The sequence below is a fragment of the Streptomyces sp. NPDC003042 genome (assembly GCF_053591315.1).
Window position 1 is genome coordinate 1 of the sequence record NZ_JBSFTP010000003.1, and the last position, 57671, is coordinate 57671.

Annotated in this window: 43 protein-coding genes and 2 pseudogenes (1 of these 45 running past the window's edge); 34 read left to right on the forward strand and 11 right to left on the reverse strand. The window is 72.1% G+C overall.

All coding sequences use genetic code 11. The features are described from left to right. Positions 1–569, reverse strand: a 569-nt coding sequence (locus ACWDYJ_RS02450; protein ID WP_451563586.1) for an amino acid ABC transporter ATP-binding protein, incomplete at its 3' end; no start/stop codon positions are given. 294 nt (positions 570–863) lie between these two features. On the opposite strand from ACWDYJ_RS02450, the gene ACWDYJ_RS02455 reads away from it, so the two are divergent. After that, the gene (locus tag ACWDYJ_RS02455) at positions 864–1580 is read left to right on the forward strand and encodes a response regulator transcription factor (protein ID WP_451563587.1); all 717 of its coding nucleotides are present in this window, start codon (positions 864–866) and stop codon (positions 1578–1580) included. Between the two features lie 10 nt (positions 1581–1590). Continuing rightward, positions 1591–3003, forward strand: coding sequence for an ATP-binding protein (locus ACWDYJ_RS02460; RefSeq protein WP_451563588.1), 1413 nt, complete (start codon positions 1591–1593; stop codon positions 3001–3003). 59 nt (positions 3004–3062) lie between these two features. Here the strand turns inward: ACWDYJ_RS02460 and ACWDYJ_RS02465 are convergent, their stop codons facing one another. Continuing rightward, positions 3063–5195: an endo-beta-N-acetylglucosaminidase gene (locus ACWDYJ_RS02465; protein ID WP_451563589.1), complete on the reverse strand. Its 2133-nt coding sequence runs from the start codon at positions 5193–5195 to the stop codon at positions 3063–3065. A 23-nt stretch (positions 5196–5218) separates the two neighbouring features. Next, the gene (locus ACWDYJ_RS02470; RefSeq protein WP_451563590.1) at positions 5219–6469 is read right to left on the reverse strand and encodes a glycoside hydrolase 5 family protein; all 1251 of its coding nucleotides are present in this window, start codon (positions 6467–6469) and stop codon (positions 5219–5221) included. A 283-nt stretch (positions 6470–6752) separates the two neighbouring features. On the opposite strand from ACWDYJ_RS02470, the gene ACWDYJ_RS02475 reads away from it, so the two are divergent. Both ACWDYJ_RS02475 and ACWDYJ_RS02480 read left to right on the forward strand, forming a co-directional pair. Next, positions 6753–7781: a LacI family DNA-binding transcriptional regulator gene (locus tag ACWDYJ_RS02475; protein WP_451563591.1), complete on the forward strand. Its 1029-nt coding sequence runs from the start codon at positions 6753–6755 to the stop codon at positions 7779–7781. Positions 7782–7808: 27 nt separating this feature from the next. Beyond that, complete coding sequence (locus tag ACWDYJ_RS02480; protein WP_451563592.1) at positions 7809–8807, forward strand: ROK family protein; 999 nt, start codon at positions 7809–7811, stop codon at positions 8805–8807. Here ACWDYJ_RS02480 and ACWDYJ_RS02485 read toward each other — a convergent pair. Then, the gene (locus ACWDYJ_RS02485) at positions 8797–9792 is read right to left on the reverse strand and encodes a TAXI family TRAP transporter solute-binding subunit (protein WP_451563593.1); all 996 of its coding nucleotides are present in this window, start codon (positions 9790–9792) and stop codon (positions 8797–8799) included. The genes ACWDYJ_RS02480 and ACWDYJ_RS02485 overlap by 11 nt on opposite strands. Before the next feature lie 86 nt (positions 9793–9878). Between ACWDYJ_RS02485 and miaB the strand changes: the two genes are divergently transcribed. Further along, entirely contained in the window at positions 9879–11387 is a 1509-nt protein-coding gene (gene miaB, locus ACWDYJ_RS02490; RefSeq protein ID WP_451563594.1) for a tRNA (N6-isopentenyl adenosine(37)-C2)-methylthiotransferase MiaB, read from the forward strand. 99 nt (positions 11388–11486) lie between these two features. Next, a complete protein-coding gene (locus tag ACWDYJ_RS02495; RefSeq protein WP_451563595.1) occupies positions 11487–12188 on the forward strand; it encodes a class III extradiol dioxygenase subunit B-like domain-containing protein in 702 nt (233 codons plus the stop codon). Between the two features lie 98 nt (positions 12189–12286). On the opposite strand, the gene ACWDYJ_RS02500 is transcribed toward ACWDYJ_RS02495, so the two are convergent. Continuing rightward, positions 12287–12529, reverse strand: coding sequence for an antitoxin (locus tag ACWDYJ_RS02500; protein ID WP_451563596.1), 243 nt, complete (start codon positions 12527–12529; stop codon positions 12287–12289). Positions 12530–12555: 26 nt separating this feature from the next. Then, a complete protein-coding gene (locus tag ACWDYJ_RS02505; protein ID WP_451563597.1) occupies positions 12556–12789 on the reverse strand; it encodes a hypothetical protein in 234 nt (77 codons plus the stop codon). 176 nt (positions 12790–12965) lie between these two features. Between ACWDYJ_RS02505 and miaA the strand changes: the two genes are divergently transcribed. The 6 genes from miaA to hflX all read left to right on the forward strand — a co-directional run bounded on the left by miaA (position 12966) and on the right by hflX (position 21033). After that, entirely contained in the window at positions 12966–13904 is a 939-nt protein-coding gene (gene miaA, locus ACWDYJ_RS02510) for a tRNA (adenosine(37)-N6)-dimethylallyltransferase MiaA (protein WP_451563598.1), read from the forward strand. A gap of 111 nt (positions 13905–14015) precedes the next feature. Next, complete coding sequence (locus tag ACWDYJ_RS02515) at positions 14016–14570, forward strand: hypothetical protein (protein WP_451563744.1); 555 nt, start codon at positions 14016–14018, stop codon at positions 14568–14570. A 73-nt stretch (positions 14571–14643) separates the two neighbouring features. Continuing rightward, positions 14644–15519, forward strand: a complete 876-nt coding sequence (dapF, locus tag ACWDYJ_RS02520) for a diaminopimelate epimerase (RefSeq protein ID WP_451563599.1) — start codon at positions 14644–14646, stop codon at positions 15517–15519. A 140-nt stretch (positions 15520–15659) separates the two neighbouring features. Further along, positions 15660–17762 carry a RelA/SpoT family protein gene (locus tag ACWDYJ_RS02525; RefSeq protein WP_451563600.1) on the forward strand — a complete coding sequence of 701 codons (2103 nt, stop codon included), beginning with the start codon at positions 15660–15662 and terminating at the stop codon, positions 17760–17762. 142 nt (positions 17763–17904) lie between these two features. After that, positions 17905–19386, forward strand: coding sequence for a M1 family metallopeptidase (locus ACWDYJ_RS02530; protein ID WP_451563601.1), 1482 nt, complete (start codon positions 17905–17907; stop codon positions 19384–19386). Between the two features lie 141 nt (positions 19387–19527). Beyond that, positions 19528–21033 carry a GTPase HflX gene (gene hflX / locus ACWDYJ_RS02535; RefSeq protein ID WP_451563602.1) on the forward strand — a complete coding sequence of 502 codons (1506 nt, stop codon included), beginning with the start codon at positions 19528–19530 and terminating at the stop codon, positions 21031–21033. Positions 21034–21142: 109 nt separating this feature from the next. Here the strand turns inward: hflX and ACWDYJ_RS02540 are convergent, their stop codons facing one another. Next, positions 21143–22318 (reverse strand): trypsin-like serine peptidase, encoded by a 1176-nt coding sequence (locus tag ACWDYJ_RS02540; protein ID WP_451563603.1) that lies wholly within the window; start codon positions 22316–22318, stop codon positions 21143–21145. A 301-nt stretch (positions 22319–22619) separates the two neighbouring features. Here ACWDYJ_RS02540 and ACWDYJ_RS02545 point away from each other — a divergent pair, with 301 nt between their 5' ends. The 5 genes from ACWDYJ_RS02545 to ACWDYJ_RS02565 all read left to right on the forward strand — a co-directional run bounded on the left by ACWDYJ_RS02545 (position 22620) and on the right by ACWDYJ_RS02565 (position 30974). After that, positions 22620–23975, forward strand: coding sequence for a diaminobutyrate--2-oxoglutarate transaminase family protein (locus ACWDYJ_RS02545; RefSeq protein ID WP_451563604.1), 1356 nt, complete (start codon positions 22620–22622; stop codon positions 23973–23975). A gap of 21 nt (positions 23976–23996) precedes the next feature. Further along, on the forward strand, positions 23997–26264 hold the full coding sequence (locus ACWDYJ_RS02550) for an IucA/IucC family protein (protein WP_451563605.1): 2268 nt from the start codon (positions 23997–23999) through the stop codon (positions 26262–26264). Between the two features lie 30 nt (positions 26265–26294). Continuing rightward, a complete protein-coding gene (locus ACWDYJ_RS02555; protein ID WP_451563606.1) occupies positions 26295–26969 on the forward strand; it encodes a GNAT family N-acetyltransferase in 675 nt (224 codons plus the stop codon). A 101-nt stretch (positions 26970–27070) separates the two neighbouring features. After that, positions 27071–28927, forward strand: coding sequence for an IucA/IucC family protein (locus ACWDYJ_RS02560; protein ID WP_451563607.1), 1857 nt, complete (start codon positions 27071–27073; stop codon positions 28925–28927). A 52-nt stretch (positions 28928–28979) separates the two neighbouring features. Continuing rightward, complete coding sequence (locus tag ACWDYJ_RS02565) at positions 28980–30974, forward strand: ATP-dependent DNA helicase (protein WP_451563608.1); 1995 nt, start codon at positions 28980–28982, stop codon at positions 30972–30974. A gap of 145 nt (positions 30975–31119) precedes the next feature. Here the strand turns inward: ACWDYJ_RS02565 and lexA are convergent, their stop codons facing one another. Beyond that, positions 31120–31911, reverse strand: a complete 792-nt coding sequence (gene lexA / locus ACWDYJ_RS02570) for a transcriptional repressor LexA (RefSeq protein ID WP_451563609.1) — start codon at positions 31909–31911, stop codon at positions 31120–31122. A 500-nt stretch (positions 31912–32411) separates the two neighbouring features. On the opposite strand from lexA, the gene nrdR reads away from it, so the two are divergent. The 8 genes from nrdR to ACWDYJ_RS02610 all read left to right on the forward strand — a co-directional run bounded on the left by nrdR (position 32412) and on the right by ACWDYJ_RS02610 (position 41133). Then, entirely contained in the window at positions 32412–32927 is a 516-nt protein-coding gene (nrdR, locus tag ACWDYJ_RS02575) for a transcriptional regulator NrdR (RefSeq protein ID WP_451563610.1), read from the forward strand. Positions 32928–33056: 129 nt separating this feature from the next. Next, complete coding sequence (locus tag ACWDYJ_RS02580; RefSeq protein ID WP_451563611.1) at positions 33057–35957, forward strand: vitamin B12-dependent ribonucleotide reductase; 2901 nt, start codon at positions 33057–33059, stop codon at positions 35955–35957. 208 nt (positions 35958–36165) lie between these two features. Next, positions 36166–36993 carry an arylamine N-acetyltransferase family protein gene (locus tag ACWDYJ_RS02585; RefSeq protein WP_451563612.1) on the forward strand — a complete coding sequence of 276 codons (828 nt, stop codon included), beginning with the start codon at positions 36166–36168 and terminating at the stop codon, positions 36991–36993. 32 nt (positions 36994–37025) lie between these two features. Next, positions 37026–37631: a YdbC family protein gene (locus tag ACWDYJ_RS02590; protein WP_451563613.1), complete on the forward strand. Its 606-nt coding sequence runs from the start codon at positions 37026–37028 to the stop codon at positions 37629–37631. Positions 37632–37707: 76 nt separating this feature from the next. After that, entirely contained in the window at positions 37708–38367 is a 660-nt protein-coding gene (locus ACWDYJ_RS02595; protein ID WP_451563614.1) for a histidine phosphatase family protein, read from the forward strand. Between the two features lie 11 nt (positions 38368–38378). Next, positions 38379–39293 (forward strand): ADP-ribosylglycohydrolase family protein, encoded by a 915-nt coding sequence (locus ACWDYJ_RS02600; protein ID WP_451563615.1) that lies wholly within the window; start codon positions 38379–38381, stop codon positions 39291–39293. A gap of 437 nt (positions 39294–39730) precedes the next feature. Next, entirely contained in the window at positions 39731–40441 is a 711-nt protein-coding gene (locus ACWDYJ_RS02605; RefSeq protein WP_451563616.1) for a ribonuclease HII, read from the forward strand. 59 nt (positions 40442–40500) lie between these two features. Beyond that, positions 40501–41133 carry a hypothetical protein gene (locus tag ACWDYJ_RS02610; RefSeq protein ID WP_451563617.1) on the forward strand — a complete coding sequence of 211 codons (633 nt, stop codon included), beginning with the start codon at positions 40501–40503 and terminating at the stop codon, positions 41131–41133. 265 nt (positions 41134–41398) lie between these two features. Here ACWDYJ_RS02610 and ACWDYJ_RS02615 read toward each other — a convergent pair whose 3' ends face one another. Together ACWDYJ_RS02615 and ACWDYJ_RS02620 are read right to left on the reverse strand one after the other, a co-directional pair. Further along, positions 41399–42028, reverse strand: coding sequence for a hypothetical protein (locus tag ACWDYJ_RS02615; RefSeq protein WP_451563618.1), 630 nt, complete (start codon positions 42026–42028; stop codon positions 41399–41401). A 213-nt stretch (positions 42029–42241) separates the two neighbouring features. Beyond that, positions 42242–44401 carry a RecQ family ATP-dependent DNA helicase gene (locus ACWDYJ_RS02620; RefSeq protein WP_451563619.1) on the reverse strand — a complete coding sequence of 720 codons (2160 nt, stop codon included), beginning with the start codon at positions 44399–44401 and terminating at the stop codon, positions 42242–42244. A 125-nt stretch (positions 44402–44526) separates the two neighbouring features. On the opposite strand from ACWDYJ_RS02620, the gene ACWDYJ_RS02625 reads away from it, so the two are divergent. From ACWDYJ_RS02625 to ACWDYJ_RS02660, 8 genes and pseudogenes are all read left to right on the forward strand, one after another. Beyond that, positions 44527–45786 carry a DUF4192 domain-containing protein gene (locus tag ACWDYJ_RS02625; RefSeq protein WP_451563620.1) on the forward strand — a complete coding sequence of 420 codons (1260 nt, stop codon included), beginning with the start codon at positions 44527–44529 and terminating at the stop codon, positions 45784–45786. A 212-nt stretch (positions 45787–45998) separates the two neighbouring features. Next, complete coding sequence (locus ACWDYJ_RS02630; protein ID WP_451563621.1) at positions 45999–48149, forward strand: glycogen debranching N-terminal domain-containing protein; 2151 nt, start codon at positions 45999–46001, stop codon at positions 48147–48149. A 183-nt stretch (positions 48150–48332) separates the two neighbouring features. Beyond that, entirely contained in the window at positions 48333–49079 is a 747-nt protein-coding gene (locus tag ACWDYJ_RS02635) for an NUDIX hydrolase (protein WP_451563622.1), read from the forward strand. A gap of 152 nt (positions 49080–49231) precedes the next feature. After that, positions 49232–51250: an ATP-binding cassette domain-containing protein gene (locus ACWDYJ_RS02640; protein WP_451563623.1), complete on the forward strand. Its 2019-nt coding sequence runs from the start codon at positions 49232–49234 to the stop codon at positions 51248–51250. A 147-nt stretch (positions 51251–51397) separates the two neighbouring features. After that, the gene (locus ACWDYJ_RS02645; protein WP_451563624.1) at positions 51398–52342 is read left to right on the forward strand and encodes a FadR/GntR family transcriptional regulator; all 945 of its coding nucleotides are present in this window, start codon (positions 51398–51400) and stop codon (positions 52340–52342) included. 359 nt (positions 52343–52701) lie between these two features. Continuing rightward, a pseudogene (locus ACWDYJ_RS02650) lies at positions 52702–53014 on the forward strand (RNA polymerase sigma factor); the annotation flags it as partial. 89 nt (positions 53015–53103) lie between these two features. Then, positions 53104–54267, forward strand: a pseudogene (locus ACWDYJ_RS02655) (RNA polymerase sigma factor); the annotation flags it as partial. A gap of 98 nt (positions 54268–54365) precedes the next feature. Continuing rightward, positions 54366–55220, forward strand: a complete 855-nt coding sequence (locus ACWDYJ_RS02660) for a S1 family peptidase (RefSeq protein ID WP_451563625.1) — start codon at positions 54366–54368, stop codon at positions 55218–55220. A gap of 266 nt (positions 55221–55486) precedes the next feature. Here ACWDYJ_RS02660 and ACWDYJ_RS02665 read toward each other — a convergent pair whose 3' ends face one another. Next, positions 55487–55723, reverse strand: coding sequence for a DUF7455 domain-containing protein (locus ACWDYJ_RS02665; protein ID WP_030239625.1), 237 nt, complete (start codon positions 55721–55723; stop codon positions 55487–55489). Between the two features lie 447 nt (positions 55724–56170). On the opposite strand from ACWDYJ_RS02665, the gene ACWDYJ_RS02670 reads away from it, so the two are divergent. Then, positions 56171–57671 carry the 5' portion of a DNA gyrase/topoisomerase IV subunit B gene (locus tag ACWDYJ_RS02670; protein WP_451563626.1) on the forward strand. Its footprint extends 620 nt past the window's final position, so 1501 of the gene's 2121 nt are visible here — the first part of the coding sequence; its start codon is at positions 56171–56173; its stop codon lies beyond the right edge, outside the window.

Genomic DNA, 57671 nt, shown 5'->3' on the forward strand with positions numbered 1-57671 from the left:
ATCTCCGGGTCGAGCGCCGAGGTCGGCTCGTCGAACAGCATGACCTTCGGGTCCATCGCCAGCGCGCGGGCGATCGCCACGCGCTGCTGCTGGCCTCCCGAGAGCTGTGCCGGGTACTTGTCGGCCTGCGAGCCGACGCCCACCCGGTCCAGCAGCGACTTCGCCTTCTCCAGGGCGGCGGCCTGGTCCGCCTTGCGGACCTTGAGCTGGCCCAGCATGACGTTCTGGAGCACCGTCTTGTGCGCGAAGAGGTTGAACGACTGGAAGACCATGCCCACGTCGGCGCGCAGCCGGGCGAGTTCCTTGCCCTCGGCCGGCAGCGGCTTCCCGTCGAGCGTGATGGTGCCCGAGTCGATCGTCTCCAGGCGGTTGATGGTCCGGCACAGCGTGGACTTGCCCGATCCCGAGGGACCGATCACCACGACGACCTCACCGCGGGCAATGCTCAGATCGATGTCCTGAAGCACGTGCAGCGCGCCGAAGTGCTTGTTGACGTTGCTCAGTACGACCAGGCCGTCCGCGGCACCGGCCGCGTCCTGCACGTCCTTGGTCACTGATACTCCGCTCATCGGCCTCTTGCTCCGTCCTCCGTCGGTTGGGAGGACAGTAGTGACGAGATGCGCACATCGTCACCACATCTGAGGGAGAATTGAGGATAACGATCCGGCCTCATCCGGATACCCTCCGTGCGCGGGCCGTCGGCGCCTTCCGTTGTACTCGTACCGGGTGCATAACGGAAGCCGCGCAGGGCCGAAACCCTCTTGACGTGGGCCTGCGCATCGGCATGGATGCAGGGTGGCCATCTGGCAGGGTGTGCCATCCGTACGGAAACCCGCGAGGACGAAGAGGAGAGGGGGCCGACCGTGAGACTGCTGCTCGTCGAGGACGACGACCACGTCGCCGCCGCCCTGTCCGCGATCCTCGCCCGGCACGGCTTCCAGGTCACCCACGCCCGCAGCGGCGAGGAGGCCCTCCAGGCGCTGCTGCCCGCCGGAGCCCCGCCCTGCGTTTCTCCCTACGGGGTGATCTTGCTCGACCTCGGCCTGCCCGACCAGGACGGCTACGAGGTCTGCGGCAAGATCCGCAAGCGCACCGCCACGCCCGTGATCATGGTGACCGCGCGGGCCGACGTACGCTCGCGCATCCACGGCCTGAACATGGGCGCCGACGACTACGTGGTCAAGCCCTACGACACCGGCGAACTCCTCGCCCGCATCCACGCCGTCGCCCGGCGCACCGGCGCCTCCGAGGAGGCCGCCGCCACCGGGACCGGATCGCCTGCCCTGGTCCGCCTCGGCCCGGTCGGCATCGAACTGCCCACCCGCCGGGTCAGCGTCAACGGCCTGGACGTACCGCTCACCCGCAAGGAATTCGATCTGCTGGCCCTGCTCGCGCAGCGCCCCGGCGTCGTCTTCCGCCGCGAGCAGATCATCAGCGAGGTCTGGCGCACCAGCTGGGAAGGCACCGGGCGCACCCTCGAAGTACACGTGGCCTCGCTGCGTTCCAAGCTCGGCCTGCCCGCCCTCATCGAGACCGTCCGCGGGGTGGGCTACCGGCTCGTCACCCCGCCCGCGCCCTAGCGGACCCGCCGTGCGCGCCCGGCTGCTCCCCCTCCTCGTCGTCCTCATGGCGGGCGTGCTGCTCGCGCTCGGCATCCCGCTCGCGGTCAGCCTGGCCGCCGGACAGCAGCAGCGGGTGGTGGTCGACCGGATCGACGACAGCGCCCGCTTCGCCGCCCTCGCCCAGTTCGTCGTCGACGCCGAGGGATCCGGCTCCACCGGCGCCGACGAACGCCGCGACACCCTCCAGCTCGAACTCGCCCGCTACCAGGAGACGTACGGCATCCGCGTCGGCATCTTCTACCGCGACGACAACGCCATGGTCCGCGCTCCCGGATGGTGGCAGCTTCCCGAGTCCGGGCCGGACCGCCTGGCCTTCGCGGAGGCCCTGGCCGGGCGGCGCAGTCACGACCCCGCGCAGGTGTGGCCGTGGCAGACCGACGGCCGACTGCTCGTCGCCTCCCCGGTCGTGCTCGACGGGGACGTCGTCGCCGTCGTCGCCACCGAATCACCCACCGACCTCATGCGCGGCCGCATCCTGAAGGGCTGGCTCTACACCGCGGCCGGGCTCGCCGCGGCCATGCTGGTCGCCTTCGGTGCCGCCCTGCGGCTCACCAGCTGGGTCCTGAAACCCGTACGGACCCTGGACGCGGCCGCCCACGGCATCGCGACCGGGCGGATGAACTCGCGCGTCGCGGCCGCCGGCGGGCCGCCGGAACTCAGACGCCTGGCCCGCTCGTTCAACGAGATGGCCGACAACGTCGAAGAGGTACTGGAGCAGCAGCGGGCGTTCGTCGCGGACGCCTCCCACCAGCTGCGCAACCCGCTCGCCGCGCTGCTCCTGCGCATCGAACTGCTCGCCCTCGAACTGCCCGAGGGAAACGAGGAGATCGCTTCCGTGCGCACCGAGGGCAAGCGCCTGGCCCGGGTCCTGGACGACCTGCTGGACCTGGCGCTGGCCGAGCACGCCTCCGCCGAGATCAGCCTCACCGACATCGGGGCGCTCACCGCCGAACGCGTCGCCGCGTGGCGCCCGTACGCCGAGGAGAAGGGCGTACGGATCACCGAGACGGGCCGGGCCGCCGTCACCGGCTGGGCCGACCCGATCGCCCTGTCCAGCGCGCTCGACGCCGTCATCGACAACGCGCTGAAGTTCACGCCCGCCGGGGAGGAGGTCGAGGTCTCGGTGTCCGCGGCCGGGCGCAGCGCGCTCGTCGTCGTCGCCGACCGGGGTCCCGGCCTCACCGAAGAGGAACTGCTGCGCGTCGGCGACCGCTTCTGGCGCAGCGGCCGGCACCAGAACATCAAGGGCTCCGGGCTCGGCCTGTCCATCTCCCGCGCGCTGCTCGCCGCGGGGGGCGGGTCGATCTCCTACGAGACCAACCCGCCGCACGGGCTGCGGGTGACCGTGTCCGTGCCGCGCACCGACCCGAAGAGCCCGTGAACCCCTGAATCCCTGAACTTCTGAACTCCTGAACTTTGATCTCCTGAGCTCCGGAGTTCCTACCAGGCGAACGTGGTGCGGGCGGGGGCGGAGACGGCGTAGACCTCGTCCACGGCCCGCAGCTCGAAGGCGGCCGCCGTCTCCTGCCGGCCGGCGCGGGTGACGGCGGGCAGGTGGAGGGCGGTGCCGCAGGTGCCGCCGAGGAAGCGGCGGGCGCCGTCCGGGAGGAGGCGGTACAACTCGTAGTGCCGGACGGGCCCGGGAGCCCGGTCCCACGAGAGGCGGAGCTCGGCCGTGCCGCTGTCGTGCCGGGCCGAGGCGTCGACCTTCAGGCGGGCGGGCGGGGCAGGGCGCCGCTGGTGGGCGGTGTCGCGTATCGTCACGGCGCCGAGCCGCCAGGACACCGGCGTCTTCCCGCGCGCGGTGATCCGTACGGCCAGTGCGTACGCGGTCCTGCCGGCCAGCGGGGCGAGGGGGACGCGGGTGGTCCGCCAGCCGTGGCCGGCAGCGGTGCTCGTGGACCGGGAGTGCGCCTTCAGCCAGGTGTACGGGACCGCCTCGCCGGGGGCGGCCGCCTCGCGGGTGGCGATCCCGAACTCGACGCTCACCGGGCTAGCGCCGGTGGAGTGGACGAGTTCGGCCACGGTGGAGCGGGTGAGGGGGAGCCGGGTGGCGTGCAGGGCGACCGTGGTGGGGGCGGTGAGGGCGCCCGCGACGAGGAGGCTGGAGCCGCCGCGCCAGGCGTCCGCGAAGTCCAGGGTGACGGAGGGGCGTTCGCCGTCGGTGTCCACGACCCAGCGGCGACCGGGCAGGCGATCCTGCAATGCGAGATGGTTCCATGCACTGTCACCTGTGACATTGCCATTTTCAAACCACCATTGTCCGTGCCCGGTGTTGAAGGAGCAGGCGAACGGCAGCCCCGTGACGGTCGACCGGTCGGCGACGGCCGTGGCGGGAGCCCGCCAGGCGGACTCGGGCGCGGGCCGGGACGGGTCCAGGGACTCGCCCGTCCAGAACCGGTCGTCGGCGCGGTGGAAGGCGCCGGGGGAGCGGTCCGTGAGGTGGCCCAGGGTCCACTCGGGCCGGTAGAAGCCGTAGCTGACGACATGGTCGCGTGCGCGCGGGATGATCGCGTCCCAGCGGACCGCGGAGTCCCAGCCCCTGGACTCCACGTCCACGCCCGCCCACAGCTCGTGGCGCTCGCGCCCGATCCGCTGTGCGAGAGCGCCGGAGTCGGCCAGCGTCCGAGGCGTCCAGCGGAAGTCCACGAACATCGTGTCCGCGACCTTCCCGGCCCGGTCCTCGAAGAACTCCTGGTTCAGCTCGTTCAGGGCGCCCTGCCAGCCGACCCTGCCGGTGGCGTTCATGGCGTCGTACCAGGTGATGCGCAGGCCGTACGGGTCGCCCGCCGCCCGCAGGGCGCGCAGGAACTCCCGCATGCGCGCCGCCAGTCCACTGTCCGCGCCGTCCGTCTCGGCATTGACGAACCAGCCGTCGAAGCCGTACGTCCGCGCCACCTCGACGAGCTTGTCCGCGATCGGGAAGCGGCCGAGGGCGTCGCGCTGGACCAGGTCGCGCGTCCACTGGAGGTCGCCGCCGTAGGGGACGGGCGGCAGGAACACGTTGCCCAGCACCCGCACGCCGTTGCGGTGCGCGGCGTCGACCACGGGTGCGTTCGGCGCGAGCACGATGCCCTCGCCGGAGGAGCCGCCCCAGAAGACCAGTTCGTCGATGTACGCCCAGTGCGTGAGCGCGTAGTAATCGGCGGTCGGCGAGCCCTGGGAGGGGTTCCGCGCGGTGGGACCGAAGGAGACGAGCGAGGCGATCCGCGCCTGCCCGCTGCGGGCGTCCCGGTTCGGCGGCACGGGGGTGAAGCGCGGCGCGAGGGGCACGGTCGCGGTGTTGTACGCGAGGTCCGGGTCGCTCTCGGGGGTCCACTGTTTGAGCGAGCGCCATACGATCCCGGGGCCCGGGGCGCCCTTCGGCAGCGAGTCCGGGAACCAGTAGGAGGCGTACGGCGCCAGGCCGGCGGGGGTCTGCGGGCCGGGCCGGGGCGCGGCGGCGGCGTGGGCCGGGGCGGGTGCGCCCAGCAGGGCGGCGGCTCCGGCCCCGGCGGCCAGCACCGCGCGCCGGGTCGGCCGTAGGGAGGGGGACTGCGTACGAGGATCGACGCCGTTGCCGGTCTCGGACATGCGGGGCTCCTCACGAGGGGATGTCAGGTGACGTCGTGCACGCGCAGCACCTCGGTGATGCCGCGCGCGGACAGGTGGGCCCGGTCCTCGGCGTGCTCGGCCAGGACCACCGCCGGGCGCACCCCCCGGGCCGTCAGCGCGGCCCACGCTTCGAAGAAGACGCCGCCCGGGGCGCACACCGACCGGCGCGGGGCTTCCCGCGCCCCGCCGACGTCCACGGCGAGCGCGGTCGACCGTACGGCAGGACGGTGCGGGCGGCCCCGCCAGGCCTCGGCGATCCGGGCGATGGCGGCGCCGGCGGGCTTGGTCCGGCGGTCGTTGGTGAGCAGGCCCAGGCCGTATTCCAACTCCGGGAAGTCCGCGAGCTGCCGGGACACGTCGTGGGAGCACCACCAGGTGATGCCCCACAGGCCGGGGCAGTCCAGGGCGCCCGCGACGGTGGCCTCGGTGAACCGCGCGGCGTGCTCGGGCCGGATCAGCGGCGCGGGAGCCCCGACCTCCTGGAGCCACACCGGGCGGTGCGGGTCCAGTGCCCAGGCCTTGGACAGCTCGATCAGGTAGGCGGCGTGGTGCTCGGTGGCGGTGCCGGTTGAACCGTGACGTTGCACTGTGCCGTTGAACACCCAGGAGTGCACGGCGGTCGCCGCGCCCAGCCGGGCCGCCTGCGCCACGGTGAAGGGGTGACCGTCCTGGTACCAGGCGGCGTCGTACTCGGCATGCAGGTGGAACCGGCCCGGGGCGCCCTCCTCGCAGGCCGCGAGCATCCGCTCCAGCCAGCGGGAAGCCTGCTCCCGCGTGATCCGGTCGGGGTCGGGGTGCGGGGAGTCGGAGAACTGGTTGATCTCGTTGCCGACGGTCATGCCCAGGAAGTTCGGCCGGTCGGCGAGGGCGCCGGCCAGCGTGCGCAGGTACTCCTCCTGCCCGGCCACCACGTCCGGGTCGGTGAAGATGTTGCGCCGGTGCCAGGTCCTCGTCCAGGCGGGCAGGAAATCGAAGCTCGACAAGTGCCCTTGCAGTCCGTCGACGTTGACGTCGAGCCCGCGCTCGGCGGCCGCGTCGGCGAGCGCGACGAGCTGTTCGACGGCGCGCGGCCGGATCAGGGTGCGGTTCGGCTGGAAAACCGGCCACAGCGCGAACACCCGGACGTGGTCCAGCCCGAGCGCGGCGATCGAATCGAGATCGGCCCTGACCTCGTCGAGGTCGAAGTCCAGCCAGTGGTGGAACCAGCCCCGGGCAGGGGTGTAATTCACGCCGAAGCGCAGTTCGTCGCGCATAGGGGTTCCTGGAGTTCTGAGGAATTCACCGGGTGCCCACAACCTGCCGGGTTCCATGGGGCGAGTCAATACGGCCTCAGGGTGGGGACTTAAGCGCTTCAGTCCCGTTGACAGACGGGCAGGACGCGCCTCAAGCTGGGTAAGCTAATGCGCTTTAGTCACCTCGCCGCAATGGATTCGCGCAAGGACCGTGCAGAAATGGGAAGCGCATTCCGGACGCGGCCGGCGCGGTTCGGCGTATGGTCCGCCCATCGCAGTCCGCGCACCGAGGGATGAGGCAGGCATGGCCCGCAGACCCACCATCAAGGACATCGCCCGCCAGGCCGGGGTCTCGGAGAGCGCCGTCTCCTTCGCGCTCAACGACCGCCCGGGCGTGTCCGACACCACCCGCGCCCGGATCCGCCGGGTCGCCGAAGAGCTCGGCTGGCAGCCCAACAGCGCCGCCCGCGCACTGTCCGGCGAACGCTCCGGCGCGGTCGGCCTGGTCCTCGCCCGCCCCGCGCACACCCTCGGCGTCGAGTCCTTCTTCCTCCAGCTCGTCTCCGGCATCCAAGAGGTGCTCTCGGCCGACCGGACCGCCCTGCTGTTCCAAGTGGTCGAGGACATCGACGCCGAATGCGCGCTCTACCGCCGCTGGTGGGCCGAACGGCGCGTGGACGGCGTCCTCGTCGTCGACCCCCGCACGCACGACCCGCGCCCCGCCCTGCTCGCCCAGCTCGCCCTGCCCGCCGTCATGATCGGCGGCACCGGAGAGCCCGGCGTGTCCTCGGTGTGGGCCGACGACGCCCGCGCCATGACCGAGGTCCTGGACCACCTCCACGCGCTGGGCCACCGCCGGATCACCCACATCGCGGGCCTGCCCGGCCTCGCCCACACCGCGCGCCGCATCGCGTCCCTGCGCGCCGAAGCGGCGCGGCTCGGCCTCGACCCCGCCCAGGTGCGCTCGGTGCCCACCGACTACTCCGACACCGAGGGCGCGGCGGCCACCCGCCGGGTCCTCGCCGAGCCCGAGCCGCCCACCGCGCTCGTCTACGACAACGACGTGATGGCGGTGGCGGGCAGCGCGGTCGCCGCCGAGCTGGGCATCCCCGTACCGGCCCGGCTGTCCGTCGTGGCCTGGGACGACTCGGCCCTGTGCCGGGTCACCCACCCCCGGCTGACCGCCCTGGTCCGTGACACCGCCGGATTCGGCCGGCTCGCCGCCGAGGAGCTCCTCGCCGTCCTCGCCGGAGGCCCGCCGCGGGCCCGGGAGAGCGAACTGCCCCGGCTGGAACCCCGCGAGAGTACGGCTCCGCCGTCGGCCGCATACTGAAATCCGACCCCTGCCAGGAGCGCCACCGTGACGAGTCCCACCTCAGCCTTCCCCGTGCCGCGCACCGTCGCCGCGGTCACCGGCCCGACCGTGGCGATCGACATCGGCGGCACGAAGATCGCCGGCGCGCTGGTCCACCCCGACGGCACGATGACCGCCACGACCCGCCGTCCGACCCCGCGCGGGACGGACGCGGACGCGGTGATGGCGGCGGTCGGCGAGGTCGTCGCGGAGCTGTCCGAAGCGCCCTTGTGGCCGCAGGCCGTCCGCTGCGGCATCGGCAGCGCGGGCCCCGTGGACACCTCGCGGGGCACGGTGAGCCCGGTCAACATCGCGGCCTGGCGCGACTTCCCCGTCCAGGCCCGCGTCGCCGCCGAACTCAGCGCCCGCGGCGCCCGCATCCCCACCGTCCTGGCGGGCGACGGCGTGGCGATGACGGCGGCGGAACACTGGCTCGGCGCGGCCCGCGGCCACGCGAACGCGCTGTGCATGGTGGTCTCCACCGGCGTCGGCGGCGGCCTGATCCTGGACAACCGGCTCCACCCGGGCCCCACCGGCAACGCGGGTCACATCGGCCACATCAGCGTCGCCTTCGACGGCGAACCGTGCGTCTGCGGCGGCCGAGGCTGCGTCGAGTCCCTCGCCTCGGGCACCGCCATCGCCCGCTGGGCCCGCGCCCAGGGCTGGACCGGCCCCGACCCCTCGGCCGCGGGCGTCGCCGCCTCCGCCGCGAAGGGCGACCCGGTCGCGCTGGCCGCCTTCGACCGCGCGGGCCGCGCCCTCGCCGCCGCCATCGCGGCCACCGCCACGCTCGTCGAGACCGACATCGCGGTCATCGGCGGCGGCGTCGCCGCCTCGGGGGACACCCTCTTCGAGCCGATCCGGCGGCACCTGGCCTCGTACGCCACCCTGTCCTTCGTCCAGGACCTCCAGGTGGTCCCCGCCACCCTCGGCACCCACGCGGGACTGATCGGCGCGGCCGCCGCCGCGATGATGCTGCTCCCCGGTCAAGCCCCTACGGCTTGACCGACCGGTAGTACCGCCGGGCCCCTTCGTGCAGGGGCAAGGGGTCGGTGTAGATCGCCGTCCGCAGGTCCACCAGCTGCGCCGCGTGCACCTCGTGCCCGATCCGGTCCCGGCTGAGGATCACCGTCCGCGTGAACCGCTCCGTCAGCTCCGCCCCGGTGTCCTCCCGCGTCACCAGCAGGTTCGGCACCGCCACCGTCGCCACCGCCGAGGTGTTGCGGGCCCGCGCGTACGCGTCCTGCGGCATCACCGCCGCCCGGTAGTACCGCGCCGGACTCCCGCCGGCCTGGAGCGGCTCCACCAGGTCACCCAGCTGCACGAGGCGGATCTCGAACCGCTCCGACAGCTCCCGCACCGCGTTCGTCGGCAGCCCGCCCGACCAGAAGAAGGCGTCGATCCGTCCCGCCTCCAGCTCGGCCGGCATGGTGTCGATGCCGATCGCCACCGGGGTGATGTCGCGCGCCGGGTTCAGCTTGGCCGCCGTCAGCAGCCGCTCGGAGATCAGCCGCACGCCGGAGCCGTTCTGGCCGACCGCGACGCGTTTGCCGCGCAGGTCCCGCGCCGACTGCACCGGGGACCCGGCGGGCACCACCAGCTGCACGTAGTCGTCGTAGAGGCGCGCACACCCGCGCAGCCGCGTCGCACCGGGCTTCCCGTCGATGCGGTACTCGGCGACCGCGTCCGCCGTCGCCACCGTGAAGTCGGCCTCGCCGTCGGCCACCCGCTGGAGGTTCTGCTGCGAGCCCTCACTGGTCTCCAGCCGGACCCGCACGCCGGGCATGTCGCGCGCGAGCGCCTGCTCCAGCAGCTGCCCGTAGCGGTGGTAGACGCCGGTGCGGACGCCCGTGCTGAAGGTGAGATCGCCCTTCAGCTCCGGCTCCCCGAAGGGCCTCAGCCACCACACCAGCGCCGCGAGGACGGCCAGTACGGCGACCAGCCCCCGCAGGAGGTGGCGCCTGCTGAGGTGGGGAGGTGCGAGGGGCATGGCGGCGATCCTGCCACCCCGCCCGCCGTCCTGTCACGAACGGGCGACGGCACCGGCGGCCCGGCGCGGGGCCTTACCCTTGTCGGGTGAGTGTTGAGGGCGAGGCGACTGTGAAAACGTACGAGGTGCGCACCTACGGGTGCCAGATGAACGTGCACGACTCCGAGCGGCTCTCCGGTCTGCTGGAGGGCGCGGGCTACACGCGTGCGCCCGAAGGCTCGGACGGTGACGCCGACGTCGTCGTGTTCAACACCTGCGCCGTCCGCGAGAACGCCGACAACAAGCTGTACGGCAACCTCGGGCGGCTCGCCCCGATGAAGACCAAGCGCCCGGGCATGCAGATCGCCGTCGGCGGCTGCCTCGCGCAGAAGGACCGCGACACGATCGTCAAGCGGGCTCCCTGGGTCGACGTCGTCTTCGGCACGCACAACATCGGCAAGCTGCCCGTGCTGCTGGAGCGCGCCCGCGTCCAGCAGGAGGCTCAGATCGAGATCGCCGAGTCGCTGGAGGCCTTCCCCTCCACGCTTCCGACCCGCCGCGAGTCCGCGTACGCCGCCTGGGTCTCGATCTCCGTCGGCTGCAACAACACCTGCACCTTCTGCATCGTTCCGGCGCTGCGCGGCAAGGAGGAGGACCGCCGTCCCGGCGACATCCTCGCCGAGGTGGAGGCCCTGGTCGCGGAGGGCGTCTCGGAGATCACGCTGCTCGGCCAGAACGTGAACGCGTACGGCTCCGACCTGGGCGACCGCGAGGCGTTCAGCAAGCTGCTGCGCGCCTGCGGGCAGATCGAGGGTCTGGAGCGGGTCCGCTTCACCTCGCCGCACCCGCGCGATTTCACCGATGACGTGATCGCGGCCATGGCCGAGACGCCAAATGTGATGCCGCAACTTCACATGCCACTGCAATCCGGCTCCGACCCGATCCTCAAGGCGATGCGCCGCTCGTACCGGCAGGAGCGTTTCCTCGGCATCATCGAGAAGGTCCGCGCCGCGATCCCGCACGCCGCGATCTCCACCGACATCATCGTGGGCTTCCCCGGTGAGACGGAGGAGGACTTCCAGCAGACGATGCACACCGTGCGTGAGGCCCGCTTCGCCAACGCCTTCACCTTCCAGTACTCCAAGCGCCCCGGTACCCCGGCCGCCGAGATGGACGGGCAGATCCCCAAGGAAGTCGTCCAGGAGCGCTACATGCGCCTGGTCGCCCTCCAGGAGGAGATCTCCTGGGAGGAGAACAAGAAGCAGGTCGGCCGCACCCTGGAGGTCATGGTCGCGGAGGGCGAGGGCCGCAAGGACGGCGCCACCCTGCGCCTGTCCGGCCGCGCCCCCGACAACCGCCTGGTCCACTTCACCAAGCCGGAGGCGGAGGTCCGCCCCGGCGACGTGGTCACTGTGGACATCACCTACGCCGCCCCGCACCACCTGCTGGCCGAGGGCCCGACCCTGACCGTACGCCGCACCCGCGCCGGCGACGCCTGGGAGAAGCGCAACGCCGCCCCGGCCCAGCCTGCGGGCGTACTGCTCGGCATCCCCACCCTGGGCGTCCCGGCCCCGCTGCCGGTCGCCACCTCGGGCTGCGCGGCCCCCCAGGGCTGATCCCCGGATCCCCGGCGGGCCGGGGGTCGAACGGGGCGGTGCCCGCCCGGGACCGGCCGCCCGGCCCCGCCCGCCCGGGACCGCGTTAGGCTGCGGATCATGCTCGTATCCGCCGCCGTGTGTCCGTGTCCGCCGCTGCTCGTGCCGCAGGTCGCGGCCGGGGCCGCCGATGAACTGCGGGACGCCCGAACCGCCTGCTCCGACGCCCTGGCCGTGCTCGCCGCGTCCCGGCCCGACCTGCTGGTCGTCGTCGGACCGGCCGAGGACGGCGCGGTGTATCCGCAGGGTGCGGCGGGCTCCTTCGCCGGATTCGGCGTGGACCTCTCCGTACGCCTGGGCTCCGGTGAGGCCGATGGCCCCCGGCTGCCGTCCTCCCTCGCCGTGGCGGCCTGGCTGCTGGCCCGGGTGGGCTGGTCCGCCGCACCGGTCGAGGGCCTGGCCGTCGCCGTGGATCTCGAACCGGACCTGTGCCGAGCCACCGGGGAGGAGCTCGCGGGTCGCGCCGACCGGGTCGCGCTGCTCGTGATGGGTGACGGCAGCGCCTGCCGGAGCGTCAAGGCCCCCGGCTACTTCGACGAGCGGGCCGCCGCCTTCGACGCGTCCGTCGCCCGCGCTCTGGGGAGCGCCGACACGGCCGCGCTCGCGGCGCTGGACGACCGGCTCGCACACGAACTCCAGGCCGCCGGGCGCGCCCCCTGGCGGGTCCTCGCCGGCGCCGCCGGGAGCGCGGGCCTCGACGGACGGCTGCTGTACGAGGACGCCCCGTACGGGGTCGGATACTTCGTGGCCGCCTGGTCCTGACACGGAGCACCCGGCACCGACGAGCGCCGGACGCGAGCGCCGGACACGAGAAAGGGGACGTGGGATCGGCTGATCCCACGCCCCCTTCCGGGACCGTGTCAGGCCGCCGGCGGCGTCGGCCCGCCGGGAGTGTCCTTGTGCGCGATCTTGCCCAGGGCGTCCTTCGCCTTGCCCGCACCGCTCGTGATCCGGCCGCTGTACTTGCCCTTGGTCTTGGAGTCCGCGACCTTGGCCACCTTGTCCAGACCTTCGCGGATCTTGCCCTCGTGCTGCTGCGCGAGGTCTCCGACTTTGTCCTTCGCCGGAGCGAGCTTGGCCTTCAGAGTGTCCAGCAGGCCCATGGGTCACCTTCCATCGGGAATGGCTCCTACGTACGGGCGCCCTCGCCGGCCTCGCTGTCCGCGACGACCTCCGCCGACTGCTGCTTCGGGATCTCCACGGCTTCCGCCGTCGGAGTCCCGGCCGCCGCCTCGGCCTCCTCGGCCTGTGGGGCCGAATCGGTCTGCGCCTCCAGCGTCTCCGCCGGGGCGGCCTCGGCCGCGACCGTCGTCTCGGTCGCTACCTCGTCCTTACGGCCAAAAAACCGATCAAAAACGCCCATGTCCAACTCCCATAACGTTACTCGTGCGAGTGAAGTTCCGCCTTGGCCGGACCGGCCTCCACCAGGTGCACGCCAGGCGTACGCCGGGCCGGAACCTCTTGAAGGCAACGACCCCGCCCCCACCCCGTCACGTAACTCGATCGGGTACATGCCGTGGGGTTTGCGAGACTGTGTCAGTGAGGAATCCAGCCCCCGCCCCGCGGGTCATCGCCGTCGTCGGTCCCACCGCGGCCGGAAAGTCCGACTTGGGCGTAGCCCTGGCCCGCCATTTCGACGGCGAAGTCGTCAACGCGGACTCCATGCAGCTGTACCGGGGGATGGACATCGGCACCGCCAAACTGACGCCCGAGGAACGCGGCGGCGTCCCGCACCACCTCCTCGACGTCTGGGACGTCACCGAGACCGCCAGCGTCGCCGAGTACCAGCGCCTCGCCCGCGCCGAGATCGACAAGTTGCTCGCCGAGGGCCGCACCCCCGTCCTCGTCGGCGGATCCGGCCTGTACGTCCGCGGCGCCCTGGATGCCATGGAGTTCCCCGGCACCGATCCCGAGGTGCGGGCCCGGCTGGAGGAGGAGGTCACCCTGCGCGGCCCCGGCGCCCTCCACGCCCGTCTCGCCGCCGCCGACCCGGCAGCCGCCGCCGCGATCCTGCCCAGCAACGGCCGCCGCATCGTCCGGGCGCTGGAGGTCATCGAGATCACCGGACGGCCCTTCACCGCCAACCTGCCCGGCCACGAGTCCGTCTACGACACCGTCCAGATCGGCGTCGACGTGGGCAGGCCCGAACTCGACGAGCGGATCGCGCTGCGGGTGGACCGCATGTGGGAGGCCGGGCTGGTGGACGAGGTCCGCACCCTGGAGGCCCAGGGGTTGCGTGACGGCGTCACCGCTTCCCGCGCGCTCGGTTACCAGCAGGTACTGGCCGCGCTCGCCGGGGAGTGCACCGAGGAGGAGGCCAGGGCCGAGACGGTGCGCGCGACCAAGCGGTTCGCCCGTCGGCAGGACTCGTGGTTCCGCCGTGACCCCCGCGTCCACTGGCTCAGCGGAGCAGCCGCCGACCGTGCGGAACTCCCGGGACTTGCGCAGTCGTTGGTCGAACGAGCGGTTACAGCCTGATCACGTGATGGCATCGGGACGCCCCGTGCGCCCGCCCGGAGCCCGGGTCCGTGCCATCATCAAACTTCTGAACAGTGGCGTACGAAGTCCGAGTGGGGAGGGCGCGTGGCTATGGAGGCCGGCCCTCGTGACACCGGGCGGGACGACACCAGGCAGGAAGCGGACCCGATGCTTCACAGCGGGCCGGTCCGGCCTGGTGAGCCCGCCGGAGCGGACGCGCCGGGTGTGCCGGACGGCCCCGACGGACTCGGGCTGCCCGCCGACCCCGCGCGGCTGACCCCCGACGGCCCCGACACGCCGGAGACCGGCGCCGAGGCCGCCACGGGTCCCGAGTTCGAGGTCGAGCTGCGCCCCCAGCGCCGCCTGCGCATCTGGCAGATCGCCCCCATCGTGATGCTGGCCGCCGCCGGGTCCCTGATGTTCGCCTTCCCGCTCGCCTTCGAGTTCGGCGACGGTGGAGCCGTGGTCGCCATGCTCGGCTTCCTCATCAGCTCCTGCGCGGGCGGCTGGGGCATGATGGCCGCCCGGCGCGTGGGCTACTCCTGGCCCGGTCTCCCGCCGCGCGGGAGCGGCCGCCGCCCCGACTGGCGGATCGCCGGGCTGTACGCGCTGGTCGCGCTGGTCGTCGTAGCGCTCGCGGTGTACCGGGTGGCGCGGCTCCGCTGAAGCCCCCCGTCGCAGGCCTACGCGGTTCCGATCCCGCCGGTCGCCGCCGGCGCCCGCTCGGTACCATGGGCGCGTGACGCACACCGCCCTCTCCTTCCTCAAGGGTCACGGGACCGAGAACGACTTCGTGATCGTCCCGGACCCGGACAACGCCATCGACCTGCCCGCGTCCGCCGTCGCCGTACTGTGCGACCGGCGGGCCGGCATCGGGGCCGACGGCGTGCTGCACGCGGTGCGGTCCGCCGCCCACCCCGAGGCGGCGCACCTGGCCGACGAGGCCGAGTGGTTCATGGACTACCGCAACAGCGACGGCTCCATCGCCGAAATGTGCGGCAACGGCGTGCGCGTCTTCGCGCGCTACCTCCAGTACGCCGGCCATGTCGAGCCCGGCGACCTCGCCGTCGCCACCCGCGGCGGCGTCAAGCGGGTCCACCTCGACAAAGCGGGAAACGTCACCGTCTCCATGGGCCGCGCCGCACTCCCCGAGGGGGAGGTCACCGTCTCCGTCGGCGAGCACACCTGGCCCGCGCGGAACGTGAACATGGGGAACCCGCACGCGGTGGCGTTCGTTGAAAGCCTCGACCAGGCAGGCGACCTGCTGAGCCCCCCGCCGTTCAGCCCCGCCTCCGCCTACCCGACGGGGGTCAATGTCGAGTTCGTCGTCGACCGCGGCCCCCGGCACGTCGCCATGCGCGTCCACGAACGCGGCTCCGGCGAGACGCGCTCCTGCGGCACCGGCGCCTGCGCCGTCGCCGTGGCCGCCATCCGCCGCGACGGCGCTGACCCGGCCGTGACCGGCGAGCCGGTCACGTACACCGTCGACCTGCCCGGCGGAACCCTGGTCATCACCGAACACCCGGACGGCCGGATCGACATGACCGGACCGGCCGTGATCGTGGCCACAGGCACATTCGAGCCCACCTGGCTCACCGAAACGGCTTTCGCCTGAAGATTCCCTCTCATGGGTGATCCGTTTCACGCTGTGCGAGAGGCGGACTGCGCCACGTGGTGGGGTCGGTAACATCAGGCACCGGCCCTGAGGGCTCACCGTATGCCCGCCACCGCCGGTCGAAGCCGCCGGAGGTGCCCATGAGTGCAGAGGCCACGAACCCCGAAGCCCATGCCGAAGTGCGCCCTGAGCTGCGCAGACGGGCCCGGACCCGGCTCGATCTGCGGCGGCTCGGGCGGGCGGCCCTGCTGGGGCCCACGTCCCGCGACCGGCTCCCGGACGCCATCGGACACGTAGCAGAAGCGCACCGCGCCCACCATCCGGACGCCGACCTGTCCATCCTGCGGCGGGCCTACCTCCTCGCGGAGACCTCGCACCGCGGCCAGATGCGCAAGAGCGGCGAGCCGTACATCACCCACCCGCTCGCCGTGACCCTGATCCTCGCCGAACTGGGCGCCGAGACCACCACTCTGACGGCATCTCTGCTCCACGACACCGTCGAGGACACGGAGGTGACCCTCGATCAGGTCCGCGAGGAGTTCGGCGAAGAAGTCTGCTTCATCGTCGACGGAGTCACCAAGGTCGAGAAGATCGACTACGGCGCCGCGGCCGAGCCCGAGACCTTCCGCAAGATGCTCGTCGCCACCGGCAACGACGTCCGCGTGATGTCCATCAAACTCGCCGACCGGCTGCACAACATGCGCACCCTCGGCGTCATGCGCCCCGAGAAACAGGCCCGCATCGCCAAGGTCACCCGCGATGTCCTGATCCCGCTCGCCGAACGGCTCGGCGTACAGGCCCTGAAGACCGAGCTGGAAGACCTCGTCTTCGCGATCCTGCACCCCGAGGAGTACGAGCACACGCGCGCGCTCATCGCCGCCCACGCGGAGAACGACCCCCTCCCCGCCATCGCCGACTCCGTACGCGCCGTCCTGCGCGACTCCGGCATCGCCGCCGAAGTGCAGGTACGGCCACGGCACTTCGTCTCCGTCCACCGGATCGCCCTGGGGCGCGGCGAGCTGCGCGGCTCCGACTTCGGCCGCATCCTCGTCCTCGTCGCGGAGAACGCCGACTGCTACGGGGTGCTCGGCGAGCTGCACACCTGCTTCACGCCGGTCATCTCGGAGTTCAAGGACTTCATCGCCGCCCCCAAGTTCAACCTCTACCAATCGCTGCACACCGCCGTCGCCACCCCTGAGGGGTACGTCGCCGAAGTCATCGTCCGGACGCGTCAGATGCACCGGGTGGCGGAGGCCGGGGTCGTCGCGCTCGGCAATCCGTACACCACTGGGACGGGGGCGGGGGCAGGGGCCGGGGACAGCGCCGACAGCGACGAGGAGCGGGTGGACCCCACCCGGCCCGGCTGGCTGTCCCGGCTGCTCGACTGGCAGCAGTCCGCGCCCGACCCCGACACCTTCTGGACCGTCCTGCGAGCCGAGCTGGCCGAGGACCGGGAGATCACCGTGTTCCGCGAGGACGGCGGCGCCTCCGGCACCATCAGCCTCCCGGCCGGGGCCAGCTGTATCGACGCCGCCTACGCGCAGCACGGCGAGGCGGCCCACGGCTGTATCGGCGCCCGCGTCAACGGGCGCCTCACCTCGCTCTCGTCCCCGCTCTCCGACGGGGACACCGTGCAGCTGCTGCTCGCGCACGACGCCTCCTCGGGGCCGGCCGCCGACTGGCTGGAGCACGCGCGGACCCCGGCCGCCCGGATCGCCATCAGCAGCTGGCTCCAAGCCCACCCGGACGGGGCGGGGCCGGCCACCGCGGCGCCCCGTGCGCCGCTGTCCGTGGTCGGGGCGCGGGGCGGCGGGGGCAATGCCGTCACCGATCTGCCGGACGCCACCGTGCGGCTCGCCGGCTGCTGCACGCCCGTGCCGCCGGACGCCGTCGCCGGGTTCGTCGTACGGGGCGGGGTCGTCACCGTGCACCGCGTCCACTGTCCGGCCGTGGCCCAGATGCGATCGGTGGGCCGTACCTCGGTCGCCGTGCACTGGCGCGCCACGGCAGATTGCAGGGTGACATTGCTCGCCGAATCGTTCGGGCGCCCGCATCTGCTGGCCGACCTGACCGAGGCGATCGCGCGGGAGGGCGTCGAGGTGGTCTCCGCCACCGTGGAGCCGCCGGTCGAGCAGCGCGTCCGGCACAGCTACACGCTTCAGCTGCCCGACGCGACGGGGCTGCCGGCCCTGATGCGGGCGATGCGGGACGTGCCGGGCGTGTACGACGTCAGCCGGGTCTAGTGCCCACGACCACTGACCAGGACTTCGGACTCACTCGTCCGGCCGGGGGTGGAGGCTGTCCCCCTGGTCCGAGCACCTCGTTCGGGTGGCCTCGTCGCGCGCCGCGCGCGAGCGGGAGGCAGGCGCTGGTAAGCGGTGGTGGATGCAGCTCACCTCCCCGCGCCTGCGCGCCGCCCTGCTGGCCGCGGCCTCACTGACCCTCGTCGCCGCCGTGCTGCCCCCGCCGGAGCCGCTGGGCATCGGCGACCGGTTGTTCCCGGACCTCGGCAATCCCGGGTACGACGTCCTCGCGTACGACCTGTCCTTCACGTACAAGGACAACCGCAGCCCGCTCGACGCGGTCACCGTCATCCAGGCCCGCAGTATGGAGCGGCTGGAGCGGATCAATCTGGACTTCACCCACGGGACGGTGGCCTCCGCCGAGGTCAACGGGCAGCCCGCGCGCGTCGAGAGCGCCGGGGAGGATCTGGTCCTGACTCCCGCGCGCCCGGTGGCGGCGAGCATGCCGTTGCACATCACAGTGCGACACACCAGCGATCCGCGCGGCCGCGGCGACGGCGGCTGGGTGACCACCGAGGACGGCCTGGCCATGGCCAACCAGGCCGACGCCGCCCACCGCGTCTTCCCCTGCAACGACCACCCCGCCGACAAGGCGTTCTTCACCTTCAGGATCACCGCCCCGGCCGGATTCACGGCCGTCACCAACGGCGTGCCGAGCGCCCTCCCCGCCGGCCTGGCCGGAGGGGCGACGCGGTGGACGTACCGGACCCTGCACCCGATGGCCACCGAGCTGGCCCAGGTCTCGGTCGGCCGCTCCGCCGTTGTCCACCGCACCGGGCCGCACGGCCTGCCGCTGCGCGACGTGGTGCCCGCCGCGGACCGGGAGCGGCTGGAGCCCTGGCTGAAGAAGACCGCCGGGCACATCGAGTGGATGGAGCAGCGGGTCGGCCGCTACCCCTTCGAGAACTACGGGGTGCTCATCGCGCGCGCCAAAACGGGCTTCGAGCTGGAGACGCAGACCCTCTCGCTCTTCGAGCACGGCCTGTTCACGGGGGAGGGCTACCCCGAGTGGTACGTGGAGGCCGTCATGGTCCACGAGCTCGCCCACCAGTGGTTCGGCGACAGCGTGACCCCGCGGAGCTGGTCCGACCTGTGGCTCAGCGAAGGACACGCGACCTGGTACGAGGCGCTGTACGCGGACGGGCTCGGGAAGTACCCCCTGGAGCGGCGCATGCGCGAGGCCTACCAGCGCTCCGACCAGTGGCGGGCGGCGGGCGGACCCCCGGCAGCGCCCAAGGCGGCGGCTCCGGGCGAGAAGATCGGGCTGTTCAGGCCGGTGGTCTACGACGGGGCCGCGCTGATCCTCTACGCGCTGCGGCAGGAGATCGGCGCCGCGGCCTTCGACCGCGTCCAGCGGCGGTGGGTCGCGGAGCACCGGGACTCGGTCGCCGGCACGGCGGACTTCGTACGGCTGGCCTCCCAGGAGGCCGGACGGGACCTCGGGCCCTTCCTGGAGCCGTGGCTCTACGGCAGCACGACCCCGCCGATGCCGGGGCACCCGGAGTGGGGCGGCAAGGTCGCAGCCGTGAAGCCGGCCGGGAAGCCGGTCGGGAAAACGGTATGACGGGCGGGGAACGGGCATGTCACCATCGACAAGGCCGTTCGGGGAATCACCGCACGGGGTGACGCGTTACACCTGACAGTGTGATGTGACACGCGGCGGTACCTTTGGCCGCTCACGCATTCGAATCGACGTAAGGATCCAATGACCTCCTCTTCTTCCCCTTCCCAGGACCCGCGTGACGCGCAGAACGTGCGCGACTCGCAGAGCTTCACCGAGAGCCTTCGGGCCGATGCCCTGATGGAAGAGGACGTCGCCTGGAGCCACGAGATCGACGGAGACCGGGACGGCGACCAGCTCGACCGCTCCGAGCGCGCGGCCCTTCGCCGCGTGGCCGGTCTCTCCACCGAACTCGAAGACGTCACCGAGGTCGAGTACCGGCAGCTCCGCCTGGAGCGCGTCGTACTCGTCGGTGTCTGGACCTCCGGCACGGTGAACGACGCCGAGAACTCCCTCGCGGAGCTCGCCGCCCTCGCCGAGACGGCAGGTGCCCTCGTACTCGACGGTGTGATGCAGCGTCGCGACAAGCCCGACCCGGCGACCTTCATCGGTTCCGGCAAGGCCCGCGAACTGCGCGACATCGTTCTGGAGAGCGGCGCCGACACCGTCGTCTGCGACGGCGAGCTCAGCCCCGGCCAGCTCATCGCCCTCGAGGACGTCGTCAAGGTCAAGGTCGTCGACCGGACCGCCCTCATCCTCGACATCTTCGCCCAGCACGCCAAGTCCCGAGAGGGCAAGGCTCAGGTCGCGCTCGCACAGATGCAGTACATGCTGCCGCGCCTGCGCGGCTGGGGTGCCTCGCTGTCCCGGCAGATGGGTGGCGGCGGCGGTGGCGGCATGGCCACGCGAGGCCCCGGTGAGACCAAGATCGAGACCGACCGGCGCCGCATCCGCGAGAAGATGGCGAAGATGCGCCGGGAGATCGCGGACATGAAGACCGGCCGCGACATCAAGCGGCAGGAACGACGCCGCAACAAGGTGCCCTCGGTCGCCATCGCCGGCTACACCAACGCGGGCAAGTCCTCGCTGCTCAACCGCCTCACGGGCGCGGGCGTCCTGGTGGAGAACTCGCTGTTCGCCACCCTCGACCCGACCGTCCGCCGCGCTGAGACCCCGTCCGGCCGGGTGTACACCCTGGCCGACACGGTCGGCTTCGTCCGGCACCTGCCCCACCACCTCGTCGAGGCGTTCCGCTCCACGATGGAGGAGGTCGGCGACTCCGACCTCATCCTGCACATCGTGGACGGCTCGCACCCGGCGCCGGAGGAGCAGCTGGCGGCGGTGCGCGAGGTGATCCGCGAGGTCGGCGCGGTGGACGTGCCCGAGATCGTCGTGATCAACAAGGCGGACGCGGCGGATCCGCTCGTACTGCAGCGGCTGTTGCGCATCGAGCGGCACTCCATCGCCGTCTCGGCCCGCACCGGGCTGGGCATCGAGGAACTCCTCGCGCTCATCGACACCGAGCTGCCGCGGCCCGAGGTCGAGGTGGAGGCCCTGGTGCCGTACACCCGCGGCTCGCTCATCGCCAAGGCGCACGCCGAGGGCGAGGTCATCTCCGAGGAGCACACCCCGGAGGGCACCCTGCTCAAGGCCCGGGTCCACCAGGAACTGGCGGCGGACCTGGCGCCGTACGTGCCCGCCAAGCGGTAGGCACACGGCAGACCACGTACGAGGAAGGGCCCCCCGCGATCGCGGGGGGCCCTTCCTCGTACGTCCTCGGCGACGGTCCTCGGCGCGCTCGCGCGCCCTCAGGACCGCCCTACTTGTACTTGCCGCTCACGGCGTCGAAGATGCCCTTGGCCTCCGGGCCGAGCCGCGGTCCGGCGAGCCAGCCCGCCTTGGCCGGGCCGATCGAGGTGTTCGACACCAGCGCCGGCTTGCCGTCGGCGCCCGCCGCGACCCAGCCGCCACCGGAGGAGCCGCCGGTCATCGTGCAGCCGATGCGGTACATCACCGGGTCGGCCGCGTTCAGCGACAGACGGCCGGCCTTGTCCGTGCACTGGAACGCCTTCTGGCCGTCGAAGGGAGCCGCCGCCGGGTAACCCGTCGCCGTGATGCTCGCGACCTTCGGCACCGCCGGAGCCGCGAACTCCACCGGGAGCGCCGTACCGACCGTCTCCTCCAGCGACTTGCCGCTGCCCTTCTCCGGGGTCACGTGCAGCACCGCGAAGTCGTATGGAGCGCCCGCGCCGCCGGTCGGGCCGCCCGTCGCGATCCACTGGTCCGAGGTCTGAGCCCAGTCGCTCCACCACACGCCGTACGGGGCCACCTGCTCGCGCGGCGCGCCCTTGAGCGCGGCCGCCGGCTTGCCGGCGTTGTTGTAGGAGGGGACGAAGGCGATGTTGCGGTACCAGCCGCCGGACTTGCCCGCGTGCACGCAGTGGCCGGCCGTCCAGACCATGTTGGACTTGCCCGGGTGCGCGGGGTCCTTCACCACGGTCGCCGAGCAGACCATCGAGCCCTCGGGTCCGTCGAAGAAGACCTTGCCGGACGCCGGAACGCTCGAGTGGTAGGGCGCGGTCGCCGCCTTGGCCGTCACGGGCGCCGGGGTGGGATCGGTGACGCCCTGGTCCTTGCCGGTGTCCGGGTCGACGACCGGGCGCTGCGGCTGCTCCGCGTCACGCATCCGGTCCGGGTCCCAAAGGCCCTCGATGATCGGGTTGATGTAGTCGCCCGCCTCGCGGAGCCAGTCCTCCTGCTTCCAGTTCTTCCACGCACCCCCCTTCCACTTCTCCAGGTCGAAGCCGTGCTCCTTGAGCTTGGCCTTGAGCTCGTCCGGGATCTTGATCTCGCCGGCGGCGCCGGTCGGAAGGCTCACGGCCACGGTCGGCTTGGCGTCGCCGCCGGCCTCACCGTCGCCGGGTCCGCACGCCGTGGCGGTCAGCGCGAGCGCGGCCGCGCACAGAATCGCGGTGACCGGTCGGTTCGGTCGCATGTCGTAAGTCCCCCTGGTGATTCGAGGCGTTGGTGTGGTGTCGCTGCGGTGTTGACGCGGGTGGTGCGGGTGGTGCGGGTGTTGCTCGGGGTGGAGTGCAGCACCCCACTATGCCGCCGCCGTTGAGGACGGCGGTGCCCGGGTCCACGGTTCCTGCCCTTCGGCCCTCTCGGACAAGGATCTTCGGCCGACCCGTGATCCGGTGCCGTCACCGTCGTTGGTACGTACGGGGGACGGGGCAGCAGCGTCCATGTTCGAGACGCAGTCCGGAAGAGAAATCCGCGCGGGAGGACCGACAGACGTGGCCTTGACCGAGCCGGCCGCAACCGCGGCGCCGATTCCGCAGCAGGGAGGCAGGGGACCCGTCGCGGCCGAGGGCATCCTGCGCAGGCAGGCGCTACGGGAGTCCGCCGCCCGTACGTACGCTCGCTCGCTGCCCATCGTTCCGGTGCGCGCCCGGGGGCTGACCATCGAGGGGGCGGACGGGCGGCGCTACCTCGACTGCCTCTCCGGCGCCGGCACCCTCGCCCTCGGACACAACCATCCGGTCGTCCTCGAAGCCATCCGGGGAGTCCTCGACTCGGGGGCCCCGCTGCACGTCCTCGACCTGGCCACCCCCGTCAAAGACGCCTTCACCACCGAGCTGTTCGCGAACCTGCCCGCCGGGCTGGCCGCCGACGCCCGCATCCAGTTCTGCGGGCCCGCCGGGACGGACGCCGTCGAGGCCGCGCTGAAACTGGTCCGCACCGCCACCGGGCGCGCCGGGCTGCTCGCCTTCACCGGGGCCTACCACGGTATGACCGCCGGAGCCCTGGACGCCTCGGGCGGCGCCACCGACGTACGCGTGACCCGGCTGCCGTACCCGCAGGACTTCCGCTGCCCGTTCGGCGTCGGCGGCCGGGAAGGGGCCGAACTCGCCGCCCGCTGGACGGAAAACCTGCTGGACGACCCCAAGGGCGGGGTCTCCACGCCCGCCGGCATGATCGTCGAACCCGTCCAGGGAGAGGGCGGGGTCCTCCCGGCTCCTGACGGCTGGCTGCGGCGCATGCGGGAGATCACCGCCGCCCGGGGGATCCCGCTCATCGCGGACGAGGTCCAGACGGGGGTGGGCCGCACCGGCGCCTTCTGGGGCGTCGACCACGCCGGGGTGGTCCCGGACGTCATGGTCCTGTCGAAGGCCATCGGCGGCAGCCTGCCGCTCGCCGTGATCGTGTACCGCGCCGAACTGGACGTCTGGGCCCCCGGCGCCCATGCGGGAACCTTCCGTGGCAACCAGCTCGCCATGGCCGCGGGCACCGCCACCCTGGCCTACGTCCGCCGCAACAACCTCGCCGAGCGCGCGGCCGTCCTCGGCGGGCGGATGCTGGCGGCCCTCCACGGTCTGGCCGCCGACCAACCCCGCGTCGGAGACGTCCGGGGCCGGGGCCTGATGATCGGCGTCGAACTCGTGGACCCGGAAACCGGCTGCGCCGCCCCCGACTTCGCCGCCGCCGTCCGCCAGGAGTGCCTGGACCGCGGCCTGATCGTCGAACTCGGTGGCCGCCACTCCAGCGTCGTCCGGCTGCTGCCCCCGCTGACCCTGACCGACGAGCAGGCCACAGCTGTCCTGGACCGGCTGGCCGACGCCCTCCCCGCCGCCGTCCGCCGGCTCCACTGACCCGCACGCGAAGGACCCCAGATGCCCGACCACTCGGCCTCCCCCCGCCCTACGGACACGCCCCAGCCCCCGCTTCCCGACACGGCGCCCCCGCCGGCCCCCGCCGCCGGAGTCGGCGCGACGGACCAGCCGCAGCCGGGCTCCGGCCCTGCCTCGGCCGCCGACGCCGGCGCGACGGACCACGCCGAACGCCCGCAGTCGGATCCTGGCCCGGCCTCGGCCGAGGCCGGGCCGCCGTCTCCGCAAGCCGCCGCGCAGTCCCCGCTCGCTGACACGGCGCCCGCCCCCGCACCACCCGCCGGCCGCGCCGACCCGCTCCCGGTGGAGCCCACGCCTGCGCCCGACGTCGACCCCGCTCCTGCCCCGGAGGCGGGAGGTGAGGGAACCGAGCCCCGACACCACGCGGCCGAACCTGCGTCGGTGGCCGGGCCCGCCGCCCCGTCGTTCCCGCCCCGGCCGGAGCCGTGGCCCGCGGCCGCCGTGCCACGGCAGAAGGACGGGACCCTCCGCCCCCGGGTGGGCGGTTCCGGGCCGGTCGGGCCGGAACCGGCGGCCCTGCCCGACCTGCTGGACCACCCCGACCCGGCCATCGCCGCCGAGGCCGCGACGGTGGAGAACCTGCTGCGGTGCTGGGTCCGCGAGAGCGGTGTCGGCCGCCCCGACGGGCCCGCCGGAACCCTGCTCCGCATCCCCCTCCCCGCATCCGCAGCCGCCCTGCTCGTCCCCGTCCGCCACTGGTCCCCGGCCGGCTGGCACCGCTTCGCCCCCGCCCGGCTCGAAGGCGCCCCCACCCAAGCCCCCGCCGTGGACGCCGTCACCCTCGCCGCCCTGATCGCCCGCGAGGGCAACGCCCGCGGCGGCGCCGACCTCGTCGGCCGGGTCGCCGACTCCGTCCACCGCACCGCTTGGTTCATCGCCGACCGGCGCGCTCACCCCATCCCGCCGACCCCCGTCGCCGAAGACCGCTTCCTCACCGCCGAACAGTCCCTCCTTCTCGGCCACCCCCTGCACCCGACACCGAAGAGCCGTGAAGGCCTCTCCGAAGCCGAAGCGCAGCGCTACTCACCCGAACTCCACGGCTCCTTCCCCCTGCACTGGTTCGCGGTCGCGCCCGACGCCCTCGCCACCGACTCCGCCTGGACCGAACGAGGCCGACCCGTCTCCGCCGCCCAACTCCTCGCCAGGCTCGCCCCCACGCTGCCGCTGCCTTCCGGCACCACCGCCCTTCCCCTGCACCCGTGGCAGGCCCGCGACCTCCTCCAACGCCCCGCCGTCGCCGCCCTCCGCGACGCGGGACTCCTGATCGACCTGGGCCCGCACGGAGCCCCCTGGTATCCGACCTCCTCCATCCGTACGGTCCACCGCCCCGGCGCCCCGGCGATGCTCAAGCTGTCCCTGGGCCTGCGCATCACCAACTCCCGCCGTGAGAACCTCCGCAAGGAACTCCACCGCGGAGTCGAGGTGCACCGGCTGCTCCGCACCGGCCTCGCCGAGCAGTGGCAGACGGTCCATCCCGGCTTCGACATCGTCCGCGACCCCGCCTGGGTCGCCGTCGACGCCCCGGACGGCACCCCCGTCCAGGGATTCGACGTCCTGCTGCGCCACAACCCCTTCCGCTCCGCCGACGACGCCGTCTGCATCGCCGCACTCACCGCCCCCCGCCCGTGGCCGGGCCGCAGCACCATGCGCTCCCGGCTCGCCGACACCGTCTCCCGGCTCGCCGTCACCACCGGACGCACCACCTCCGCCGTGGCCGCCGAGTGGTTCCTGCGCTACCTCGACCACGTCGTCCTACCGGTCCTCGCCTTCGACGAACTCGCCGGTATCGCCCTCGAAGCCCACCAGCAGAACACCCTGGTGCTCCTCGACCCCGCCGGCTGGCCCACCGGCGGCCGCTACCGCGACAACCAGGGCTACTACTTCCGCGAATCCCGGCGCGCCGAACTGGAGCAACGACTCCCCGGCATCGGCAGCGCCAGCGACACCTTCGTCCCCGACGCCGTCACCGACGAACGCTTCGCCTACTACCTCGGCATCAACAACGTGCTCGGCCTCATCGGTGCCTTCGGGTCCCAGCGGCTCGCCGACGAACGCGTACTCCTCGCGGCGTTCCGCCGGTTCCTCGGCAAGGCCGCCCGCCTCGGCCCGCTCCCCGCGCAGCTGCTCGACTCACCCACCCTTCGCTGCAAGGCGAATCTCCTCACCCGCCTGGGCGGCCTCGACGAGCTCGTGGGCCCCGTCGACACCCAGTCCGTCTACGTCACCATCGCCAACCCCCTCCACGACTGACGCGCTCCCACCGACACGGAGAAGAGCCCGATGCCCTCCACCGACACCCCCATCAGTTCGGCCGCCCGTCCCGCCACCGACGACACCGTCGAACTGCGTTTCACTGTCGACCTGTTGCCAAGGCTCGCCGAGGCGGACCTCCTCGACTCACCGGCCGGCTGGGGGGCCGTCGCCACCCCGGCCGGAGCATTCAGGCTCGAACCCGTACGGCCGGGCCGCGACCTGGAGCTCCTCACCGGCTGGATGAACGACCCCGAGGTGGCCGCCTACTGGGAGCTCGCCGGGCCCGCCGCCGTCACCGCCGCACACCTGCGGCCCCAGCTCGACGGCGACGGCCACAGCACCCCCTGCCTGGGCCTCCTCGACGGCACACCGATGAGCTACTGGGAGATCTACCGGGCCGATCTCGACCCGCTGTCCCGCCACTACCCGGCGCGCCCCCACGACACCGGTATCCACCTGCTCATCGGAGACGGCACGAACCGCGGCCGGGGCCTGGGCACCACACTGCTGCGCGCCGTCGCCGACCTCGTCCTCGACAACCGTCCTCGTTGCACGCGCGTCATCGCCGAACCGGACATCCGCAACACCCCCTCCGTATCAGCCTTCCTGACCGCCGGTTTCCGCTACTCCGCGGAAATCGACCTCTCCGAAAAGCGCGCGGCCTTGATGATCAGGGAGCGGGTGCTGCGCAATCTCCTCTGATCGCCGCCCCGCCGTCCGCATCGTCACCGACAACACTTCAACGCCTCTCCCTTCGAAAACTCTGCGTCGCGCAGCAAAGTTCCCGATTCTCGAGGAGTCCCGTGCCTCATTTCCCCGCAGCGCCCGACTCCGCCGAGCCGGCCTTGCCCGCCTCGCCCCAGCACCCCTGCACGCCACCCGAACTCAACCGCCAGACCTGGGACTTCGCGGCCCGCCGACTGCTTGCCAAGATGCTCGGCGAGTTCGCTTACGAGGAGATCCTCAGCCCCGTCCCGGCTCCGGCGGCCGCGGGTGACGCCTGGACCCTGACCCTCGACGACGGCAGCAGCCTCGGCTTCCGCGCCCGCCGCCGCGCGTACGGCAGCTGGCACGTGACACCGGACACCATCACGCTCACCCCGCCGCCCCCCTCGCCGGAGCCCCCGATCGCCTTCGGGGACCCGTACGCCTTCCTCATCCGCGCCCGTGCCCTCCTGCGACTCGACGGCGCGACCCTCGGCCACCTGATCCGCGAGCTCAGCGCCACCCTCGCCGCCGACGCGCGTCTCGACCACCACGCGCTCACCGCCGATGTCCTCGCCGACCTGGACTACGCCGCCCTGGAAGGGCACCAGACCGGCCACCCCTGGCTCGTCCTCAACAAGGGCCGCATCGGATGGTCCGCCGCCGACACCGCCGCCTGGGCCCCCGAGGCACGCACCCGGCAGCGGCTGCCGTGGCTCGCCGCCCACACCTCCCTCGCCGACTACCGCGGCACCGCCGGCCTCGAAGATGCCGCACGCCTGTACTCGGCCGAACTCGACCCCGTCACCCGCGCCGCCTTCGACCAGACCCTGCGCGACCGCGGCCTCGACCCGCTCCGCTACCTCTACCTCCCGGTGCACCCCTGGCAGTGGGACGAGGTCGTGCTCCCCCTCTTCGCCCCGTCCCTCGCCACCGGCGCACTCGTTCCGCTGCCCGCGGATCCCGATGTACGCCTGCCCCAGCAGTCGATCCGTACCTTCCTCAACCTCACCCGCCCCGACCGTCACAGCGTCAAGCTGCCGCTCTCCGTCTTCAACACCATGGTCTGGCGCGGCCTGCCCAACGATCTGACCCTCGCCGCCCCCGCCGTCACCGGCTGGGTCCACTCCTTGCGCGACGGCGACCCCTTCCTCCGTGACGAATGCGGGGTCGTCCTGCTCGGCGAAGTCGCCTCCGTGACCGTCCGCCATCCCGTCTACGACGAGCTGCCCGAGGTCCCCTACCAGTACAAGGAGCTTCTCGGAGCGATCTGGCGCGAACCCCTGACCGGCCACCTCGCCCCCGGCGAGCGCGCCCGCACCCTTGCCTCCCTCCTCCACACCGACCCGCGCGGCCGCTCCTTCACCGCCGAGCTCGTCGCCCGCTCCGGCCTCACCCCCACCGCCTGGCTCCAGCGGCTCTTCGCCGCCCTGCTGCCTCCACTGCTGCGCTTCCTCTACCGCTACGGCACCGTCTTCTCCCCGCACGGCGAGAACGCGATCGTGATCTTCGACGAGCAGGACGTGCCCGTCCGGCTCGCGGTCAAGGACTTCGTGGACGACATCAACATCAGCCGCGAGCCGCTCCCGGAGCACGACTCCATGCCCGACGAAGTCCGCGCGGCCCTGCTCACCGAGCCGCCCGCCTTCCTCACCCAGTTCATCCACTCCGGGCTGTTCATCGGCGTCTTCCGCTACCTCGCCGCCCTCTGCGAGAGCCGGCTCGACGTCCCCGAGAGCGAATTCTGGGCCCTCGTACGGGCCGAGATCCTCCGCCACCAGGCACGTTTCCCCGAGCTCAAGGACCGGTACGAGCTCTTCGACCTGCTCACCGAGCGGATCGACCGGCTCTGTCTGAACCGGAACAGGCTGCACGAGGACGGCTACCGCGACCGACCGGACCGACCGCACGCGGTCACGTACGGCACCGTCCCCAACCCCCTGTACCGCCCGTGAGGGGTGAGGGATGCGACCGCTGTCGGTGGCGCCCCGTAGGGTTGGCAGTGCTATGACGAAGCCCTCCCTCCCCGACCTGCTGCACGCCGCCGTCTCCGCCGTCGGCGGCACGGAGCGGCCCGGCCAGGTGGCCATGGCCGAAGCCGTCGCCGAAGCGATCGACGACAATTCCCACCGGCTGATCCAGGCCGGCACCGGCACCGGCAAGTCCCTCGGCTACCTGGTGCCGGCCCTCGCGCACGGCGAGCGCGTGGTCGTGGCCACGGCCACGCTGGCCCTCCAGCGTCAGCTCGTCGAGCGCGACCTGCCCCGCACGGTGGAGGCGCTGCACCCGCAGCTGCGCCGCCGCCCGCAGTTCGCCATGCTCAAGGGCCGGTCCAATTACCTCTGCCTGCACCGCCTGCACGAAGGGGTACCGCAGGACGAGGAGGAGGGCCTCTTCGACCAGTTCGAGGCGGCCACGCCCACCAGCAAGCTGGGCAAGGACCTGCTGCGCCTGCGTGACTGGGCGGACGAGACCGAGACCGGCGACCGCGACGACCTCACCCCCGGCGTCTCCGACAAGGCCTGGAGCCAGATCTCCGTCTCCTCCCGGGAGTGCCTGGGCGCGACGAAGTGCGCCTACGGAGCCGAATGCTTCGCGGAGGCGGCCCGTGAGCGGGCCAAGCTCGCGGACGTGGTCGTGACCAACCACGCGCTGCTCGCCATCGACGCCATCGAGGGTGCCCCGGTGCTGCCGCAGCACGAGGTCCTCATCGTGGACGAGGCGCACGAGCTCGTCTCGCGCGTCACCGGGGTCGCCACCGGCGAGCTCACTCCCGGCCAGGTCAACCGGGCCGTGAAGCGTGCCGCCAAGCTCGTCGACGAGAAGACGGCCGACTCCCTGCAGACCGCCTCCGAGTCCTTCGAGCGGGTCATGGAGCTGGCGCTCCCGGGCCGCCTGGAGGAGATCCCCGAGGATCTCCGCTACGCGCTGACGGCGCTACGGGATGCCGCGCGCAACGTGATCTCCGCGATCGGCGCCACCCGCGACAAGTCCGTCCACGACGAGGACGCCGTCCGCAAGCAGGCGCTGGCCGCCGTGGAGAGCGTCCACACGGTCGCGGAGCGGATCCTGAACGACTCCGAGTACGACGTCGTCTGGTTCGAGCGCCACGACTCCCGCGGCGGAGCCTCATATAGGCCCAGCGGGGCCACCCTGCGTGTGGCCCCCCTCTCGGTGTCGGGGCTGCTGCGGGAGAAGCTGTTCGAGGACCGCTCGGTGGTCCTCACCTCCGCCACCCTCAAGCTGGGCGGCGACTTCAACGGGATCGCGGCCTCGCTGGGCCTGTCCGCCGAGGGCGTCGAGGGGGAAGACGTACCGCTCTGGAAGGGCCTCGACGTCGGCTCACCGTTCGAATACCCGAAGCAGGGCATCCTCTACGTCGCCAAGCACCTGGCCACGCCCGGCCGGGAAGGCACCCGCGGCGACATGATGGACGAGCTCGCGGAGCTGATCGAGGCGGCGGGCGGTCGTACCCTCGGCCTCTTCTCCTCCATGCGCGGCGCCAAGGCCGCCGCCGAGGAGCTGCGCGGCCGGCTCGACAACCCGATCCTGCTCCAGGGCGAGGAGACACTCGGCGAGCTGATCAAGAACTTCGCGGCGGACCCGCGGACCTGCCTCTTCGGGACGCTCTCCCTCTGGCAGGGCGTGGACGTGCCCGGTCCCAGCTGCCAGCTCGTGATCATGGACCGGATCCCGTTCCCCCGACCCGACGACCCGCTGATGAGTGCGCGGCAGAAGTCGGTCGAGGAACACGGCGGCAACGGCTTCATGGCCGTCGCGGCCACGCACGCCGCCCTGCTGATGGCGCAGGGGGCGGGTCGACTCGTACGGGCCTCCGGCGACCGGGGCGTGGTCGCGGTTCTCGACCCCCGGCTGGCCACGGCCCGCTACGGGACCTTCCTGCGGGCCACGCTGCCGGACTTCTGGTACACGACCGACCGCAACCAGGTCCGCCGCTCGCTGGCGGCGATCGACGCAACCGCGAAAGCAGACGGCAAGTAAGCGGTTCTGATGCCAACCATCAAGTGAGCAACCCCGACGGCGAACAACCGCCCCCGCGAGAGCGGCGGCGGTTTAGTCGCAAAGGGGAGACAGCTCCGGGACCGGCGCAGTGGGTCCCGGAGCTGGCTGAGGGGCGGCCGGTCGGTCAGACGCGGCGCAGCACGGCGACGACCTTGCCGAGAATGGTCGCTTCGTCGCCGGGAATCGGCTGGTAGGCGGAGTTGTGCGGGAGCAGCCAGACATGGCCGTCCTCGCGCTTGAAGCGCTTGACCGTGGCCTCGCCGTCCAGCATCGCGGCGACGATGTCGCCGTTCTCCGCGACGGGCTGTCGGCGGACGGTGACCCAGTCGCCGTCACAGATCGCCGCCTCGATCATCGAATCGCCGACGACCTTGAGGACGAACAGCTCTCCGTCACCGACCAGCTGGCGGGGGAGCGGAAAGACGTCCTCCACCGACTCCTCGGCGAGGATCGGACCGCCGGCCGCGATCCGGCCGACCAGGGGGACGTACGAGGCGGCGGGCTTGCCGGTGGTGTCGGTGGGCTGCGAGCTCGGCTGGTCCGAGCCGCGCACCTCGTAGGCGCGGGGGCGGTGCGGGTCGCGCCGCAGGAAGCCCTTCCTCTCCAGCGCCATCAGCTGGTGCGCCACCGACGAGGTGCTGGAGAGGCCGACCGCCTGGCCGATCTCTCGCATCGACGGCGGGTAACCACGGCGCTGTACGGAGTCCCGGATGACTTCGATGACCCTCCGCTGCCGGTCCGTGAGTCCGGAGCTGTCGGCGCGGATGCCTGGAGGTCGCCCTGGCAGTGAGCGTGCGGGGCGTACGGGCTCCGCCTCAGGGTTCTGACTTGCGTCATTCATGGCATGCACCGGCTCGAGTCGGCTCTGGGAGCGGTTCTGGGCAGTGATGGTGGCACTGTCTGCGGTCGTGGTCACGTCGGCCCCTCTCGAAATGTTCTCCCTAGCTGGACAACGGTAGTAGCTTTCGAAAGGTTGCGCCAAACACACGTTCGAGTGAAAAAACGTGGATCAGCCACGTGGGTGAGATCGGCAGGTGTATGGACAGTCGGCCCAAGGGCCGCCCGACGGGGTGCGCCGAGGGTTCCTGCCGAACGCGGGTTCGGTTCTGCGTCCGGTCCTTACGCTACCCTTCCCGGTTGGATCACCAGCGGCCGGGCCTTCGTCCAGTGTGGCACCGGCGGCCCCGTATCCGGCCATCGGACACCACGACACGCAGAGCGGCGCAAATCACGCGCAACCCAAGATCTAGTGGTTGGATGAGCGCTGCCGCCCAGGAGTTGTGGTCCGCGGTCTGCTGAGGGCCTCGGCATCGCATATGCTTGTGGCTGCTTCACGAGCCCCCGGCAGAGCCCGTCTCCGCCGTTCAGGGGCTCCGTGGGGTGATTCAGTCGTGCCAAAAGGAGGGTGAGGGAACCATGCACTGCCCCTTCTGCAGGCACCCCGACAGTCGCGTCGTCGACAGCCGCACCACGGACGACGGGACGTCGATCCGCCGGCGCCGTCAGTGCCCCGACTGCTCCCGTCGCTTCACGACGGTGGAGACGGCCTCGCTGATGGTGATCAAGCGCAGCGGGGTGACCGAACCTTTCAGCCGCACCAAGGTCATCTCTGGCGTCCGCAAGGCGTGCCAGGGACGACCGGTCACCGAGGACGCCCTCGCCAAGCTCGGCCAGCGGGTCGAGGAGGCGGTTCGCGCCACCGGGAGTGCCGAGCTGACCACCCATGACGTGGGTCTGGCCATACTCGGCCCGTTGCAGGAACTCGACCTGGTCGCGTACCTGCGGTTCGCATCCGTTTACAAAGCGTTCGACACCCTTGAAGACTTCGAGACCGCCATCGCGGAACTGCGCGATTCGCGGCCTCACCCCCATGAGCGCGAGCCCGGAGGGACCGCTTCGGTCGTCCCCGTGCCCGCCTCCGCCGCCGACTGACCGGACCGGCCGCAGCGCGGCCCGGCCGCCGGTCGGCAGGGCGAGATTCGCAGATACAAGACACACAGCACCGTGCCGCGGAATAGCGCTGGCACTTTAGGGCGTTTTTACCCGCATATGGGAGGCGGCATGACAGAGACGGCGAGCGGCTCGGCGCGAGGTTCCCGCAACAAGGGGACCAAGGCTGCCAAGGGCGGCCTGCGTATCGAGCGCATCCACACCACCCCGGGCGTGCACCCGTACGACGAGGTGAGCTGGGAGCTCCGTGACGTCGTCATGACCAACTGGCGCGACGGCTCGGTCAACTTCGAGCAGCGTGGCGTCGAGTTCCCCGACTTCTGGTCGGTGAACGCGGTCAACATCGTCACCAGCAAGTACTTCCGGGGCGCGGTCGGCACCCCGCAGCGTGAGACCGGTCTGAAGCAGCTGATCGACCGGATCGTGAAGACGTACACGAAGGCCGGCGAAGACTTCGACTACTTCGCCTCCCCGGCCGACGCGGAGATCTTCGAGCACGAGCTCACGTACGCCCTCCTGCACCAGATCTTCAGCTTCAACTCGCCCGTGTGGTTCAACGTGGGCACGCCCCAGCCGCAGCAGGTCTCCGCCTGCTTCATCCTGGCCGTCGACGACTCCATGGAGTCGATCCTCGACTGGTACAAGGAAGAGGGCATGATCTTCAAGGGCGGCTCCGGCGCCGGCCTGAACCTCTCCCGCATCCGCTCCTCCAAGGAGCTCCTCTCCTCCGGCGGCAACGCCTCCGGTCCGGTCTCCTTCATGCGCGGCGCCGACGCGTCCGCCGGAACGATCAAGTCGGGCGGCGCGACCCGACGCGCGGCCAAGATGGTCGTCCTGGACGTGGACCACCCGGACGTCGAGGCCTTCATCGAGACCAAGGTGAAGGAAGAGGAGAAGATCCGCGCCCTGCGTGACGCGGGCTTCGACATGGACCTGGGCGGCGACGACATCACGTCCGTCCAGTACCAGAACGCCAACAACTCCGTCCGTGTGAACGACGAGTTCATGACGGCCGTCGAGAACGGCACCAAGTTCGGCCTGCGTGCCCGCATGACCGGCGAGGTCATCGAGGAGGTCGACGCCAAGGCGCTCTTCCGCAAGCTGGCCGAGGCCGCGTGGGCCTGCGCCGACCCGGGCATCCAGTACGACGGTGTGATCAACAACTGGCACACCTGCCCCGAGTCCGGCCGCATCACCGCGTCCAACCCCTGCAGCGAGTACATGCACCTGGACAACACGTCCTGCAACCTCGCCTCGCTCAACCTGATGAAGTTCCTCAACGACGACGGCAAGGGCGAGCAGTCCTTCGACGCCGAGCGCTTCGCCAAGGTCGTCGAACTCGTCATCACCGCGATGGACATCTCCATCTGCTTCGCGGACTTCCCGACACAGAAGATCGGTGAGAACACCCGCGCCTTCCGGCAGCTGGGCATCGGCTACGCCAACCTCGGCGCCCTGCTGATGGCCACCGGGCACGCGTACGACTCGGACGGCGGCCGCACCCTCGCCGCCTCGATCACCTCGCTGATGACCGGTACGGCGTACAAGCGTTCCGCCGAGCTGGCCGCGATCGTCGGCCCGTACGACGGCTACGCCCGCAACGCCGACTCGCACAAGCGGGTCATGAAGCAGCACGCCGACGCCAACGCCGTCGCGCCGCGCACCGAGGACCTCGACAAGACGATCTGGGCCGCGGCCACCGAGGCCTGGCAGGACGTCCTGCGCCTCGGCGAGAAGAACGGCTTCCGCAACTCCCAGGCCTCCGTCCTCGCGCCGACCGGCACCATCGGTCTCGCGATGTCCTGCGACACCACCGGTGTCGAGCCGGACCTGGCCCTGGTCAAGTTCAAGAAGCTCGTCGGCGGCGGCTCGATGCAGATCGTCAACGGCACCGTCCCTCAGGCCCTGCGCCGCATGGGATACCAGGAAGAGCAGATCGAGGCGATCGTCGCCCACATCGCCGAGCACGGCGTGGTCGTCGACGCCCCGGGCCTGAAGCCCGAGCACTACTCGGTGTTCGACTGCGCCATGGGCGAGCGTTCCATCTCCGCGATGGGCCACGTCCGCATGATGGCCGCGATCCAGCCCTGGATCTCCGGCGCGATCTCGAAGACGGTCAACATGCCGGAGACGGCGACCGTCGAGGAGATCGAGGAGATCTACTTCGAGGCCTGGAAGCTGGGCGTCAAGGCGCTCGCGATCTACCGCGACAACTGCAAGGTCGGCCAGCCCCTCTCCGCCAAGAAGAAGGAGCAGGAGAAGGCCGAGGTCACCGAGAAGGCCGAGGAGACCATCCGCACGGCGGTCGAGAAGGTCATCGAGTACCGCCCGGTCCGCAAGCGCCTCCCGAAGGGCCGCCCGGGGATCACCACCTCCTTCACGGTCGGTGGCGCCGAGGGCTACATGACGGCGAACTCCTACCCGGACGACGGTCTGGGCGAGGTCTTCCTGAAGATGTCCAAGCAGGGTTCGACCCTCGCGGGCATGATGGACGCCTTCTCGATCGCCGTCTCGGTCGGTCTGCAGTACGGCGTCCCGCTGGAGACGTACGTCTCGAAGTTCACCAACATGCGTTTCGAGCCGGCCGGTATGACGGACGACCCGGACGTGCGGATGGCGCAGTCGATCGTCGACTACATCTTCCGCCGCCTGGCACTCGACTTCCTGCCCTTCGAGACCCGCTCGGCCCTCGGCATCCACACCGCCGAGGAGCGTCAGCGCCACCTCGACACCGGCTCCTACGAGCCGCTCGAGGACGAGGAGCTGGACACCGAGTCGCTCGCGCAGTCGGCGCCGCTCACGGCGGTCCCGTCGCCCGTTTCCGTCCCGAAGCCGGCCGAGACCGTCCAGGTCCCCGCCCCCAAGACGGCGCACAGCAACGCCGAACTGGTCGAGATGCAGCTCGGCGTCTCCGCTGACGCCCCGCTCTGCTTCTCGTGCGGTACGAAGATGCAGCGCGCCGGCTCCTGCTACATCTGCGAGGGCTGCGGCTCGACCAGCGGTTGCAGCTGACCGGGCGGCAGCGCGCGTAGCGCGCACGCGTAGCTGACCAGCAGCTCACGAAGGGGATCGGCCTCGCGCCGATCCCCTTCGTCGTGTCCTCGGCGCCCGGTGGGGCGAGCAGAAAAGCCGGTTGGTGTGCGGGGCCGCGATGCCGATCATTGTGCCGGGACGAGGCGAATCGTGTGCCCGGGATTTGACGCTGCGGAGACGGGGAACCATGTGGAGCGGTGACGAGCTGGACCTGGATGCCTATGTGGCGCGGATCGGTTGTGAGGCCGCCGGGGAACTCCGGCCGGACCTCGGGACGTTGTACGCAGTGCACCGGGCCCATACCGCCGCCATCACCTTCGAGAGCCTGGACGTTCTTCTCGACCGCCCTGTCGCGCTGGACGTCAAGACCCTCGAGGACAAGCTCGTGCACGGCCGCCGCGGCGGCTACTGCTACGAGCAGAACTCGCTGCTGGCCGCTGCCCTGGAGCGGATCGGCTTCGTGGTCTCCGGGCGCGGTGCCCGCAACCGCACCCGGGGTGACACCCTGCTGGCGGTGACGCACGCGGTCCTCGTCGTCACCGTCGACGGCGAACCATGGCTCTGCGACGCCGGGTTCGGCTACCAGGGCCCGCGCGAGCCCGTCCCGCTCGCGCGGCCCGGCGCGGCGGTGCGGCAGGGGCAGTGGACGTTCCGCGTCCGCGAGGAGCGGGACGGCGTCCTGGTGCTGTGCGCGCTGCGAGACCGGGCCTGGCGGGACCTGTACGCGTTCTCCCCACAGCCCTACCACCCCGTCGACTACGTCGTGCTGAACCACTACAGCTCCTCCCACCCCAGCTCCTCCTTCGTGGGGCGGACCATCGTCCAGCAACCGGGCGATACCGTCCGGTTGTCCCTCGTAGGGCGCGAGCTCACGCGGCTGTATCCCGACGGACGGATCGAGCGTGAGACGGTCGCCCCGGACGAGCTGCTCGCGCTGCTCGACCGGGAGTTCGGGCTTCGGCTGCCCGATCGGGATGGGGTGGAACTGGTACGGATCCACCGCTCCGAAGACTGACTCGGGCCGCGCCTGGCCCGTACGATGGCGCGGTGCTGGTCAAGTGGATTCGCTGCACGGTGACGGACCGACGCGGGTTCGAGCGCGGGCAGCGAAAATGGGCGGGGTTGCCTGGCGAACCGGGCTTCCGGGGGCAGGGCGGCGGCTGGAGCCGGGGCCGGCAGGGGGTCGCGCACGTCTTCGCGTTCTGGGAGAGCCGTTCCTTCTACGACTCCTTCATGGCTCGCTCGCACGACCGGCTCGCGGCCTCCCAGAACGGCACCTTCACCGATGCCCGGGTCACGCTCTTCGACCACCGCTTCGATGTGAAGACAGGCTTCGAGCCGCGCTTCACCGATGCCGATGTGGTCCGGGTCGCGCACACCCGGGTACGGGAGGGGCGCCTGGACCACTTCGCCCTCATGCAGGAAAAGGTGTGGAACCCGGCGATGGCGGGCTCGCCCGGGATGGTCCGGGGCCTCTTCGGGGAGGCTCCCGGCCGGGAGTTCCTGGTGCTGTCCATGTGGCGCGCGGCGGCCGAGCACGGCAAATACCGGCAGGAACGGGTGGAGCGGCTGTCGCTGCGCGCCCAGACCGCGGCCGATGTGGAGGCCCTCACCGGGGACGTCGTGGACCTCGAACCCGGCTGGACGGTATGACCGTAGGAAGATCGATGGCCGCCCCGACCGGCGTGCCCGGAGCGTCCGCGCGCCGATGGCCGAATAGGGTCGTGGGATGGTACGACCACGGCGCATCGTCCTCCTCCGGCACGGGGAATCCGAGGGCAATGCCGATGACACGGTGTACGAGCGCGAGCCCGACCACGCCCTGCGGCTGACCAAGACGGGTCGGGAGCAGGCCGCCGAGGCCGGCGTCCGGCTGCGCGCACTCTTCGGCGACGAACACATCAGCGCGTACGTCTCCCCGTACCGCAGGACCCTGCAGACCTTCCGGGAGCTGCGGCTGGACCCGGCGCGGGTGCGGATGCGCGAGGAGCCGCGGCTGCGCGAGCAGGACTGGGGGAACTGGCAGGACCGGGACGACGTACGGCTGCAGAAGGCGTACCGCGATGCCTACGGGCACTTCTTCTACCGCTTCGCGCAGGGGGAGTCGGGCGCGGACGTCTACGACCGGGTCGGGTCCTTCCTGGAAAGCCTCTACCGCAGTTTCGAGGCCCCGGACCATCCCGAGAACGTGCTGCTCGTGACGCACGGACTGACGATGCGGCTGTTCTGCATGCGCTGGTTCCACTGGTCGGTGGCCGAGTTCGAGGCCCTGTCCAACCCCGGGAACGGAGAATTCCGGGCGCTGGTGCTCGGCCCGGACGGCCGGTACCGGATGGACCGCCCGTTTGAGCGGTGGACCACACCCGAGCCTTATGACCTGGACGGCTAAAGTGACGCGGGATGACCGCTGAATCCACTCCCGAAAGGCGCTACGCACGCGCCATGTCCAGCCTCAGAGGGCTGGCACTGGGTGACGCCCTCGGCTCCCAGTACTTCGTCCCCGTGAACTATCCGCTGCTGAAGCGACGTGAACTGCCGGCCGGTGACGAGCCGTGGCAGTGGACCGACGACACCGAAATGGCCTGCTCCGTGGTGGCCGTGCTCGCCACGCACGGACGGATCGATCAAGACGCGCTGGCGACTTCGTTCGCCACCCACCACGACTTCGACCGCGGCTACGGTCCCGCCGTCAACCGGATGCTGCGACTGGTCCGGGAGGGCGCGGACTGGCGGACGCTGGCCGCCGAGCTGTTCAACGGGCAGGGCTCGTGGGGCAACGGCGCGGCGATGCGGATCGCACCGCTCGGCGCCTGGTACGCGGACGACCCCGAGCAGGCCACGCACCAGGCGGAGATCTCCGCCTACACCACCCACCAGCACCGCGAGGCCGTGTGCGGCGCGATGGCCGTCGCCGCGGCGGCCGCCCTGGCAGCGGATCCGGCGGGCAAGCCGACGGCCGCCGACCTGCTGGACGGCGTGATCGCGCTGGTGCCGCGCAGCGCGGTGGGCGCGGGTCTGCGCCGGGCGCGGGACATGCTGGACTACGGCGACGCGACCACGGTCGCGGCGGTCCTGGGCTGTGGGCGGCGCACCAGCGCCCACGACACGGTGCCGTTCGCCCTGTGGTCGGCGGCGCGGGCACTGGACGACTACGAGCGGGCGTTCTGGACCACCGCGCAGGTGGGCGGGGACGTGGACACCACCTGCGCGATCGTCGGCGGGGTGCTGGGATCGCGCGGCGAAGCGGTGCTGCCGCAGGCATGGCTGGCCCGGACCGAAGCGCTGCCGGATTGGCTGCCGCAGTCGGTGAGCTAGGCCGTCCGTAGGCTTCAGCCTTCATTTGGAACAGCTGGGGGCGGCCCACAAGGCCGGTCGGACCCGTCTTGCTGGCGGACGGCGGCGATGCTTCACGAGTGCGATCACTTCCGTACCGATCGGTTCTGCCGCGTCGGTCGGGCGCGGCCGGGCACAGGCGGGTGCTGGTTGATCCATGTGCCGGTTCGGCGCGCAAAGGGGGCCGATGTGGTCGGCCTGGCATGATTCGGATGTGCCCAATCCGTTTGTTGTCGATGCGATTCCGGTGATGTCGGCATACCGCACCAGGGTGTGCGAGAGCGAAGCGTGAGCCCGCTCGGTCGGCGGTACGGCCGTGTCGGCGCTCCAGCCGTGGGGCGCCCGCGCGGCCTCGACGGGCGTCAGGGTGCGGGCCGGGGTGTGCAGGCGGCTCGGGGCGGCGTAACCTTGCTGGCGCCATGCCGTACGAAGCACCCACCCACACCGTCGAGCGCTCCCTCCGCGCAACCACGGGCGCCAAAATCATCGCCGGGGTCGACGAGGTCGGACGAGGAGCCTGGGCCGGTCCCGTCACCGTGTGTGCGGCGATCACCGGTCTGCGCCGCCCGCCCGCCGGGCTCACCGACTCCAAACTGCTCACCACCAAGCGACGCGACGCCCTGCACGACGTCCTGGAGGACTGGGTCACCGCGTACGCCCTCGGGCACGCCTCCCCGGAGGAGATCGACGAACTGGGGATGACCGCCGCCCTGCGGCTCGCGGCGGTGCGCGCGCTGGAAGCCCTTCCCGTGCGGCCCGACACGGTGATCCTCGACGGCAAGCACGACTATCTCGGCCCGCCTTGGCGGGTTCGTACGGTGATCAAGGGCGACCAGTCCTGCGTCTCCGTCGCCGCGGCCTCGGTGATCGCCAAGGTCCGGCGTGATCGGATGATGGCCGAACTGGGCGAACGAGGCGACGGAATACAGGACTTCGCCTTTGCCGCCAACGCCGGCTATCCCTCGCCCGTGCACCGGGCAGCGCTGGAGGAGCGGGGGCCGACGGTGTACCACCGGCTCTCGTGGTCGTACCTCGACACGCTGCCCCGTTGGCGCCACCTCAAGAAGGTGCGCCGCAGCGAGGAGTCGATAGCACTCGAAGACGGAGGCCAACTCGGCTTCGATTTTTGATCGCACCCATGCGCCACCCACAGGTACGTTTCGTACCGGTGTTTGATAGATATCAAGTCATGCCTCTCACCCCCGCCATCGAGGAGCCTCAGATTCACGAGAGTGCCCAGGGTCCCCGCGTCACGCCGGCCGCGAGCCGCACCGCGCAGACCCCCCGCCCCGTACCTGGTCCGCGTCCCGCCGCCGTACCCCGGCCCGGACGCCCCGGTCCCGTCCGGTCCGCCCCGCCCGCGCGGCGCGCGGCGGAGGCCACCCCCGGACCCGTTCCCGCAGCCCCCACCGCGCCGTCCGTCTCAGCGGCGGTGCCGCAGCTCCAGCTCATCCCGGCATCCGTCGAGGGTGCGCTGGACGCGGCCGAGGAGGCCGTGGACCTGCTGCTCGACACCGGGCGCGCGCCCGGCGACATCCTGGTGCTCACCACCGGCGACCCCCACCCGTGGGCCGCCCACGAGCTGTCCTTCGGCGAGGCCCCCTACTGGGCCCAGCACGACGCCGGGGACGACGTCTTCTACGCGGACGCGGCGCAGGTGCGGCGTGCCGCCGGGCGCCCCGTCGTGGTCTTCGCGGCCAACGGCGGACCGGTCGAGGCGACCGCCGCCGCGCTGCCGGTGGCGCTCACGCGGGCCGGTGCGCTGCTGATCGTGTGTGGCGACGTGCAGCAGATCAACTCCGTGCTGGGTGCGAGCGTCTGACGTTCCGTCCGCTGTGCGGGCGCGGCGGGGCGGGCTGCCGGCCCCGCTGAAGTCCGAAGCCCGACCTGCCGTACGCCCGTTCTTGGGGGTACGGCCGTGAGGGCTGCCCGCGGTGCCGGGTGGTGCCGTGTCCGTACGCACGTCCGCGTACGGGTGCGCGCACCCCACGGCCCGATCCCGCTGCCCGCGTCCTTGGTCGTACGAGGACCAGGGTGCGAGCGGCGGTACGCGGACGGGCCGCGGAGGCCTCGGCCAGCGCCGGGGTTCAGCGAGCGGCGGTGCGGCGCAGCGCCTCGGAGGCGCCGCCGCCGGTGCGCAGCGTCAGCGGTGACGGCTCGGCCGAGTTGGAGCCGAGGCGCTCGGGCCGGGAGTCCCAGCTGGGCCGCCGACCGCCCCGGCCTTCACCGAGGACCTGCCAGCCGCCCTGGGTCAGCGTGATGTAGGCGCCGCAGCGTAGCCCGTGCAGGGTGCAGGCGTCCCGGAGTCCCCACATCCAGGCCCCGTCCTCCTCGGTCCACCGTTCGTCGCCGTCGCGGCAGTAGAGCAGCACTGCCGTCCGCACCGGGGTTCGCCGCCGCAGGTCGTGCGGGATGATCCGGCGCAGTCTGGACAGCAGGGCGTTGCGGTACTCCCAGCCGTCGGCCGAGGTCGACCGCTGAACGAAGGAGGCGCTGGCGACGAGCCGTTCCTCGGGGCCGAGGACGGCTATGACGGCGGTGGACGGAGCAGGGTCGTGCCGGGAGTGCAGTCCGCTGACGACCTCGCGCGGATTGCGCAGCAGGGGGACTCCCGCCGCCGTCCACTCGGCGGGTTCGAGCAGTCTGCCGTGCCGGCTGGCGCCGGCGGTGGCCGTTGTCAGGGACGTGGTCGAGGGCGGGGCGAATCCGAAGGTCACGGTCCTCCCTTCGGGTACACGCCCGCGAACGGGCACGGCTGGGTGCGGGCGCGCCGCAGCGCGGCCCTGGGGAGTGCCGACGAGCCGAGCGGGAGCACTCCGATTCTCGCGTGGTCCGCGAGGATGGGGCAATGAGCATTTGAGGCCGCGGACCGGAATTCGCCGGTATGCCGTTCATATCCTTGCCCCGCCACGCCGGAGCTGACGCCTCGGCTACGGCTGGAGGGCGAGCACCAGCGGAAACACCCCCTTCGCGCCTGCCCGCCGGAGCAGGCGGGCGGCCACCGCGAGGGTCCACCCGCTTTCGGCGCGGTCGTCCACGAGGAACACCGGGCCCGAGACCTCCGCCAGGGTCGCCGCCAGTGCCGGGGGCACGGTCAAGGCCTGGTGGAGCCCACGGACCCGCTGGGCACTGTTCGAGGAGGGCAGGCCGAACTCCGGGACCTGATCCGTGTATTCGACCGTGCCCAGCAGCGGGATTCGCCCGACCTCCGCGATCCGTGCCGCCAGCGAGCCGACGAGCCGCGGGCGGCTGCGCGAGGGCAGCGCGACCACGCCCACGGGCCTCGCGGGAGCGTCCGCGGCCCCCGACGCCCAGCCGCCGGGCCCCCGTGCCCAGTCGGCGAGTACGGCCACCACGGCCTGGGCGACATCGTCCGGAACCGCCTGGTCGGGTGCCTGCGGAGCCAGCATCGGGCGCAGCCGGTTGCCCCACCCGATGTCGGACAGCCGCCCCAGCGCCCGTCCGGTCGAGGCCTGTTCCCCGGCCGGAATCCGGCCCTTGAGATCCACGCCCACCGCCACCAGTCCGGTCGGCCACATCTTGCGCGGCTCCAGCTCCACGCCGGGGCGGCCCAGTTCGCCCCGGGCGGTGTCCAGGGCGGCGGTGGAGACGTCCGCCGTGAAGCGGGCGCCGGCGCAGTTGTCGCAGCGGCCGCAGGGCGCGGCCTCCTCGTCGTCCAGCTGGCGGCGCAGGAACTCCATCCGGCAATCGGTGGCCGCCGCGTAGTCGCGCATCGCCTGTTGTTCCGCGGCCCGTTGCCGGGCGACCCACGCGTAGCGCTCGGCGTCGTACGCCCACGGCTCGCCGGTCGAGGTCCAGCCGCCCTTCACCCGGTGGACGGCGCCGTCCACGTCGAGCACCTTGAGCATCGTCTCCAGCCGGGTGCGCCGCAGGTCGACCAGGGGTTCCAGGGCGGGCAGCGACATGGGCCGGCCGGCCTGGGCCAGTACGTCCAGGGTGCGGCGTACCTGCTGCTCCGGAGGGAAGGCCACCGAGGCGAAGTACTGCCAGATCGCCTCGTCCTCGCGGCCGGGCAGCAGCAGTACCTCCGCGTGCTCCACGCCGCGGCCGGCGCGGCCGACCTGCTGGTAGTAGGCGATGGGGGAGGAGGGAGACCCCAGGTGCACGACGAAGCCCAGGTCGGGCTTGTCGAAGCCCATTCCGAGGGCCGAGGTGGCGACCAGCGCCTTGACCCGGTTGGCCTGGAGGTCGTTCTCCGCCTGCTCGCGGTCGGCGTTCTCGGTCTTGCCGGTGTAGGAGGAGACGGTGTGCCCGCGGTGGCGCAGATAGGCCGTGACCTCCTCGGCCGCGGCCACCGTCAGGGTGTAGATGATTCCGGAGCCCGGCAGGTCGCCGAGGTGGTCGGCGAGCCAGGCCAGCCGGTGCGCGGCGTCGGGCAGCGTCACCACCGACAGACTGAGGCTCTCCCGGTCCAGCGGACCGCGCAGCACCAGTGCGTCCGTCCCGGCGCCGGTGCCGAGCTGTTCGGCGACGTCGGCCGTCACCCGGGCATTGGCGGTGGCGGTCGTCGCCAGTACCGGTACACCCGGGGGCAGGTCGGCCAGCATCGTGCGCAGCCGGCGGTAGTCGGGGCGGAAATCGTGCCCCCAGTCGGAGATGCAGTGCGCCTCGTCGACCACGAGGAGGCCGGTGGCGGCCGAGAGCTTCGGGAGCACCTGGTCGCGGAAATCAGGATTGTTGAGCCGCTCCGGACTGACGAGCAGGACGTCGACCTCGCCTGCCGCCACTTCGGCCTGGATGCCCTCCCACTCCTCCGGATTCGCGGAGTTGATGGTGCGGGCCTTGATCCCGGCGCGGGCCGCCGCCTCGACCTGGTTGCGCATCAGCGCGAGCAGCGGGGAGACGATGACGGTCGGACCGGCGCCCGCCGCCCGCAGCAGGGAGGTGGCGACGAAGTAGACCGCGGACTTGCCCCAGCCGGTGCGCTGCACGACGAGCGCCCGCCGCTTGTGCGCGACGAGAGCCTCGATGGCCCGCCACTGGTCCTCGCGCAGCCGTGCGGTGCCCGTGGGGTCGCCGACGAGGCGGGCGAGCACGGAATCGGCTGAAGACCTCAGGTCTGGGTTCATGCCCCCATGCAACCCGATGCCTCGGACATCGCGCCAATGCCGCGCTCTCAACCTGTGGATATTGAACGTTGTACGAGTTGTCCACAGGGGTTTCCGGATCGGATCACGCACGGGACCGTCGACACATGACGACGAACCACGAATCACGCAGCCCGTCCGGCCGGCCGTCCATCAGCCCCTCCGGATCCCCCACCGAACCCCGGATCACCCTGCGCAGCCCGGCCGAACTGGCCGACGCGCTGCCGTACATGCTCGGCTTCCACCCGAGCGACTCCCTCGTCATGGTCGCCGTGCACGGCGAGGGCGGACGCTTCGGCGGCCGGCTCCGCGTCGGCATCCCCACGGCGCCCGCGGAATGGGAGGAAACCGCCCGGCAGGTCGCCGACTGCCTGGTCAGGGGCAGCGAGCGGCGAGGAGGCAAGCCCGACGGCATCGTGGTCTTCCTCTGCCAGGACCCGAGCGGCGGGGAGAGCGGCCAGCGGGTCATGACCCGGCTGCGTCCACTGGCCCAGCGGCTGCGGCTCGCCTGCGGAGCGCTGGACGTGCCCGTCCTGGAGGCCTTGTGCCTCTCCGGCGGCCGCTACTGGTCGTACACCTGCCACGACGACGAATGCTGCCCGGCCGAGGGGAAGCCGCTGGCCCTGCCCGGCACCTCGGTGATGGCCGCGACGGCCACCTTCGCGGGGCTCCAGGTGCGGGGCTCGCTGAAGGAGATCGAGAGCCGGCTGACCCCGCTGCGCGGGGGACAGGCCGCCGGACAGGAGGAGGCCCTGGACCGGGCAGCGGCCGCCCTGGTGCCGAAGATCCTCGACGGCGCCACCCGGGAAGAGGTCGGCGCCGAGACCCTCGCCCTGGCCAGGACCCTCATGCGGCGCCTGACGCTCGCCCCGCCCGCCGCCGGAGGGCCGGGCGCTGACGACTGGGACGACGCACTGCTCGGCCACGACGAGGCCGCCGCCGTGATCCTCGGCCTCCAGGACCGCGAGATCCGCGACATCGCCGCCGAGTGGATGGAGGACGACGAGGCCGCCCCGGCCCTGCGGCTGTGGCGCGCCCTGGCCCGGCGCTGCGTCGGGGCCTACGCCGAACACGCGGCGGCCCCGCTCACCCTCGCCGGCTGGGTCTCGTGGTCCTGCGGCGACGAGCCGACCGCCCGAATCGCACTCACACTGGCGCTGCGGGCCGACTCCGAGTACCGGTTCGCCCAACTGCTCCACCACGCCTGCAACGAGGGCATCGACCCCGAGGGGCTCCGGGAGTGCCTGCGCGAGGAGCGCAAGCGCCGCGAACCCCGCCGGAAGCGGCCCACCCCGACCCGCCCGCCCGGCCGCCGGAGCGGGGAGCGCCGCCGGGTGTCCCGCCGTACCGAGGGGAGCGAGCAGTGAGCCCCCGCCCGACCCCGGATCGGGCGAGTCCCGTACGGCGGCTCTCCAGGGCGGTGCGCGCGGCCCTGCGTCACCGGTGCGCCACACGGCGGGGGCAGTCACCGCCGCGGCCCGTGACCCGGGCGGGGGTGGGGCCGTTCAGCTGGGGGGTGGTGGGGGCCCGGCCGCGCCGCCGCCCCGCGAAACCGGCCGGAGCGCAGACAAGGCGACACATGGCTCCCCCCGTAACCGAATCCGACCCGCCGGTGCACCCGTCTCCCGCACCGCCGAGCCACCCCCCGGGGGTCGCGCCCGGGCTTCCGGCCGATCCTCCAGGTACTCCAGGGGGTCCGCCGGGCCTGCCGGGCCGACCGGCGGGGGGCTCCCCGAGCCGCCCGGCCGGCCTCTCGTCCGGTCAGTCGCCTGGCGCACTGGCTGCCCGCAGGGCCGAGTTGCCGCCCGCGCACAGCGCCGTCATCTGCGTGGCCGCGCCCTGCCTGGTCATCTCTCCGGAGCACGGCCAGCTGACCGGGCGGGGGATCGACGGGATCTACCGCTCCGGGCGGCGACTGCTGTCCCGCTGCGTCCTGCGCGTCGCCGGCCGGGATCCGGTCGCCGTACAGGGGCGCAGCCTCGGCTCCGGCAGGGCCGCCTTCACGGCCACGGTCCGCACCGGCGTCGAGGCGGGGCCCGACCCCGACATCGGCGTGGAGCGGATCCGGCACGCGGACGGCACCGAGCGCATCACCCTGCGCAGCTTCGCGACCCGTCCGCTACGTCTGCCCGTGGAGGTCCTTCTCGGCACCGACCTGGCCGATCTGGCCGCCGTGGCCGCGGGCCGTACCGGGCCGGAACTCACCGCCGCGGTGCACGCCGCCGGGCTGCGCTGGAGCAGCGGGGACGCCTTGGCCGTCACCACCGCCGAACCGGCCCCCGACGACGCCCTAGCCTCGGCCGGGCTGCTGCGCTGGCAGCTCGAACTGGGACCGGGCGAATCGCGCAGCATCGAGCTGCGCACCACATGGGACCGGACGGCACGGGCCCCCGTCGGTCAGGTGGCCAACCCCCTGGCCGATGCCCGTGCCGAGGGGGACGACCCGAGGGCCGACGCCTGGTTCCGGACCAGCCTCGACGACCTGGGGGCCCTGCTGCTCCGAGCCCCCGACGCACCCGGCGACACCTTCGCGGCGGCCGGGGCGCCGTGGCGGCTCGGGCTCGCCCCGGCGGAGTCCTTGTGGGCCGCCCGGATGGCGCTGCCGCTCGGCACCGGGCTCGCCGCCGCCACCTTGCGGACGCTGGCCCGCAGCCAGACCGGGGGACGTGACCCCGACGCGGGGAAGATCCCGGGTCCGTTGCGCGCCGCCGGACCGCAGCTGCCGCCGGGATGCACCGGGACCGAGGCCACCCTCGGCTTCCCGGTGGTGCTCGCGGAGGCCCGGCGCTGGGGGTTGCCCGAGGAAGAGGTGGCCCGGTTGCTGCCCGCCGCCGAGCGTTGCCTGGACTGGCTGCGCGGGGCGGTGGGTGATGACGGCTTCCTGGCCGATCCCGATCCCGGACCGCGGCGCTGCGAGACCCAGGCCCACGCGCACCGGGCCGCGCTGCTCGGCGCAGACCTGCTGGCCGCGTGCGGGCGGCCCGGAGCGCAGGAGTGGCGGGAGTGGGCAGCCGCGCTGCGGGAGAGGTTCCGGGCCGAGTTCTGGATCGACGGCCCGGACGGGGGCCGCCCCGCCGCGGCCCTGCATCCCGACGGCCGACCGCTGCCCCGCCTGACGGGCGCCGCCGCGCATCTGCTGGACACCGGTCTGCTGGGCGGCGGCCGGCTCGCACCGGGCCTGCTGGACCGGGCCCGTACGGAACAGCTCGCCCGGCTGCTCGGGGCCCCGGCCATGGATTGCGGATGGGGACTGCGCAGCATGGGAGTGCGCGAGCCGGGGCACAACCCCTTCGGCCACCGCTCGGGTGCGGTACGGGCCCACGAGAGCGCGGTGGCGGTGGCCGGTCTCCTCCAGGCGGGTTTCGAGAAGGAGGCCGCCGGTCTGCTCCGGGGTCTGCTGGACGCCGCCGAGACCTTCGGATACCGGTTGCCCGAGATGTACGCGGCCGAGCAGCGCACCGTCGGCAGCGTTCCGCTCCCGCACCCGTCCGCCTGCCGGCCGGCGGCCGTGGCCGCGGCCGCCGGGATCCACGCGCTGACGGCCCTCGCCGGAATCCGCCCGGACGCCCCGGCGGCCACGGTCTGCGTGACGCCGTCGGCGGGTGCGCCACTCGGCGGCCTGCGCCTCTCGGGGCTGCGCGTGTCGGGGGAGCCGTTCACGGTCCGGATCAGTCGCCTCGGGGTCGGCATGGTGGAGGAGGCGGCCGATGCGCTCCAACTGGGAGGCTGAGTCATGGCGTCGAAGCCGTTTGTCCGGCATGCCCGCCACGCGGTCGGCGGTCGCCGATGAGCCGCGAGAACTTGGCCCTCAGTCGCAGAGCCTCCGCGGGGCATTGCTCACCCGGTTGCAGATCACTGTCCTCGGGATCACCAAAGCTCTGTTTATCGTCAGGCAGACGACTATGATCGCGGCATGTCGCCCTACGACCCGTCGGCCTTTCCGCCCTTCGCCGTCACCGTCGACCTGGTCGTGCTCACCGTGCGGCGCCACGCGCTCTGCGCGCTGGTCGTACGACGGGGTGAGCAGCCGTTCCAGGGGCGCTGGGCGCTGCCCGGCGGCTTCGTCCGCGGGGACGAGGACCTGGCGGCAGCCGCGGCCAGGGAGCTCGCCGAGGAGACCGGGCTGTGCGCGCACGACCCGGCGCTTCCCGGCGTGGGCAACGGGGCGCACCTGGAACAGCTCGCCACCTACGGTGATCCCCAGCGGGATCCCCGCATGCGGGTCGTCAGCGTGGCGCACCTGGTGCTGGCTCCGGACCTTCCGGCGCCCCGGGCCGGCGGCGACGCCAACAGCGCCCGCTGGGCTCCCGTCGACGAACTCCTGGAGATTTCCGACCAGGCGTCCGCCGGGCTCGCCTTCGACCACGCCCGGATCCTCGCCGACGGCGTGGAACGGGCTCGCTCGAAGATCGAGTACTCCTCCCTGGCCACCGCGTTCTGCCCGCCCGAGTTCACCGTCGGCGAGCTGCGCCGGGTGTACGAGGCCGTGTGGGGCGTGGCGCTCGACCCGCGGAACTTCCACCGCAAGGTCACCGGGACCCCCGGATTCCTCGTGCCGGCCGGGGGGACGACGACCCGTCAGGGGGGCAGGCCCGCCCAACTGTTCCGGGCCGGCGGAGCGACCCTGCTCAACCCGCCGATGCTGCGTCCGGAAGTCTGACCCTCCGGAGGCGATACCACCGCCGTCACCGCCGTCGGCGGCAACATCGGCACCAGGCCGGGCCGGTTACGTCGAAAATCGGACATATCGCGCTATCTTGCTTGCGGTACTCACCCTGCCGCAGAGCGGTCTCACCCCCCGCGAGAGAAGCGATGCTCCAGGCCATCGGAATCACCAGCGCACCCCGTCGAAATCTGCCGCCCCTCGTGGACGACCTCACGTTCGAGGCCCGCCCCGGGTGCGTGACCGCCCTGCTCGGCGAGCCGGGCTCGGGCAAGACCACCGCCCTGCGGCTCATGCTCGAACTCGAACCGGGCCGCGGCGTCACGTACTTCCGCGGCCGTCCGCTCCACCGGATCCCGCATCCCGGCCGTGAGGTCGGCGTGCTCCTCGGCGACGTTCCCGGACATCCGTCGCGGACCGTTCGCAACCAGCTGCGCATGTTGTGCGCCGCCGTCGGCGTGCCGGCCTCCCGGGCCGACACCCTGATGGAGGTCGTCGGCATCGGCGGCCTGCGCGACCAGCGGCTCGGCTCGCTCTCGCTCGGCATGGACCGCCGGGTCGGGCTGGCCGCGGCCCTGCTCGCCGATCCCTGCACCCTGCTCCTCGATGAGCCGGCCGCCGGTCTCTGCGCCCGGGAGCGCGGCTGGTTGCACGCTCTGCTGCGCGGTCACGCCTCCCTGGGCGGCGCGGTGCTGTTCACCACCGACGACGCGAAGGAAGCGGCCCGCAGCGCGGACCGGGTGGTCTCCATCGCGTCGGGCCGGCTCGTCGCCGACCAGGACGCCGCGGACTTCGCCCGCACCCGGTTGCGGCCCCGGGTCGCCGTGCGCACCCCGCACGCCGCCCGGCTGGCCGACGTACTGGGCCGCGAGGCCCGGGCGGCCCAGCGCCCGGTGGAGATCGTCGAAGAGAGCGGCATCCGTCTGTCGGTGTACGGCAGCAGCTGCGCCGAGGTCGGCGAGGCGGCGTTCCGGCACGGCGTCCTGGTCCACCAGCTCGCCGACGAGACCGGCGACGCCGGACCGCAGGTCCCGCCCGTCCCGCAGGCCCGCACCCGAGCGGGGGTCCCGGCGCGCGTGGACGTGGCCCGCGTCGAAGCCGGCGCCCAGGTCCTCGCCGGAGCCGGCGCGGACACCCACCCTCAGCCCATCCCCCCTCCCGACCCGCGCCCCGACCTCGGGGTCCATCCGCAGCCCGCGCCGGGTGCCGCCCTCCGCCCCGATCCGGGCGTCCACCCGCAATCGATGCCCGGCCCCGGCTCCGGCCCCCGACCTGCCCCCGCTGCCCAGGCCGGATTCGGTCCCGCGCCGGAAGCCGACGGACATGACGGACATGACAGGCCAGGGCGGAGCCGGCGGGCCCGGTCCGGGCGGCCAGCCTCGGCGGTGCGCCGGGTCGGCGGGCCGCTGCAACCGCTGCGTTACGAGCTGCGCCGCGTCTGCGGCACCGCGACCCCTCTCCTGACGGCCGCCCTGGTCGTGGTCGCCTCCGTCGTCACCGCCCTGGTGCTGGCGCGTGCGGGGCACACTCCGCAGAACCGGCTGCTGGCCGCCTGGCCCCGCCTGCTGCCGCTGCCGCCCGCCGCGCTCGGTGCGGGACTGCTCGGCGCCCTGGCCTTCGGCGAGGAGTACCGCTACCCCGCCCTCGCCGCCGGTCGCGGCACGGTGCCGCGGCGGATGGGGCTGCTCGCTGCCAAGCTCGGCGTCTGCGCCGCTCTCGCCCTGTTGCTCGGCGCCCTCGCCGTCACCGCCGATGTGGCGGCCCTCCGGCTCGTCTTCGGTGCCGGCCCGCTGCGCTTCCCGGCGGAGTGGGTTTCCCCGGCCGTGAGTTGGGCCGGGCTGCTCATCGGCTGCGCCTGGGCCGGGGTGCTCGCCTCCGGAGTCTTCCGCTCCGCGTCCGCCGGCCTGGCCGCCGTGCTCGCCGTGCCGGTGATGGTCGTACCGCTGGTGCGCAAGGCGCTGGACGGGCCGTCCGCGTACCCGGTGAGCGGGATCGCCTCCCGGCTGCGCGACCTGTCCTGGTCGCAGTGGCCACCGGAGGCGGACCGGCTCGTGCTGGGCGCCCTTCGGGTGATGGCCCAACCTGTCGGGACCGCACTGGTGTTGTCACTGATGGTCCTGTTGTGCGCCTATGGGTTCACAGGACTGCGCTCCCGTGTTCGTTGGTGATCGTTCCAGTGCCGGAGAAGGCGCCGGGATGACCGTAGAAGTCCACATCGCGTGAAATCAGGCGAAGCGGACCGCAACTCCCCGCAAAAGGCCCGGTTCTTTACGATAAGTCGTCAATTGCGTAGGTGGCACCGATCACCCTTTCGTGTGCTTTTCACCAAAGACCTCAAGGGTGATGGGAGCACGGCCGACAAAGGATTCGTGAGTACCCTTGCGCACACCATGATGACCGCCGCCCGCCATGCCGAGACCGGCCTCGCCGGCCCGGGCGAACTCGACCGCTACCCCTACGCGGAGGCCTCCTCCGTGCCCGACCGGGTCGGGCCGCCCCACTGGGACGGAGCCGACGTCGAGTTGAGCCGCGTCGGCCGCCGGGCGACCGGCAGCCGAGGCCGCGGACTGCACGGCCAACTCGTCCAGCAGCTCGGCCAGATGATCGTCTCCGGCGACCTCGGAGCGGACCGGCCGCTGGTCCCCGAGGAGATCGGCCAGCGCTTCGAGGTCTCCCGTACGGTCGTCCGCGAATCGCTGCGGGTCCTGGAGGCCAAGGGCCTCGTCAGCGCCCGCCCGAACGTCGGCACGCGGGTCCGCCCGGTCGCCGACTGGAACCTCCTCGACGCCGACATCATCGAATGGCGCGCCTTCGGCCCCCAGCGCGACGACCAGCGCCGCGAGCTCGGCGAGCTCCGCTGGACCATCGAACCGCTGGCCGCCCGCCTGGCCGCCGGCCACGGCCGCCCGGACATCCAGCAGCGCCTCACCGACATGGTCGAGATCATGGGCCACGCCCTCGGGCAGGGCGACGTGATCACCTTCGCGCGCGCCGACAACGAGTTCCACGCGCTCCTGATCCAGGTCGCCGGCAACCGCATGCTGGAGCACCTGTCGGGCATCGTCTCGGCCGCCCTCCAGGTGTCCGGCAGCCCCGTCACCGCCTGCGACCGCCCGAGCGAGGCCGGCGTCGCGCACCACGCGCGGATGGTCGAGGCCATCGCCGCCGGTGACGCCGTGGGAGCCGAGAACGCCATGCGCCAGCTGCTGACGGTGCATCCGGAGGTCGAGCGCGTGGTCCCCGCCCCGCGCGAGCACTGAGGCGCCGACGCGCAGGGGCGCGGGGGTGCACCATCTGTCGCCGGGCCCGTTTCGGGTCCGGCGACACCGGCGTGCGGGGCTGATCAACGCCCCCGAATGCCGGTGTACGACCGTATGAGCGGCATGGCGGTCCACCGGATGTGACTCTGGCCACCAAGATTGGGCGTAACGCTCCGCGACGTCACGCGATGACGTAAGAGGTGATGGCCGACGGAGGGAAGACAGCAGCCCTTGGGGGTGCTGTGCAGCTCCCCGGCCCCTGCCCGCGCCCCCGGCCCATCCCCAGTCGGTGGTCGTCGGCTCCGGTCCAGCACCAGGCCGGGGTCGGAAGCCGTTCCCATCGTTCCGAGAGGTTGTTCGTGTCGGCCAGCACATCCCGTACGCTCCCGCCGGAGATCGCCGATTCCGAGTCCGTGATGGCGCTCATCGAGCGGGGCAAGGCCGAGGGGCAGATCGCCGGCGATGACGTGCGTCGGGCCTTCGAGGCTGACCAGATTCCTGCGACCCAGTGGAAGAATGTTCTGCGCAGCCTCAACCAGATCCTCGAGGAAGAGGGTGTGACGCTGATGGTCAGTGCCGCGGAGTCGCCCAAGCGCACCACCACCCGCAAGAGCGTCGCGGCGAAGAGCCCCGTCAAGCGGACGGCGACCAAGACCGTCGCGGCGAACACGGCCGACGACGTCGAGGCAGCCGCGGAGCCCGGGACGACGGTCCCCGACGCCGACGGCGCCCTCGCGCAGGAGCCCGGAACCGAACCCGCCGTGAAGAAGGCGGCGGCGAAGAAGACGGCCGCCAAGAAGGCCGCCCCCGCGAAGAAGGCCGCCGTGAAGAAGGCGGCGGCGAAGAAGACCGCTGCCAAGAAGGACGCGGACGCGGGCGAAGAGGAGACCTCGGAGCAGGGTGCCGAGGCCGTGAAGGCCGAGGGCGACGAGGAGGAAGAGGGCGAGGAGAACAAGGGCTTCGTCATCTCCGACGACGAGGACGACGCCCCCGTCCAGCAGGTCGTCGTGGCCGGCGCCACCGCGGACCCGGTCAAGGACTACCTCAAGCAGATCGGCAAGGTCCCCCTCCTCAACGCAGAGCAGGAGGTCGAGCTCGCCAAGCGCATCGAGGCGGGCCTGTTCGCCGAGGACAAGCTGGCGAATTCCGACAAGCTGGCGCCCAAGCTCAAGCGCGAGCTGGAGATCATCGCCGAGGACGGCCGCCGCGCCAAGAACCACCTGCTGGAGGCCAACCTCCGCCTCGTGGTCTCCCTGGCCAAGCGCTACACCGGCCGCGGCATGCTCTTCCTGGACCTGATCCAGGAGGGCAACCTGGGCCTGATCCGCGCCGTCGAGAAGTTCGACTACACCAAGGGCTACAAGTTCTCCACGTACGCGACCTGGTGGATCCGGCAGGCGATCACCCGCGCCATGGCCGACCAGGCCCGCACCATCCGCATCCCGGTGCACATGGTCGAAGTGATCAACAAGCTGGCGCGCGTGCAGCGCCAGATGCTCCAGGACCTGGGCCGCGAGCCCACCCCGGAGGAGCTGGCCAAGGAACTCGACATGACCCCCGAGAAGGTCATCGAGGTCCAGAAGTACGGCCGCGAGCCGATCTCCCTGCACACCCCGCTCGGCGAGGACGGCGACAGCGAGTTCGGTGACCTCATCGAGGACTCCGAGGCGGTCGTCCCGGCCGACGCCGTGAGCTTCACGCTTCTGCAGGAGCAGCTGCACTCGGTGCTCGACACGCTGAGCGAGCGCGAGGCCGGTGTCGTCTCGATGCGCTTCGGCCTCACCGACGGCCAGCCCAAGACCCTCGACGAGATCGGCAAGGTCTACGGCGTCACGCGCGAGCGGATCCGTCAGATCGAGTCCAAGACGATGTCGAAGCTGCGCCACCCGTCCCGCTCCCAGGTACTGCGCGACTACCTGGACTGACCGGACGCGGGTCTGCCCGGTGGCCGTGCGCGGGTGCGCACGGCCACCGGGCATCCCACTCTGGGTGGAGTCATACACACTCAGAGTCAGGAGGCCTCATGCGTCGTTCCTTTGCCCGTGCCCTGGCGGGCGCGCTGACCCTGGTGGCGGGAGCGGCCGCGGCGCCGCTGGTCCAGGTGCCCCGGGCGGCCGCGGACAGCGTGGTGATCGGCGGGAAGCCGGTGAAGGCGGCCGACAGTCCCTGGGTCGTGGCCCTCGCCAGCCGTGACCGGTTCGGGGGTACCCGGGACGGGCAGTTCTGCGGGGGCGTCGTCGTCGCCCCGACCACCGTACTGACGGCGGCCCACTGCCTGGGCAGCCAGGTGCTGGGCGGTCCGGTCGCGTCCGTCGCCGATTTCAAGGTGATCACCGGGCGTACCGAGCTACGTGCGGCCGACGGCCGGGAGATCGCGGTGCGCGCGGCGCGCGTGAACCCCGCGTACGACCCGGCGAGCAACGCGGGAGACCTCGCCGTCCTCGAACTGGCCGAAGCCCTTCCGGCGCACTACGTGCTCCCCATGGCCGAGGCCGGGCATCCCGCCTACCGGGCGGGCACCGAAGCGGCCGTCTACGGCTGGGGCGACACGAGCGGATTCGGTGACTACGCGTACGGGCTGCGTGCGGCCTCTGTGACGGTCCTGTCGGACGAGGTCTGCGGCAAGGCGTACCCGGGGGACTCGGACGGGCAGTACCGGCCCGACTCCATGGTGTGCGCGGGAGAGCAGGAGGGCGGCAAGGACGCCTGCCAGGGGGACAGTGGCGGGCCGCTCGTGGCACGAGGGCGGCTCATCGGCGTGGTGTCGTGGGGGCGCGGCTGCGGGCGTGCCGACAGCCCGGGCGTCTACACGCGGATCGCCCCTTTGGCCGACTTCGTGAGCGGCCCGGAGGGGGCCGCGCGGCGGGGCGGGGCGTAAGGATGCCGGGGCGGCGGGCGGAGGCGCTCCAGGGGCCCGTACGGCCTTCTGGGCGGCACGGGTACGCCGCGCGGGGGCCGCGTCAGCCCCCGGTGCGGCCCTGTGGCGGTAGGGGGACTGCCGTCTCGGGGCAGAAGAGCCCTGCCGGCGGACCACCTCGAACGTTTCGGGCATGAGGACGGGCGGCGTCCCTGGGTCTCAGGGATGCCGCCCGTCGACCGGCCTGGCCGGTCCTGGCTCGTCGGATGCGAGGTATAGGCCTTGTGTCAGCGGTCCTCGGTGTCGGCAGCGTTAGCGGCCGGAGCGGACGTGAGCCGCTCGGTCTCATCCTGTATTTCCGCGGCGATCTTCTTGAGTTCCGGCTCGAACTTGCGCCCGTGGTGGGCGCAGAAGAGCAGTTCACCACCGCTCAGGAGGACGACGCGCAGATATGCCTGGGCGCCGCAACGGTCGCATCGGTCAGCGGCCGTCAGCGGGGTCGCGGGTGTCAGAACAGTAGTCACGTCGCCTCTTCTCTAGCTCGACGAGCTGTCGTACCAGGGTCAACATCCAACCAGGCCGAAAACGTTCCCGCTCGCGGCTTTTCCTCGAAACTTCCTTCCGAAGCTGGCCGGCTGTTGCCGGTTGGCGGCGAAGGAGCCGTATTGCGTTGCTTTACGGTTTCGCGTTGTCAGTCGTTCGCTTGTAGCAGTTCCCGTCCTCCCCGGCGTGACCGCCGGTTGTTCATGAGGACGTGCCCGAACCCTAAATGGTTCATGCGTGGAAGGGAACGTGATGTTTGCTTCACCCTCCCGGGGGATCGAACAAGAGTGCGGATCTGCACTAGGCTGAGGAACGCACGAGGGTGGCGTTGCATCGGCTCTACCAGGCCTCGGTACCCTCTGACCGGCAACCGAGCCACCCCTGCGCCCGACCGGGCCAGAAAAGAAATTCAGCGAGGAGCGAACTGCGTGACCGCCGACACGTCCGTGCCTTCCAGCGCGCTGCTGTCCGGAGCAGACCGGGACGCATCCAACTACACCGCGCGGCACCTGCTCGTCCTCGAAGGCCTCGAGGCCGTCCGCAAGCGCCCCGGAATGTATATCGGCTCCACCGACAGCCGAGGCCTGATGCACTGCCTCTGGGAGATCATCGACAATTCCGTCGACGAGGCCCTGGGCGGCTACTGCGACCACATCGAGGTGATCCTCCACGAGGACTCCTCGGTCGAGGTCCGCGACAACGGCCGCGGCATCCCCGTCGACGTCGAGCCCAAGACCGGCCTCTCCGGGGTCGAGGTCGTCATGACCAAGCTGCACGCCGGCGGCAAGTTCGGCGGTGGCTCGTACGCGGCCTCCGGTGGCCTGCACGGCGTCGGCGCCTCCGTGGTCAACGCCCTCTCGGCCCGCCTCGACGTCGAGGTCGACCGGAACAGCTCGACGCATGCCGTCAGCTTCCGCCGCGGTGTCCCCGGTGTCTTCACCGAACAGGGTGCCGACAGCCCCTTCGACCCCGCGGGCGGACTGCGCAAGATCAAGCGTGTCCCCAAGGGGCGCACCGGCACCCGGGTCCGCTACTGGGCCGACCGCCAGATCTTCCTCAAGGACGCCCGGCTCAATCTCGAGACGCTGTACCAGCGCGCCCGCCAGACGGCCTTCCTCGTCCCCGGTCTGACCCTCGTCGTCCGTGACGAGCGCGGCATCGACGGGGCGGGCAAGACCGAGGAGAGCTTCCGCTTCGACGGGGGCATCAGCGAGTTCTGCGAGTACCTCACCCAGGACAAGCCCGTCTGCGACGTGCTTCGCCTGACCGGCACGGGCATCTTCAAGGAGACCGTGCCGGTCCTCGACGACCGCGGCCACATGACGCCCACCGAGGTCACGCGCGAGCTCGGTGTGGACATCGCCCTGCGCTGGGGCACGGGGTACGAGACCAACGTCAAGTCCTTCGTGAACATCATCGCCACCCCCAAGGGCGGCACCCACGTCTCCGGCTTCGAGCGCTCGATCACCAAGACCGTGAACGAGGTGCTGCGCTCGGCGAAACTGCTGCGCGTCGCCGAGGACGACGTGGTCAAGGACGACGCGATGGAGGGCATGACGGCCGTCGTCACCGTCCGTCTCGCCGAGCCGCAGTTCGAGGGCCAGACCAAGGAGGTGCTCGGCACCTCGGCGGCCACCCGGATCGTCGCCGCCGTCGTCGCCAAGGAGCTCAAGGCCTTCCTGACCTCGACCAAGCGCGACGACAAGCAGCAGGCCCGCGCCGTGATGGAGAAGATCGTCGCGGCCGCCCGGACCAGGATCGCGGCCCGTCAGCACAAGGAGGCGCAGCGTCGCAAGACCGCGCTGGAGACCTCCTCGCTGCCGGCGAAGCTGGCCGACTGCCGCAGCGACGACGTGGAGCGCAGCGAGCTGTTCATCGTCGAGGGCGACTCGGCTCTCGGTACGGCCAAGCTCGCGCGGAATTCGGAAT

Excerpts from the sequence above, each read along its gene's own strand:
- ACWDYJ_RS02605 (WP_451563616.1), top strand. The coding sequence starts at position 39,731 with ATGCCGTACGAAGCACCCACCCACACCGTCGAGCGCTCCCTCCGCGCA.
- ACWDYJ_RS02505 (WP_451563597.1), bottom strand. The coding sequence starts at position 12,789 with ATGGGCGTTTTTGATCGGTTTTTTGGCCGTAAGGACGAGGTAGCGACC.
- ACWDYJ_RS02500 (WP_451563596.1), bottom strand. The coding sequence starts at position 12,529 with ATGGGCCTGCTGGACACTCTGAAGGCCAAGCTCGCTCCGGCGAAGGAC.
- ACWDYJ_RS02600 (WP_451563615.1), top strand. The coding sequence starts at position 38,379 with ATGACCGCTGAATCCACTCCCGAAAGGCGCTACGCACGCGCCATGTCC.
- ACWDYJ_RS02595 (WP_451563614.1), top strand. The coding sequence starts at position 37,708 with ATGGTACGACCACGGCGCATCGTCCTCCTCCGGCACGGGGAATCCGAG.
- ACWDYJ_RS02565 (WP_451563608.1), top strand. The coding sequence starts at position 28,980 with ATGACGAAGCCCTCCCTCCCCGACCTGCTGCACGCCGCCGTCTCCGCC.
- ACWDYJ_RS02580 (WP_451563611.1), top strand. The coding sequence starts at position 33,057 with ATGACAGAGACGGCGAGCGGCTCGGCGCGAGGTTCCCGCAACAAGGGG.
- hflX (WP_451563602.1), top strand. The coding sequence starts at position 19,528 with ATGACCTCCTCTTCTTCCCCTTCCCAGGACCCGCGTGACGCGCAGAAC.
- ACWDYJ_RS02540 (WP_451563603.1), bottom strand. The coding sequence starts at position 22,318 with ATGCGACCGAACCGACCGGTCACCGCGATTCTGTGCGCGGCCGCGCTC.
- ACWDYJ_RS02625 (WP_451563620.1), top strand. The coding sequence starts at position 44,527 with ATGACGACGAACCACGAATCACGCAGCCCGTCCGGCCGGCCGTCCATC.
- ACWDYJ_RS02525 (WP_451563600.1), top strand. The coding sequence starts at position 15,660 with ATGAGTGCAGAGGCCACGAACCCCGAAGCCCATGCCGAAGTGCGCCCT.
- ACWDYJ_RS02640 (WP_451563623.1), top strand. The coding sequence starts at position 49,232 with ATGCTCCAGGCCATCGGAATCACCAGCGCACCCCGTCGAAATCTGCCG.
- ACWDYJ_RS02620 (WP_451563619.1), bottom strand. The coding sequence starts at position 44,401 with ATGAACCCAGACCTGAGGTCTTCAGCCGATTCCGTGCTCGCCCGCCTC.
- nrdR (WP_451563610.1), top strand. The coding sequence starts at position 32,412 with ATGCACTGCCCCTTCTGCAGGCACCCCGACAGTCGCGTCGTCGACAGC.
- ACWDYJ_RS02470 (WP_451563590.1), bottom strand. The coding sequence starts at position 6,469 with ATGCGCGACGAACTGCGCTTCGGCGTGAATTACACCCCTGCCCGGGGC.
- ACWDYJ_RS02610 (WP_451563617.1), top strand. The coding sequence starts at position 40,501 with ATGCCTCTCACCCCCGCCATCGAGGAGCCTCAGATTCACGAGAGTGCC.
- ACWDYJ_RS02530 (WP_451563601.1), top strand. The coding sequence starts at position 17,905 with ATGCAGCTCACCTCCCCGCGCCTGCGCGCCGCCCTGCTGGCCGCGGCC.
- ACWDYJ_RS02465 (WP_451563589.1), bottom strand. The coding sequence starts at position 5,195 with ATGTCCGAGACCGGCAACGGCGTCGATCCTCGTACGCAGTCCCCCTCC.
- ACWDYJ_RS02550 (WP_451563605.1), top strand. The coding sequence starts at position 23,997 with ATGCCCGACCACTCGGCCTCCCCCCGCCCTACGGACACGCCCCAGCCC.
- ACWDYJ_RS02515 (WP_451563744.1), top strand. The coding sequence starts at position 14,016 with ATGGAGGCCGGCCCTCGTGACACCGGGCGGGACGACACCAGGCAGGAA.
- ACWDYJ_RS02635 (WP_451563622.1), top strand. The coding sequence starts at position 48,333 with ATGTCGCCCTACGACCCGTCGGCCTTTCCGCCCTTCGCCGTCACCGTC.
- ACWDYJ_RS02630 (WP_451563621.1), top strand. The coding sequence starts at position 45,999 with ATGGCTCCCCCCGTAACCGAATCCGACCCGCCGGTGCACCCGTCTCCC.
- ACWDYJ_RS02475 (WP_451563591.1), top strand. The coding sequence starts at position 6,753 with ATGGCCCGCAGACCCACCATCAAGGACATCGCCCGCCAGGCCGGGGTC.
- ACWDYJ_RS02495 (WP_451563595.1), top strand. The coding sequence starts at position 11,487 with ATGCTCGTATCCGCCGCCGTGTGTCCGTGTCCGCCGCTGCTCGTGCCG.
- ACWDYJ_RS02485 (WP_451563593.1), bottom strand. The coding sequence starts at position 9,792 with ATGCCCCTCGCACCTCCCCACCTCAGCAGGCGCCACCTCCTGCGGGGG.
- ACWDYJ_RS02660 (WP_451563625.1), top strand. The coding sequence starts at position 54,366 with ATGCGTCGTTCCTTTGCCCGTGCCCTGGCGGGCGCGCTGACCCTGGTG.
- ACWDYJ_RS02585 (WP_451563612.1), top strand. The coding sequence starts at position 36,166 with ATGTGGAGCGGTGACGAGCTGGACCTGGATGCCTATGTGGCGCGGATC.
- ACWDYJ_RS02555 (WP_451563606.1), top strand. The coding sequence starts at position 26,295 with ATGCCCTCCACCGACACCCCCATCAGTTCGGCCGCCCGTCCCGCCACC.